This is a genomic window from Aeromonas sp. R2-2 (assembly GCF_040908355.1).
Lineage (GTDB): Bacteria > Pseudomonadota > Gammaproteobacteria > Enterobacterales > Aeromonadaceae > Aeromonas > Aeromonas veronii.
The window spans coordinates 1-45,832 of record NZ_JBFODQ010000053.1; the positions used below are offsets into that span (position 1 = coordinate 1).

Annotated in this window: 41 protein-coding genes and 3 tRNA genes; 18 read left to right on the forward strand and 26 right to left on the reverse strand. The window is 59.3% G+C overall.

Annotation, left to right across the window (positions count from 1 at the left end; genetic code table 11):
- Window positions 1-15 precede the first annotated feature (15 nt).
- The 3 genes from AB5Z09_RS09835 (at window position 16) to AB5Z09_RS09845 (ending at window position 295) form a co-directional block, all read left to right on the forward strand.
- Window positions 16-91, forward strand: a tRNA-Val gene (locus AB5Z09_RS09835).
- A gap of 36 nt (window positions 92-127) precedes the next feature.
- Window positions 128-203 (forward strand) — tRNA-Lys (locus AB5Z09_RS09840).
- Between the two features lie 16 nt (window positions 204-219).
- Window positions 220-295, forward strand: a tRNA-Val gene (locus AB5Z09_RS09845).
- Window positions 296-600: 305 nt separating this feature from the next.
- Here AB5Z09_RS09845 and AB5Z09_RS09850 read toward each other — a convergent pair.
- Window positions 601-1,914, reverse strand: coding sequence for a sodium-dependent transporter (locus AB5Z09_RS09850; RefSeq protein ID WP_368195178.1), 1,314 nt, complete (start codon window positions 1,912-1,914; stop codon window positions 601-603).
- Between the two features lie 431 nt (window positions 1,915-2,345).
- Here AB5Z09_RS09850 and AB5Z09_RS09855 point away from each other — a divergent pair, with 431 nt between their 5' ends.
- Window positions 2,346-3,065: an ABC transporter substrate-binding protein gene (locus AB5Z09_RS09855; protein ID WP_213387978.1), complete on the forward strand. Its 720-nt coding sequence runs from the start codon at window positions 2,346-2,348 to the stop codon at window positions 3,063-3,065.
- 3 nt (window positions 3,066-3,068) lie between these two features.
- On the opposite strand, the gene AB5Z09_RS09860 is transcribed toward AB5Z09_RS09855, so the two are convergent.
- Window positions 3,069-4,382: a sodium-dependent transporter gene (locus AB5Z09_RS09860; protein ID WP_120415416.1), complete on the reverse strand. Its 1,314-nt coding sequence runs from the start codon at window positions 4,380-4,382 to the stop codon at window positions 3,069-3,071.
- A 211-nt stretch (window positions 4,383-4,593) separates the two neighbouring features.
- Window positions 4,594-5,433 (reverse strand): isopenicillin N synthase family oxygenase, encoded by an 840-nt coding sequence (locus AB5Z09_RS09865; RefSeq protein WP_076492465.1) that lies wholly within the window; start codon window positions 5,431-5,433, stop codon window positions 4,594-4,596.
- 207 nt (window positions 5,434-5,640) lie between these two features.
- On the opposite strand from AB5Z09_RS09865, the gene AB5Z09_RS09870 reads away from it, so the two are divergent.
- Entirely contained in the window at window positions 5,641-6,204 is a 564-nt protein-coding gene (locus AB5Z09_RS09870) for a DUF2799 domain-containing protein (protein WP_005362971.1), read from the forward strand.
- A gap of 51 nt (window positions 6,205-6,255) precedes the next feature.
- Here the strand turns inward: AB5Z09_RS09870 and AB5Z09_RS09875 are convergent, their stop codons facing one another.
- Both AB5Z09_RS09875 and AB5Z09_RS09880 read right to left on the reverse strand, forming a co-directional pair.
- On the reverse strand, window positions 6,256-7,074 hold the full coding sequence (locus tag AB5Z09_RS09875; protein WP_368195180.1) for a Cof-type HAD-IIB family hydrolase: 819 nt from the start codon (window positions 7,072-7,074) through the stop codon (window positions 6,256-6,258).
- Between the two features lie 110 nt (window positions 7,075-7,184).
- Window positions 7,185-8,414: an MFS transporter gene (locus AB5Z09_RS09880; RefSeq protein ID WP_368195181.1), complete on the reverse strand. Its 1,230-nt coding sequence runs from the start codon at window positions 8,412-8,414 to the stop codon at window positions 7,185-7,187.
- Between the two features lie 106 nt (window positions 8,415-8,520).
- Between AB5Z09_RS09880 and AB5Z09_RS09885 the strand changes: the two genes are divergently transcribed.
- Both AB5Z09_RS09885 and AB5Z09_RS09890 read left to right on the forward strand, forming a co-directional pair.
- Window positions 8,521-9,144 (forward strand): helix-turn-helix transcriptional regulator, encoded by a 624-nt coding sequence (locus AB5Z09_RS09885; RefSeq protein ID WP_368195183.1) that lies wholly within the window; start codon window positions 8,521-8,523, stop codon window positions 9,142-9,144.
- 311 nt (window positions 9,145-9,455) lie between these two features.
- Window positions 9,456-9,932 carry an Lrp/AsnC family transcriptional regulator gene (locus AB5Z09_RS09890; protein WP_005304871.1) on the forward strand — a complete coding sequence of 159 codons (477 nt, stop codon included), beginning with the start codon at window positions 9,456-9,458 and terminating at the stop codon, window positions 9,930-9,932.
- 131 nt (window positions 9,933-10,063) lie between these two features.
- Here the strand turns inward: AB5Z09_RS09890 and AB5Z09_RS09895 are convergent, their stop codons facing one another.
- Both AB5Z09_RS09895 and AB5Z09_RS09900 read right to left on the reverse strand, forming a co-directional pair.
- Window positions 10,064-10,381, reverse strand: coding sequence for a hypothetical protein (locus AB5Z09_RS09895; protein ID WP_005343224.1), 318 nt, complete (start codon window positions 10,379-10,381; stop codon window positions 10,064-10,066).
- Window positions 10,382-10,526: 145 nt separating this feature from the next.
- A complete protein-coding gene (locus AB5Z09_RS09900) occupies window positions 10,527-10,754 on the reverse strand; it encodes a hypothetical protein (protein WP_005335715.1) in 228 nt (75 codons plus the stop codon).
- Window positions 10,755-10,960: 206 nt separating this feature from the next.
- On the opposite strand from AB5Z09_RS09900, the gene AB5Z09_RS09905 reads away from it, so the two are divergent.
- Both AB5Z09_RS09905 and chrA read left to right on the forward strand, forming a co-directional pair.
- Entirely contained in the window at window positions 10,961-11,416 is a 456-nt protein-coding gene (locus tag AB5Z09_RS09905; protein WP_368195184.1) for an NUDIX hydrolase, read from the forward strand.
- Window positions 11,417-11,474: 58 nt separating this feature from the next.
- On the forward strand, window positions 11,475-12,641 hold the full coding sequence (chrA, locus tag AB5Z09_RS09910; RefSeq protein WP_368195186.1) for a chromate efflux transporter: 1,167 nt from the start codon (window positions 11,475-11,477) through the stop codon (window positions 12,639-12,641).
- A gap of 73 nt (window positions 12,642-12,714) precedes the next feature.
- Here chrA and msrB read toward each other — a convergent pair whose 3' ends face one another.
- The 4 genes from msrB to malQ form a co-directional block, all read right to left on the reverse strand.
- Window positions 12,715-13,101 (reverse strand): peptide-methionine (R)-S-oxide reductase MsrB, encoded by a 387-nt coding sequence (gene msrB, locus AB5Z09_RS09915; protein ID WP_040068248.1) that lies wholly within the window; start codon window positions 13,099-13,101, stop codon window positions 12,715-12,717.
- Between the two features lie 68 nt (window positions 13,102-13,169).
- Window positions 13,170-15,326 carry a glycogen debranching protein GlgX gene (gene glgX, locus AB5Z09_RS09920; protein WP_368195188.1) on the reverse strand — a complete coding sequence of 719 codons (2,157 nt, stop codon included), beginning with the start codon at window positions 15,324-15,326 and terminating at the stop codon, window positions 13,170-13,172.
- On the reverse strand, window positions 15,326-17,503 hold the full coding sequence (gene glgB / locus AB5Z09_RS09925; protein WP_368195189.1) for a 1,4-alpha-glucan branching protein GlgB: 2,178 nt from the start codon (window positions 17,501-17,503) through the stop codon (window positions 15,326-15,328). Before glgB ends, glgX begins: the two co-directional genes overlap by 1 nt.
- Before the next feature lie 82 nt (window positions 17,504-17,585).
- Window positions 17,586-19,775, reverse strand: coding sequence for a 4-alpha-glucanotransferase (gene malQ, locus AB5Z09_RS09930; RefSeq protein ID WP_368195190.1), 2,190 nt, complete (start codon window positions 19,773-19,775; stop codon window positions 17,586-17,588).
- 347 nt (window positions 19,776-20,122) lie between these two features.
- On the opposite strand from malQ, the gene gap reads away from it, so the two are divergent.
- Window positions 20,123-21,118: a type I glyceraldehyde-3-phosphate dehydrogenase gene (gene gap / locus AB5Z09_RS09935; protein WP_005335708.1), complete on the forward strand. Its 996-nt coding sequence runs from the start codon at window positions 20,123-20,125 to the stop codon at window positions 21,116-21,118.
- An 86-nt stretch (window positions 21,119-21,204) separates the two neighbouring features.
- On the forward strand, window positions 21,205-22,071 hold the full coding sequence (locus AB5Z09_RS09940; protein ID WP_368195192.1) for a D-hexose-6-phosphate mutarotase: 867 nt from the start codon (window positions 21,205-21,207) through the stop codon (window positions 22,069-22,071).
- Window positions 22,072-22,141: 70 nt separating this feature from the next.
- Here AB5Z09_RS09940 and nadA read toward each other — a convergent pair whose 3' ends face one another.
- Window positions 22,142-23,215: a quinolinate synthase NadA gene (gene nadA, locus AB5Z09_RS09945; protein WP_368195193.1), complete on the reverse strand. Its 1,074-nt coding sequence runs from the start codon at window positions 23,213-23,215 to the stop codon at window positions 22,142-22,144.
- A gap of 140 nt (window positions 23,216-23,355) precedes the next feature.
- Between nadA and AB5Z09_RS09950 the strand changes: the two genes are divergently transcribed.
- Window positions 23,356-25,461 carry a methyl-accepting chemotaxis protein gene (locus AB5Z09_RS09950; protein ID WP_368195195.1) on the forward strand — a complete coding sequence of 702 codons (2,106 nt, stop codon included), beginning with the start codon at window positions 23,356-23,358 and terminating at the stop codon, window positions 25,459-25,461.
- 69 nt (window positions 25,462-25,530) lie between these two features.
- Here the strand turns inward: AB5Z09_RS09950 and AB5Z09_RS09955 are convergent, their stop codons facing one another.
- A complete protein-coding gene (locus tag AB5Z09_RS09955) occupies window positions 25,531-25,986 on the reverse strand; it encodes an NfeD family protein (RefSeq protein WP_005335704.1) in 456 nt (151 codons plus the stop codon).
- Window positions 25,983-26,906: an SPFH domain-containing protein gene (locus AB5Z09_RS09960; RefSeq protein WP_005335703.1), complete on the reverse strand. Its 924-nt coding sequence runs from the start codon at window positions 26,904-26,906 to the stop codon at window positions 25,983-25,985. Before AB5Z09_RS09960 ends, AB5Z09_RS09955 begins: the two co-directional genes overlap by 4 nt.
- 197 nt (window positions 26,907-27,103) lie before the next feature.
- On the opposite strand from AB5Z09_RS09960, the gene cysG reads away from it, so the two are divergent.
- The 5 genes from cysG to cysC all read left to right on the forward strand — a co-directional run bounded on the left by cysG (window position 27,104) and on the right by cysC (window position 33,562).
- Window positions 27,104-28,549 carry a siroheme synthase CysG gene (gene cysG / locus AB5Z09_RS09965; RefSeq protein ID WP_368195196.1) on the forward strand — a complete coding sequence of 482 codons (1,446 nt, stop codon included), beginning with the start codon at window positions 27,104-27,106 and terminating at the stop codon, window positions 28,547-28,549.
- Window positions 28,550-28,621: 72 nt separating this feature from the next.
- Window positions 28,622-29,554 carry a sulfate adenylyltransferase subunit CysD gene (gene cysD / locus AB5Z09_RS09970; protein WP_084059533.1) on the forward strand — a complete coding sequence of 311 codons (933 nt, stop codon included), beginning with the start codon at window positions 28,622-28,624 and terminating at the stop codon, window positions 29,552-29,554.
- A gap of 12 nt (window positions 29,555-29,566) precedes the next feature.
- A complete protein-coding gene (gene cysN, locus AB5Z09_RS09975; protein WP_368195198.1) occupies window positions 29,567-30,994 on the forward strand; it encodes a sulfate adenylyltransferase subunit CysN in 1,428 nt (475 codons plus the stop codon).
- Between the two features lie 4 nt (window positions 30,995-30,998).
- Window positions 30,999-32,723, forward strand: coding sequence for an SLC13 family permease (locus AB5Z09_RS09980; protein WP_005362933.1), 1,725 nt, complete (start codon window positions 30,999-31,001; stop codon window positions 32,721-32,723).
- A gap of 248 nt (window positions 32,724-32,971) precedes the next feature.
- A complete protein-coding gene (gene cysC / locus AB5Z09_RS09985; RefSeq protein WP_368195199.1) occupies window positions 32,972-33,562 on the forward strand; it encodes an adenylyl-sulfate kinase in 591 nt (196 codons plus the stop codon).
- A gap of 318 nt (window positions 33,563-33,880) precedes the next feature.
- On the opposite strand, the gene AB5Z09_RS09990 is transcribed toward cysC, so the two are convergent.
- The 11 genes from AB5Z09_RS09990 to AB5Z09_RS10040 form a co-directional block, all read right to left on the reverse strand.
- A complete protein-coding gene (locus tag AB5Z09_RS09990; RefSeq protein WP_368195201.1) occupies window positions 33,881-34,750 on the reverse strand; it encodes a hypothetical protein in 870 nt (289 codons plus the stop codon).
- Window positions 34,751-34,913: 163 nt separating this feature from the next.
- Window positions 34,914-35,597, reverse strand: coding sequence for a hypothetical protein (locus AB5Z09_RS09995; RefSeq protein WP_323897221.1), 684 nt, complete (start codon window positions 35,595-35,597; stop codon window positions 34,914-34,916).
- 684 nt (window positions 35,598-36,281) lie between these two features.
- A complete protein-coding gene (locus tag AB5Z09_RS10000) occupies window positions 36,282-37,919 on the reverse strand; it encodes a PAS domain-containing methyl-accepting chemotaxis protein (protein WP_368195202.1) in 1,638 nt (545 codons plus the stop codon).
- A gap of 275 nt (window positions 37,920-38,194) precedes the next feature.
- Window positions 38,195-39,055 carry a TIGR03899 family protein gene (locus AB5Z09_RS10005; protein WP_005335692.1) on the reverse strand — a complete coding sequence of 287 codons (861 nt, stop codon included), beginning with the start codon at window positions 39,053-39,055 and terminating at the stop codon, window positions 38,195-38,197.
- A 104-nt stretch (window positions 39,056-39,159) separates the two neighbouring features.
- Window positions 39,160-39,633 (reverse strand): DUF3299 domain-containing protein, encoded by a 474-nt coding sequence (locus AB5Z09_RS10010; protein ID WP_236382638.1) that lies wholly within the window; start codon window positions 39,631-39,633, stop codon window positions 39,160-39,162.
- Between the two features lie 31 nt (window positions 39,634-39,664).
- Window positions 39,665-40,912 (reverse strand): ABC transporter permease, encoded by a 1,248-nt coding sequence (locus tag AB5Z09_RS10015; RefSeq protein ID WP_043821722.1) that lies wholly within the window; start codon window positions 40,910-40,912, stop codon window positions 39,665-39,667.
- A gap of 76 nt (window positions 40,913-40,988) precedes the next feature.
- The gene (locus AB5Z09_RS10020) at window positions 40,989-41,678 is read right to left on the reverse strand and encodes an ABC transporter ATP-binding protein (RefSeq protein WP_005335686.1); all 690 of its coding nucleotides are present in this window, start codon (window positions 41,676-41,678) and stop codon (window positions 40,989-40,991) included.
- A 4-nt stretch (window positions 41,679-41,682) separates the two neighbouring features.
- Complete coding sequence (locus AB5Z09_RS10025; protein ID WP_368195203.1) at window positions 41,683-42,306, reverse strand: DUF2796 domain-containing protein; 624 nt, start codon at window positions 42,304-42,306, stop codon at window positions 41,683-41,685.
- 32 nt (window positions 42,307-42,338) lie between these two features.
- A complete protein-coding gene (locus AB5Z09_RS10030; RefSeq protein ID WP_323916017.1) occupies window positions 42,339-42,638 on the reverse strand; it encodes a hypothetical protein in 300 nt (99 codons plus the stop codon).
- A 44-nt stretch (window positions 42,639-42,682) separates the two neighbouring features.
- Complete coding sequence (locus tag AB5Z09_RS10035) at window positions 42,683-43,225, reverse strand: YtfJ family protein (RefSeq protein ID WP_064335472.1); 543 nt, start codon at window positions 43,223-43,225, stop codon at window positions 42,683-42,685.
- 220 nt (window positions 43,226-43,445) lie between these two features.
- Window positions 43,446-44,336 carry a hypothetical protein gene (locus AB5Z09_RS10040; RefSeq protein ID WP_005354684.1) on the reverse strand — a complete coding sequence of 297 codons (891 nt, stop codon included), beginning with the start codon at window positions 44,334-44,336 and terminating at the stop codon, window positions 43,446-43,448.
- A gap of 139 nt (window positions 44,337-44,475) precedes the next feature.
- Between AB5Z09_RS10040 and AB5Z09_RS10045 the strand changes: the two genes are divergently transcribed.
- Complete coding sequence (locus AB5Z09_RS10045) at window positions 44,476-44,823, forward strand: hypothetical protein (protein WP_368195205.1); 348 nt, start codon at window positions 44,476-44,478, stop codon at window positions 44,821-44,823.
- 17 nt (window positions 44,824-44,840) lie between these two features.
- Here AB5Z09_RS10045 and AB5Z09_RS10050 read toward each other — a convergent pair.
- Window positions 44,841-45,832: IS4 family transposase (locus tag AB5Z09_RS10050; protein ID WP_368195206.1), on the reverse strand; the 992-nt coding region annotated here is incomplete at its 5' end.

Below are 45,832 nucleotides of genomic sequence, written 5' to 3' on the forward strand. Positions count from 1 at the left end.
CATTTCAGAATCCCAGGTCGTTTAGCTCAGCTGGGAGAGCACCTCCCTTACAAGGAGGGGGTCACTGGTTCGATCCCAGTAACGACCACCATATTTGCAGTAAAAAGTTTAAAAAAATGATTTAGATGGGTCGTTAGCTCAGTCGGTAGAGCAGTTGACTTTTAATCAATTGGTCGCTGGTTCGAATCCAGCACGACCCACCATCATTTCAGAATCCCAGGTCGTTTAGCTCAGCTGGGAGAGCACCTCCCTTACAAGGAGGGGGTCACTGGTTCGATCCCAGTAACGACCACCATATTCGCAAGCGAAGCTGAGATATCAGCTTCAGTTGCAGAGAAAGTCCCCACTCAGATGGGGATTTTTTTTGCCCGCAATTCAGTACTTCAACTTCTTCTGTTGCCGGTGTGGCGAGCCGAACGCCACCTCTTATTGTGCCACTCTGCCACTCTGTCATTTCGCACATCCTCTACTCTGCTCTGCCGAGATTGCCCGACTGCACTCCTGTCCATCGTGATGCTGCTTATATGAACGCCTGTAATAAAGTGAACGCCAGCAATAAAAAGGGCAGGCCAAGGCCTGCCCGCAAAGATGCGCAAGATGCTACATGATCCCGCGGATCAAGATCCCGCTGATCAGCAGCGGCGCCACCACGCGCCAGCACCAGAGTAGCGCCAGACGCAGGGTGGGTGACAGGCCCGCAGGCAATATGGCATCACCCAATCGCCAGCCCAGCAGCAGGGTCAGTACCAGACCAAACAGCGGCATCATCAGGTTGGAGGTCAGATAGTCGAGCAACTCGAAGATGGTCTTGCCAAACAGGGTCAGGTCACTCCAGGGGCCGAACGACAGGCTCACCGGAATGCCGGAGGCCATGATGAGCAGGGTCAACACCCGGCAGGCGCCACGACGCGACCAGCCCCACTCTTCGGTAGTGAAGCGCACCAGATGCTCCAGCATGGAGATGGAGGAGGAGAGCGCCGCCACCAGCAGCAACAGGAAGAAGACCACCCCCAGCCCCTGACCGAACGGCAGATGGCTGAACACGGCAGGCATGGTCATAAAGGTGAGCCCTGGGCCCGCGGTAGGGTCGATACTGGTAGAGGCCAGCGCCGGGAAGATCATCAAGCCCGCCAGCACCGAGATAAGGCTGGCCAGTGTGACCACCCAGACCCCGGAGCGCAGCACCCCTTCGCTATTGGGCAGGTAGGCGCCATAGGTCGTGTGTACCCCGAGCCCGATGGAGAGGGAGAAGAAGGCCAGCCCCAGCGCGTCCAGCACGCTCTGGCCGGTCAGCATGGAGAAGTCCGGCAGCAGCAGCTGGCGCACACCCGCCATGGAGCCCGGCATGGAGAGACCGACCCCCACCAGCAACAACATCATGATGAAGAGCGCGGGCATCATCCAGCGCAGTGCCCGCTCCACCCCTTTCTGAATCCCCCCCTGCACGAACCACCAGGTCAGGCCTGCGAAGATCAGATGGGTCAGCACCGGCCACCAGGGGTTGCTGACATAGCCGTTGAACAGGGCGGTGAGGGCGCTCCCCTCGCTCAGGTTGAGCTTGCCAGCCATCGCCAGCGCGGCGTAACCCACGGTCCAGCCACCGACCACGCTGTAGAAGCTGTAGATAAAGAAGCCGCAGGCGATCCCCATATACCCCATCCAGCGCCAGTTCGGCCCCACCAGTTTGCGAAACGCGCCGAGCACCCCGCGCTGGCTATGGCTGCCGAGCAGGGTTTCGCCGACCTGTACCGCTACCCCTAGGGTGAAGCTGAACAGCAGAAACACCAGCAGAAAGGCGCCACCGCCATTGGTGGCGGTCACATAGGGAAACTTCCAGATGGCACCAAGGCCAATCGCTGTGCCTGCTGCGGCCAGTACATGACCGAGACGGGAAGACCACTGAACCTGGCTCATACAACCTCCGGGTAACACGACATCGAAGCAATACTCCTCTGTAGCAATAAACGACAGACCATAAAAAAGGCCGCCTGAGGCGACCTTTGCAATGAACATTCAGAAAAACTGTGCGTGCAAGGTCACCTCTCTTGCGAGCTAAAAAATCGACCAAACAGCACGAGGATGGCAGACATGAGGTGGCAACCTGACTAATGAATGAGGGAACAGCCTAAACCATGGAAAGAATAATTGACACATAAAATCAAAAATTTTTTATGTGTGCCGCTGTCACCACTCTGACTGTACGTACAACTCAATGTGGGGAACCTCGCAGGGCAGCATCTTTTCTACCTTGTGGCTATTTACTGGGCGATAATCGACGTAGCTTCTTCTGGAACTAGTGACCGCTACATGGCGCTGACGGGAACAACGATGAGACAGGATGTCGTATGAGATGGATGGTGCTGCCCTGGTTACTGATCAGCCTGAGTGTGTCGGCGCAGCCCGGATTAACCCTGCTGAGTCACGACTTACCCCCCTTTACCGAATACCGCGACGGCAAGCTCGACGGATTTGCCATTCGCCTGATTGATGAGGTGCAGGAGGAGCTTGGCACCCGCTATCCGGTGCGGATTTACCCGCTCAAGCGGGCGCTGGCGCTGGCACGGGTCGAGCCCGGCTATGGACTGTTCGTGGTACAGCGGCTCCCGGAGCGGGAGTCCCATTTCAAATGGGTTGGCCCGCTCTTTATCAATCGGGTCTTTATCTATCAGGCGCCGGATAGTCGCCACCCGCTGACCTCGCTGGCACAGCTGCGGGATCTGCCCAGAGTGGGTGTAGTGCTGGGCAATGCCGATGATGTGCGGTTGACCCATGAGGGCTACACCAATCTTGTGCGCTACAAGACAGTCGGGGAGGCGATAGAGCGGCTGATGCTGGGCAAGATCGATGCCTTGCCGATGGCGGAGCTGGTGATGGAGGCCACCCTCGACAAGATGGGGTTATCCCGGCGCAGCATCGTCAGCAGTGGGGTGCTGCTCCATCAGGCCGGTCTCTATATCGTCTTCTCCAAGGGAACGGATGATGCCGAGATCACCCGCTGGCAGCATGCCCTGGAGGCCGTCAGAGCCGCACAGGGGCGGGCCGATGGGCCCACCCGCGAAGAGTAACCGTTACACCAGACCGCGAATCAAGATCCCGCCGATCAGCAAGGGGGCAATCCAGCGCCAGCAGTTCATCAGCAGGTGATGCCAGTGGCTGGCAATCCCTTGCGGCAGCGCCTTGCGTCCCAGCTTCCAGCCCAGCAGCAGCGTAAGCATCAGGCCGAACAGCGGCATCATCAGGTTGGAGGTGACAAAGTCCAGCAGCTCGAAAATGGTTTTGCCAAACAGGGTGGCGTGTTGCAGCGAACCAAACGACAGGCTGACCGGAACACCGCTAACCATGACGAATCCAGTGATGGCGCTGCAGGCCGTGCGGCGTGACCAGCCCCAGGTCTCGCACAGGAAGCACTGCAAATGTTCCAGCAGGGAGATGGCCGAGGAGAGCGCCGCAAAGACCAGCAGGGCGAAGAAGATCACCTCAAGCACCTGACCGAAGGGCAGCAGCTGAAACACCGCCGGCATGGTCATAAAGGTGAGGCCGGGGCCGGAGGCCGGGTCGATACCGGTCGAGGCCAGCACCGGGAAGATCATCAAGCCCGCCAGTACCGCCACCATGCTGGCCAGCAGCACCACCCAGAGGCTGGAGCGACCAACCCCTTCGCTGGTCGGCAGATAGGCGCCGTAGGTGGTGTGGATGCCAAGACCTATGGAGAGGGAGAAGAAGGCCAGCCCCATGGCATCGAGCACGCCAGACATCCCCAGCTTGCTGAAGTCGGGCATCAGGAAGTGACGTACCCCCGCCATCGCATTGGGCAGGGTGAGGCCAAAGGCGACCAGCATCAGGATCATCAGGAACAGGGCCGGCATCATCCAGCGCAGGGTGCGCTCCACCCCTTTCTGAATGCCCCCTTGCACCACCATCCAAGTGAGGGCGGCAAACAGCAGGTGAGTGAGGATTGGCCAGACGTCGCCGCTGACATAGTCATTGAAGCGGGCGGTGAGGGCTGCTGCATCACCATGGTTGAGATCGCCGGAGATGGCCATGCCGGTATAACCCAGGGTCCAGCCGCCCACCACGCTGTAGAAGCAGTAGATGAGCAGGGTAGAGATCACCCCCATTACCCCAACCCAGCGCCACTGTTTGCCGAGCAGATCGGAGAAGGCACCGACTACCCCGCGGCGACTCATGCTGCCGAGCAGGGTTTCTCCCATCAGTACCGCAACCCCCAGGGTGAAGCTGAACAGCAGAAAGACCAGCAGGAAGGCGCCGCCGCCGTTGACGGCGGTGACATAGGGGAATTTCCAGATTGCGCCGATACCGACCGCGGAACCCGCTGCGGCGAGGATGTAGCCGAGTCGGGATGACCATTGGGACTGCTTCATAAGAACTCCAATCGAGCGCCCCTTGGCAGGGGCAGAATGGCGCTCATGTTACGGAGGTCACGGCGCAATCACTACGACGGTTATCAGGTGTAAATGCGATTTATTGGCATGATTGGCTAATTTAATTCTGTTTTTTGCCCAAACCTGCCACCAAATAAAAACCGGAGCGAGATTGCTCCGGTTTGGTCTCTGACAACGGCTCGTCGGCGGACTAGATCACCCCGAGCTCCCGCAGCCGCTCCATCAGGTAGCTGTGGGCAGTATGGCGCTCGGAGAGCACCACATCCGGGCGCGGGTGGAGGAACAGCGGCAGGGAGATACGCGACTTGGCGGCGCTGCCACCGGTCGGGTTGATGACGCGGTGGGTAGTGGAGGGATAGTAGCCGCGAGAGGCCTCCTGCAGCATGTCGCCGATATTGATGATGAGGGTGCCAAAGTCACACGGCACATCCATCCATTCGCCATCGGAGCCCTTCACCTGCAGCCCCGGCTCGTTGGCGGCGGGCAGAATGGTGAGCAGGTTGATATCCTCGTGGGCGGCGGCGCGGATGGCGCCCGGCTCCTCGGTGCCATCGAACGGTGGATAGTGCAGCACCCGCAGCAGGGTCTTCTGGCTCTCTTCGATCATCGAGGAGAGGGGGCAGCTGTAGTGAGCGGCGATATCGGCCGGGGTATACTGCTCCACCCAGCCCAGCAGCTCGGCGGCCAGACCGTTGGCGAGGCGGTAGTACTCCATCGCCTGCTCCTTCAGTTCTTCCGGCATCTGGCCCCAGGGGTAGATGTGGAAGTACTCCTTGATGTCTTTCTGGCTATGGCCCTTGGCCACCTCGGAGACCGAGGGCGGGAAGTAGCCATCTTGAGTCTCGCGGTTGAACAGGAAATCCTGCTTCTGCTCGCTCATGAAGAAGCGATACCAGTTGTCGTAGATGGACTGCACCAGCTCTTTCGGAATGGGGTGGTTGGTCAGCACGCCAAAGCCGGTGGTTCGCAGGGATTCGGTGAAGCGTTGGGCCGCATCGGGTGAGCGGTAATCGACGGTCAGGACTTTCATTTTTTTTGTTGCGCGCCAGTTAAAAGATGGCGCAGTTTACCTTGCACCTGATAACAAGGAAAGCGGGTTGGCCGCCCTGTCTGGCACGGCGTTGAATAGTGACAAAAACATCAAATAAACCGCACCAGACCGCACGGGAGCGCATCCCTTGTTATGGCCTTTTATCCTCTCTAGAATGCCGCTCACTATCTTTTCCGGAGTCTGTTCATGTCCCCCAAAATCCTGTTGCTGACCCTGCCGGTATTGCTGGCGGGATGCAGTGCCCTGTCAGAAGATGAGTGCCGCACCATGAGTTGGTACAACCTGGGTTATCAGGATGGATCGGAAGGCAAAACCCGTCAGGCGACCCGCGATTACGTTTCGTCTTGCAGCGAATATGGCCTCAAAGTGGATGAAGCCGAGTGGAAACGGGGCTACGACAAGGGGCTGGAGCTCTACTGCATTCCCGAGCTGGCTTACAGCAAGGGCAAGGAGGGGCAGGCCTATCTGGGGGTATGCCCCAATGACGCCAGCTTCCTCAAGCAGTATCAGCGTGGCTACGAAGAGTACAAACTGGCTGCCCGCCTGCGGGAGATCAGCGACGAGCTGGAGCGTACCGAGCGTGATATCGATACGCTGGAGCGCAGCATCCGCAACGAAACCAACACTGAACAGCGTGACTATTACCGCGCCAAGCGCGATCGGGCCATTCGCCACTACGAATCCCTGCGCCGGGAGTACAACCGTCTGCGCTATCCGGATCGGGTGATCCAGTTCTCCTTCGGCGGTTAATCCCTCTCTTCATGGCCAGCCCGCGTGCTGGCCATGTTGCACCTTGTCAGATCAGGGCAGTACCCAGCGCTGCAGTGCCAGTGCGATACCATCTTCGTTGTGGTCGGCCGTGACCCGGTGTGCATGGCTCTGGATCTGCGGGGCCGCATTGCCCATTGCCACCGCCAGCCCAACTTGCTCGAACATGCTGATGTCGTTGTTGTTGTCCCCAAACGCCACCACCTGCTCCATTGCAATCCCTTCGCTGGCTGCCCACTGGGCAAGCCGGCTGCCCTTGCTGCAACCGGGCTGTACCAGCTCCACCGCATAGGGGGCCGCCCAGTCACGGGTAAAGGGCATCTGCTCGACCACCTCGCCCATAAAGGTGTGCAGGCGTGCCGGATCCTGATTGAACAGCTCCAGTTTCCAGACCGGGTTGTCGAGCCAGCCTGCCAGCTCCTCAACCGGATGGAGGGCGATCTTGAGGTGGTCCGGCTGATTGGCCGACCATTGGCGGATGCGGGTGACATGCTCTTCGCAGCCGATGTAGCCGATCCCCTCGCTCAGGTGGAACAGGGCGCCCATCTGCTGTGCCTCGACCGCGACCAGCAGCTTGGTAAGCGGGGCGGCCGCCAGCGGGTCGCCGCTGAGGATCCGGTTCTGCACCGGATCATAGAGATAGGCGCCATTGCTGCAGATGAGGGGGGTATCGAGGGCCAGCTCGTGGTGAAAGGGGCGTGCCGTCATGTAGTGGCGCCCCGTGACCAGCAGCACCTTGATGCCGTGGGCGCGGGCCTGCGCCAGGGCTGCCCGGGTGGCCGACGAGATCTTGTGATCCCGGGTCAGCAGGGTGCCATCCATATCGAGCGCGATGGCCTTGTATTCACTCATAGCTCCTCCAGCATCGAACAAATCCGCAAAGAGCTTTACCGTCCCAGACCCGGCGCCCCGATGCAAGTCTTGCCCGTGGCCGAAGCGCCGAACTGTGATCCCTTCGTGGCTCAGGTGCAGCTGGCCAGCTGTTGACGACGGTCGGCACGGCGGCGCAGCAGATAGAAACCGGCGGCACTGGCAAGGGAGCAGAGGGTGGCGAGATAGAAGGGCCACTCGGTACCGGCCAGCAGCACCAGACTGCCGAGCAGCACCGCCAGGATCTCGCTACCCACGGCGAGGGCGCGGTAGAGCCCCATCGCCTGCCCCTGCTGCTCCGGGTGACTGCGGTTGGAGATCGCCACCGAGGTGGCCAGCTCCCCCAGACTCATGCCGATGCCAGCGGGAACGAAGGTAAGCGCCAGTCCCCACCAGTGCACGGGCAGGATAAAGAGCAGCATGCCGCTCGCCATCACCAGATGGCCGACAATCCCGAGGGAGCTGCCGCGCCAGTGGCGGGCGATGCGAGAGCCGAGCCAGGAGCCCGCCATCATGGGCAGGCTCACCAGCACCGCCGCCTGCGCCAGCTGGGCCGGATCCCAGGCCAGCCTCTCCACCAGCCAGATATTGAAGTAGGTGAAATAGAGCTGCACGGCGCCATAGCTGATCAGGGTGAGCGCGAAGTAGGGGAGCAGGGCCGGTTGCAGCAACAGCTGGCGGCTGGAGAGGGTCGGGGCCTGCCGGGCGGCCGCCACCGGCGGACGATAGGGGATCAGCCAGTAGACCAGCAGCAGGTTGAGCAGGGTCATCGCGACGGCCAGCCAGGCGGCCAGACTGTAATCCCCCGAGATCACCGCGGCGTAGCCCCCGATCATCGGCCCCACGACCCAGCCCAGATTCATACCGATGTTGATCCAGGCGAAGCTGCGCGCCTTGTGCTCCTTGCCGGCGAGATCCGCCGCCATCGCCTGCACGATGGCGATGTTGCCGTTGCACAGCCCCTCCACAATCCGGCTGAGCAGTAACAGGGGGAGGGAGCGCCAGGCGATACCGAGTGCCATCAGGGCATAGCCTGCCAGTACCCCCGCCAGCGAGAGCAACAGCAGTGGCTTGCGGCCATAGCGGTCGGAGAGGCGACCGAGCCAGGGGCTGCCCACCAGCTGGAACAGGGGGTAGAGCCCCATGATGACCCCCAGCCACACCTTGCGGCTCCAGTCAGAGGCATCCGGCGTCAGCATGCCGTGGGCCGGATCCAGCAGCAAGGGTGCCAACACCGGGGAGGGGAGGCTGAAACCTGCAACTGCCAGCGTGACCGTCATGACCAGCACCCAGAGGGGATTTTTGTGCCCGTGTTTCTCCATGTTGCACCCATTAAGTAAAGTTATTGGTTTATTTATGCTGATTCATAGATGGGATTAAGTAAAGTGAATTGTTGATTTAATAAAGGGCGATCCTCATAATGAGACCATGAACGCAAGCACCGACAAGATCCTGTTTCTGCTCAAGAGCCGTGGCCCGCAGAGCGCCGCCGCGCTGGGGGAGCAGTTGCAGATGACCTCCATGGGCGCCCGCCAGCACCTGCTCGCACTGGAGCAGGAGGGGTGGGTTACATTCAGCGACGAGGCGCGCGGGCGCGGTCGTCCCGTGCGGCTGTGGCAGCTCACCGAGCAGGCCTGGCAGCGCTTCCCCGATAGCCATAGCGACCTGACAGTGCAACTGATCGACAACGTGCGCGAGCTGTTTGGCGAGGAGGGGATGGAGCGGCTGATCCAGCAGCGGGAGCTGCAGATGCTTGCTCGCTATCAGGAGGCGCTGGGGTCCCATGGTCTCTCTGGCCGGCTGGCGGCGCTCAAGGAGCTGCGTACTCGCGAGGGCTACATGGCGGAGATCCGCCGCGAAGAGGATGGCAGCTGGCTGCTGTGGGAGAGCCACTGTCCCATCTGTGCGGCGGCGCGCACCTGCCGCGGTTTCTGTCGCAGCGAACTGGCGCTGTTTCGCCAGCTGCTGGCGCCGGCGAGGGTGGAGCGGGAGCAATATCTGCTGGAGGGGGCGCATCGCTGCCTCTATCGCATCACGCCGCCCGCGCTCTGATTTCGTCAAACGCCCAAAAACAACAAAGCAGGCGCCGGGATGCCTGCTTTGTTGCCTTCGGGGAGGGGGTTCTCTCGTTCCAGCCCGTCGTTTCCCGATAAGGTAAGACGGCTGATGGGGCTCTTGACCCGGTAAGGTCCTTCACCGCAGAGACCCGGTCAGGTATCTGCTTTGCCACCGGAAGATGTAACCATAGTATCCCTCCCGTGCCGGTGAGTGGTTGCAAAGCAACCACTTTTTTCGGTTGTTTTTGCAATAGTTCACCCTTAATCTAGGAAAAGTGGATTAGTCATTGCAACGAGGAAGGGTAGATGCTGAAACTTGATCGCATAGACAGACATATTCTCGAGCTGATGCAGGAGAATGGCCGCATCAGCAATCTGGAACTGGCCGAGCTGGTCGGGCTCTCGCCGTCCCCCTGCTCCCGCCGGGTCAAGGCGCTGGAGGATGCCGGTCTCATCGACACCCACGTTACTCTGCTCAACGCCCGCCAGCTTGGCCTCACCCTCACCGCCTACATTCATATCTCCATGGACAGACACACGCCCGAGCGGTTCGAAAACTTCGATCGCGCCATCAGCGAACTGCCCGAAGTGCTGGAGTGTGACCTCATCACCGGCAATGATGCCGACTACCAACTCAAGGTGGTGGTGCGCGACATGGAGCACTATCAGCACTTCCTGCTGGACAAGCTGACCCATATTCCGGGGGTGACCGGAGTGCGCTCCAGCTTCGTGCTGCGTCGCATCAAGCACAAGACGGCACTACCGCTCAACCATCTGGGGTGAGCCCGCGCAAGCCGCTTATATAAACAGAAAGAGGAGGCCAGTGGCCTCCTCTTTTGCTATTCGCTCTTGGTTATTCGGTAGTGGTTATCGGGTCTGGATTAGCTGTCGCGGTGACGGGGCGACTGCCGCTGTCAGACGCTGACCTGGCTGATGTCTTCCACCTGCAGCAGCCAGCCGCTCTGCTCCTGCTGCGGTTCGCCGCTGACCCGCAGCCGCTCGCCGGTCGGCACCCACTGCCCCTCGGGCAGGGAGACCAGCAGGCTCTCGCTGCCGTTGTCGAACAGCCAGCGATCTTCGCCAAGCGATTCAATCAGATAACCTTCCATCTCCACTCTGGACTCGGCTTGCCAGGATGGCGCAACGGAATCACGGCTCTCGATGAAATCCCCCTGAACACCAAAACTGGCTAGCCCCCACAGAATGGAGAGCCCGACGATGGATGTTTGCATCTTGTCTCTCCTCTTTTGGAACTGTAGGGCCAGTATGGGAACAGAAAACTGAGCGCACCATGAACAAGGTGGCAAAGTGCTGGCGAGATCGCGAAAAAATCCGGCCAATTGGCCGGCAGTGTCATTTTATGGTGCCTGGATCACACTATTTGGCGGCTTCTTCTGCCATCCGTTCAGCTCTTGGCTTATTCGTCCACATGGCTACCCCGCGATGATCCCCACAGATCCCCTCTGCCACCACGGCGCGAACCCGGGTGCCATCTTTGCAAATGGCCTGCCAGGCGTCGGCATCATCGATGGCGAGCGAGTTGGGGGGCGGCGTGGTTTGGCAAGCCGTGAGCAGCAGAGCGCACAGGGGGAGCAATTTTTTCATGGCGGACTCCTCGGGGTGATGGGGGACTGAGAGGATGGGGATGACCTCTCCATCCGGGCTTCACTCCCCAGCATCAGTGATAACCGGTTAAGGGGCAAGGGGGGGGACCACTGACGGCCGCAGGTGCCGTGCAGCCGGGGCTTGCCCTGTGCCCTCCTTGGGCCTAAGGTGGGGCCGTTTTACTGCCTGATTGAAGGAGCGTTTTCATGTCCACTCTCTATCCCCGCGTCGGGGTCGGCGTCATTCTGACCAACGCCCAAGGCCAGGTGCTGCTTGGCAAGCGCAAAGGGAGCCATGCCCCCTACTGGTCGATCCCGGGTGGTCATCTGGAGTTGGGGGAGAGCTTCGAGTCGGCGGCGATCCGCGAGGTGGCCGAGGAGACCGGACTTGAGATCCATGGGCCCGAGGTGGTGGCGGTGACCAACAATCTGGAGACCTGGCGCGAGAGCGGGCTGCACTATATCTCGGTGACACTGTATGCTCGGGCCGATAGCGAACCGCAACTGCTGGAGCCGGAGAAGTGCGAAGGCTGGGTCTGGTGCGATCCGCGCGAGTTGCCCGAGCCCCATTTCGACGCCAGCCGCCAATCCATCGCCTGCTGGCTGGCGGGACGCTGCTATCTGCCGGGTGATGTGCCAATGGTGTCGGCCGAATCAGTCTGATTGTCATAAAACGATCATCGCGCTGTCATAATATCCCCTCTCCATCGGGAGAATAGGGATGAGGGAGAAGAGCGTGGGACAGGTATTTATTCAGTTTTTATGGCTGGGATGCATCAGTTTTGGCGGCCCGGCCGCTCATATCGGCTATTTCCAGCGCACCTTCGTCCAGCGGCTCGGCTGGCTGACACAGGCCGAATTTGCCCGCCTGCTGGCGCTGTGCCAACTGCTGCCAGGGCCTGCCTCCAGCCAGCTTGGTTTCGCCATCGGTCGTCATCGCGCCGGTCTGGGTGGGGCGCTCTCTGCTTTTGTTGGCTTCACGCTGCCCTCATTTCTGCTGCTACTGGTGGCCGCGATCGGTATCGGCCAGCTGGGCAGCAATCTGTGGCTTGATGCGGCGCTGCACGGCCTCAAGCTGTTGGCGCTCATCGTGGTGGCCGATGCAGTGCTCACCATGAGTCGTCAGTTTTGTGCCACTGGAGTGACCCAAGGGATCATGGTGGTGACCGCTGCTGCACTCTGGTGGCAGCCCGGTCTGCTGACTCAACTGTTGATGCTGGCGGGAGCTGCGTTGATCTGCGCCCGCAGCCAGCGCGGGGCGGGGAGTCGCCCTGCCACCGCTGAGCTGCCTTCTGCCGCCAGCAGTCAGCCTCATTGGCCGACCCTGCTGCTGTTTGGCATCCTTTTTATCGGTCTGCCGCTGCTCGGCAGCCCGCTTGGCCAGCTGGTTGCCGACTTCTATCGCGCCGGTAGTCTGGTGTTTGGCGGTGGTCATGTGGTGCTGCCGTTGCTGCAAGAGAGCGTGGGACACACTCTCAACGAGCAGCAGTTTCTGACCGGTTACAGCCTGGCCCAGTTGGTGCCGGGCCCCATGTTTACCCTTGCCACCTATCTTGGCGCCCAGCTGCAGCCCGAGATGCCTATGACCGGGGCCCTGTTGGCGACCCTGGCGCTCTTTGTGCCCGGCTTTCTGCTGCTCTGGGCGGTGGGCCCCTGCTGGCAACAGTGGTTGGCCCAGCCCCGTCTGGCGGGGGCCGTCACCGGAATCAACGCCGCCGTGGTGGGCTTGTTGCTGGCGGCCCTCTATCAGCCGGTGTGGCAGAGCGCGGTGCTGGCGCCGACCGATCTGGCGCTGGCGGCCATCGGCTTTTATCTGCTGCGGGTGTTGAAGTTGCCGGTGCCGGCCATCGCGGCCCTGCTGGTGATGGCAGCTATCCTGCTGGCGTGAAGCCGGTGAAATCCCGATAAAAAACGGCGCCTCCGTGATGGAGGCGCCGTTTTTATTGCAATGGGTCAGCCGCTTAAGCGTCGGGATCGAAATCCAGACTCAGGCTGTTGACGCAGTAGCGCTGGCCTGTCTCGGTCGGTCCGTCGGGGAAAACGTGACCGAGGTGAGAGCCGCACTGGCGGCAGGTGATCTCCACTCGCTTCATGCCGTGGCTGTTGTCCTCGGTGTACTCCACCGTCCCCTCGATGGCCTTGTCGAATGAGGGCCAGCCGCAGCCGGAATCAAACTTGGCTCCTGAGTGAAACAGCACGCTCTTGCAGCAGACACAGAGGTAGTCGCCGCTCTTGCGATTGTGGAGCAGGGCGCCGCTGTAGGGGCGCTCGGTGCCCTTCTCCCAGCAGACGTGAAACTGCTCGGCGGTCAGTTTGCTGCGCCACTGTTCCGGATTGTTACTGCTCATACCGACTCCTTGCCATCCATACCGGAGCCCAGCATAGCGGCTCCGTAAAGCTGACTCCAGCATGCCTCTTATGCTTTGCCTGTATCTGTGATCGAGGTGGCAACCATCTCCTCACCGGATGCAGGGAGAATTTCCTGCTGCGGTGGCTGGGCATCCTCCGCCGTGCTGGCCAGCGCCACCCGCTCCAGCAGTTTGAGGGAGTGGGCCCGGCCGACCGCCACCTGCCGTTTGATGTCATCCGGCAGGAAGGGCAGCCCATCGTTGGTGGCGGTGTCGATGGTCTGGATCCACTCCAGCCCTTCCCCCGGCGGCGGCAGACGGAACTGGATATCGTAGTCGCTGGCGTTGAACAGCACGTACCAGCGCTCGCCGACACAGTTGATCATGCCGATATCCATGGCGAACGCCTGCCCCATGGGGGCGTGCCAATCCTGATCGGTGAGCTGGTGGCCGTCCGGGTGATACCAGTTGACCTGATGGCAGTTGGATGGTGTGCCATTCCAACTGTCGTCGCTCAGTTGCAGGTTGGAGAAGACGCAGGACTCCGCCCGCAGCGCCATCATCTGCTGGGTGAAGGCGAACAGGCGCTCATCCTCCGGTCGCCACTGCCAGTTGACCCAGCTGATCTGGTTGTCCTGACAGTAGGCGTTGTTGTTGCCAAGCTGGCTGCGGCCCATCTCGTCGCCGGCGAGGAAGTGGGGAGTACCTTGGGAGAGCAGCAGGGTGGCAATCAGATTGCGCTTCTGCTGCTGGCGCAAGCTGTTGACCCGCGGATCCAGGGTCGGCCCTTCTACCCCGTGGTTATAGGAGAGGTTGTTGCCGTGGCCATCGCGATTGTCCTCACCGTTGGCCTGATTGTGGCGCTGGTTGTAGGAGACCAGATCCTCCAGGGTGAAACCGTCGTGATAGCAGAGGTAGTTGACGCTGGTGTGGGGGGAGCGCCAGTTCTTCGGGAAGATATCCCGCGAGCCTACCAGGCGGGTGGCGAAGTCCCCCATCTTGCCCGCATCACCGCGCCAGAAGGCGCGCACCGTATCGCGGTAGCGGTCATTGATCTCCTGCCACTGGCTCGGGAACTGACCCAGCCGGTAGCCGAAGGGGCCTATGTCCCAGGGTTCGGCGATGAGCTTGACCTGTGACAACACAGGGTCGGCCATCACGGCCTTGAAGAAGGCGCCCATGGGCTCGAACTCCCCCGCTTCCCGCGCCAGCGTCACCGCCAGATCGAAACGGAAGCCATCCACCTGCATCTCGGTGACCCAGTAGCGCAGAGCATCGAGCACCAGCCGCAGGGTGTTGGGGTGATCCAGATTGACGCTGTTGCCACAACCGGTCACGTTGGCGTGACGGGTGTAGTCCGGGCCGTGGGGGCCCGCTTCGAAGGCGTAGTAACCGGCGTTGTCAAAGCCCTTGAACGAGAGGGTAGGGCCGTCGAAGCCAGAGGCGGCAGTGTGGTTGTAGACCACATCCAGAATCACCTCGAGCCCGGCCCGGTGCAGCTCGCGCACCATGGTCTTGAACTCGGTCACCGCCTCGTCGGCTCGGGTGCTGTAACGCGGCTCCGGGGCGAAGAAGGCAATGGGGTTGTAGCCCCAGTAGTTGGTGAGTCCCAGCTGCTCCAGTCGCGGTTCCGACATGAAGGCGGCCACCGGCATCAGCTGCACCGAGGTGATGCCGAGGCTCTTCATGTGTTCGATAACCAGCGGGTGACAGATGCCAAGGTAGGTGCCCTGCAGCGCTTTGGGGATCCCCGGGTGCTGCTTGGTAAAGCCCTTGACATGGGTCTCGTAGATAATGGTGCGGGCCGGACTGATCCCGGGTTTGCCAACCCCTTGCCAGTCAAAACTGTCATCCACTACCACCGACTTGGCAATCATCCCGGCACTGTCCCCCTGATAGAGGGCTTCATCCCAGTAGGTGGGACGACTGAGCGCCTTGGCGTAGGGGTCGATCAGCAGTTTTTGCGGATCGAACAGCATCCCCTCCTGCGGGGTGCCATAGACACGATAGCCGTAGCGCTGACCGGCCTTTACACCGCGCACGTAGCCAAAGCGATACTGGCCACGGCGGCCGGGCAACTCCAGCCGCATCAGCTCCTGCTCCTGCTCGTCGTACAGGCAGATCTCCACCTTGTCCGACTGGGGGGCCCAGACGCAGAAGTGGCAACCGTTCTCGTCAAGGCGGGCCCCCAGCGGGTGGCCCACCCCTTTTTCCATTACAAGCATCAAGACTCCTGTTTGATAAACAAGGTCGCCAGCGGCGGCAGATCCAGCACTATGCTATGTGCCATCCCCTGCCAGGGGGTCGGCTCGGCAGCGAACACCAGACCTACATCATAGTTACTACCCCAGTAATACTCGCTGTCGGTGTTGAGCACCACCCGATAATTGCCCGCCGCAGGGACGCCGATCCGATATTCGAGACGGGGCACCGGGGTGAAGTTGCAAGCGACCACAATAGCCTGCTTGCCCTCTTTGTCCGCCCGCAGCCAGGCAAAGATGCTGTTGTCGGCATCGTTGTGATCCAGCCAGCGGAAGCCGGTCTGCTCATAATCGGCCTGATACAAGGCAGGCTCATGACGGTAGAGGTGGTTGAGATCGTGGATCAGCCGCTGCTGACCGGCATGCTTGGGATATTGCAGCAGGTGCCACGGCAGCTGGGCGTCGTGGTTCCACTCGTTGCTCTGAGCGATTTCGGTGCCCATGAAGTTGAGCTTCTTGCCCGGGTGGGCGTACATAAAGCCCATGTAGGCCCGCAGGTTGGCGGCTTGCTGCCACTCGTCACCGGGCATCTTGTAGAGCATGGAGTGCTTGCCGTGCACCACCTCGTCGTGGGAGAGCGACAGGATGAAGTTCTCGTCATAGTGGTAAACCATGGAGAAGGTCATGTCGTTGTGGTGGTAGCGACGGTGGATCGGCTCTTTCTGCATGTAGGTGAGGGTGTCGTGCATCCAGCCCATATTCCACTTGAAGCCAAAGCCCAGGCCGCCGAGGAAGGTGGGGCGGGAGACACCGGCAAAGGCGGTGGACTCCTCGGCGATGGTCATGGCGTGGGGATACTTGCCGTAGACCTCCTCGTTGGTCCACTTCAAGAGGCTGATCGCCTCGTAGTTGTGGTTGCCGCCATCGACGTTGGGTACCCACTCGCCGGCGTTGCGCGAATAGTCCAGATAGAGCATGGAGGCGACCGCATCCACCCGCAGGCCGTCGATATGGAACTTGTCGAGCCAGAACAGGGCGCTCGCCACCAGGAACTGGCGCACTGTGTCGCGGCCAAAGTCGTAGATGTAGGAGTTCCAGTCCGGGTGCCAGCCACGGCGCGGATCTTCATATTCGTAGAGCGGGGTGCCGTCGAAACGGGCCAGTCCGTGGGCATCGGACGGGAAGTGGGCGGGCACCCAGTCCAGAATGATGCCGATGCCAGCCTGGTGGCACTGGTCGACGAAGTATTTGAAATCATCAGCGGTGCCGTAGCGGCTGGTAGGGGAGAACATTCCCACCGGCTGATAGCCCCAGGAGCCGCTGAAAGGGTGCTCGGAGACCGGCAGCAGCTCGATGTGGGTGTACTCCATCTCCTTGACGTAGGCGACCAGCTCCACCGCCAGCTCGCGCCAGCTCAGGCTGTCGCCATTGGGGTGGCGTTTCCAAGAGCCGACATGCAGCTCATAGATGGAGAGCGGCTGCTCACGCTTGTCGTTGTGCTGGCTGGCAATCCACTCGGCATCCTGCCACTGGTACTGGGCGTGGTCATAGACCACGGAGGCGAACGACGGATACTGCTCGCAATAGAAGCCGACCGGATCGCTCTTGTGGGGCAGCCGGTTGCCCATGGGGTCCTTGAGCTCGAACTTGTAGCGATCCCCGGCCTTGAGGCCCGGCACAAACAGCACCCAGTGACCGCAGAGGCTGCGCTGCATCGGGTGGCGGCGGCCATCCCAGAAGTTGAAATCGCCGATGAGGCTCACGGCGGTGGCGCTCGGTGCATAGACCGCAAAACGCACCCCTTCTACCTGCAGGCCAAGATGCTCCACGGTGCGTAACTGGGCGCCAAGGGTGTGGTAGAGGTTTTCCGGTTGGGCGGTCAGTTCGGCCAGGCCTGCCCAGGCGGCATCCTGAAACTGATAGGGGTCGATGACCTCGGTGGTGGCATCTTGGTAGCTGGCGAGCAGCTGATAGGGGAAGGAGTTTTTGCGGCGGGTGAAAACAGTTTCAAAAAGACCCGATTCATCGGTGGGCGCCAGGGTGGCAACAACTTTGCCCGACTTGAGATCCTTGACGCGAACTTCGAGGGCATCAGGCAACCAGGCGGTCAGTTTGAGGCCGGGCCCATCCGGATTGGCCTGCAGGCCTAAGTGAGAGAAGGGATCGGAACAGCGGGCAGCAACCAAACGTTCAACGAGCATCGAGATTTCCTTTCATGACAGAGCATCCACTCCGGCCGAAGCCGGAGTGGATTTAGGTGAGAGCGCTGTGGGAGACAGCGTCTCAACGACTGGCCTCATCACGGGCTTGGCTCATCTTGCCAGCCAGTGCCTTGAGTGCCTCATTGGCAAAAATATCTTCCAGATCAGCGGAGAGCTTGCGGCGCCAGTTGGGGTATTCGTAACTGGTGCCCGGTACGTTGACCGGCTTGTCCATCTCCAGCCAGTCTTCCAGCTGGGTACTGAACAGGGCGCAGCTGCCGCGGGACATGTGGATCTGCAGACCGTGGTTGAGTTCGGTATTCATACCGACCCAGTTCACGTCATGGCTGATGCTCTCGGGGATAACACCGTGGCCATGCAGGCTGTCGAGGATCCGCTGTTTGGCCTGGTGGCGATCAGCATACAGAGTCTTCAATACATCTTCATCCGGATACAGACCCAGTTGACGGCCGAGCGCCAGATCGTCACAGTGCCAGAAGCCCTTGAGGGTCGGCATGTCGTGAGTGGTCAGGGCCGACATCGCCTGCTCGGCGTAGTGCGCCGGAGAGATAAAGCCACCATCGTCCTTGGAGCGCTCGAAGAAGAACACCTTGTAGGAGTGAACGCCGTTCTCTTTCAAAGTCACGTCGATCCCCTCCGGCACGGTGCCCAGATCCTCGCCGATCAGCAGGCACTGATTACGGTGGGATTCGAGGGCCAGAATGCCCAGCAGATCGTTGACCGGATAGTAGATGTAGGCGCCCTTGGCGGCGGACGCTCCGGGCGGTACCCACCACAGGCGCAGCAAGGCCATCACGTGGTCGATGCGCAGTGCGCCGCATGAGCGCATGTTGGTACGGAACAAGTCCACCATCGGCTGATAGGCCGCTTCGAACAGTTTGTTCGGGTTCATCGGGGGCAGGCCCCAGTTCTGACCAAGCGGGCCGAGGATATCGGGCGGCGCACCGACCGAGGCTTTCGGACAGTAGAGATCCTGGTTGGCCCAGATCTCGGTGGAGCCTTCGGAGACGCCCACTGCCAGATCCCGGTAGATCCCCATCACCATGCCGGCAGCCTTGGCGCGGGCATCGGCTTGCGCCAGTTGTTCGTCAGCCAGGAACTGCAGATAGAGGTAGAAGTTGACATCTTGCGGGTGCTCGGCCATCCAGGCGGCAACGGCAGGGTTGTGGTAATCGCGCAGCTCCTGCGGCCATACCGGCCAGCCCCAGGCATTTTCGCCTTTGGCATAGAAGTGGGCCTGCAGGGCATCAAATGCTGCCTGCTGTTGCAGGCTGTCGCCACCGGCGGCCACGAAGGCATCAAAGGCGGCCTGACGCTCGGCGCTCAGGGTGGCTTCGTCGAACACCTGACGCAGCATGCCGAGTTTGGTCTGGATCACGCCGGTGTAATCGACATTCTCTTTGGCGCGCAGATCGGCCAGATGTTGCTGGAAGGCAGGACTTGCCACTTCCGCTTTCAGGCGAGCGCTTTGCTGGAATTCGGGCACCGCTTCCACATTGATATAGGCCACGTTGAGCCAGCGACGGGAAGAGGGGCTATAGGGACTGGCGCTCTCGGGATTGGCCGGATAGAGGGCGTGGATGGGGTTGAGGCCGACGAAGTGAGCACCCCAGGCGGCGGCTTTCTCAACCAGCTGGCCCAGATCGCTGAAATCACCGATACCCCAGTTGTGGCGGCTGCGCAGGCAGTAGAGCTGCACGCTCGGACCCCATACCTTGCGGCCATCGGCAATTGGCGCCTGCTTGTAGCAGGCCTTGGGGGCAACGATGAGGCGCATGGTAGCCAGCGGCTCGTCATTGCCCTCTTCCAGCAGCACCAGCTGGTGATAACCCAGCTCCGGGGCCATATCCAGAGTGACGCGATAGGCCTGGCACTCCATCTCTTCAAACTCGGCCACGCCGACCAGCTCACCCTCGATGGGGGTGAATTGACCGGACAACACAGCACCCTGCTCCTGCTGGAGCTGCCAGGTGAGGGCATCGTTGACGAATTCGATGGGGAGGCGAACCTCAAGGGTAACGGCGTCGCCGGTGCGAACCACCATCACAGGATCCAGCGCCCGCAGCCAGTGCTGGCGATGCTCCTCTTCCAGCTGCTGCACCAGTGCGGCCTCGTCATCGACGCGGTAGCCCATGGCGCCCAGCATGGCGGCCTTGCTCTCTTCTGATACCTGGGCCGGGTGGCCCCAGGCATCGACATACTCGCTGGCGATACCTTTTGCGGCAGCCAGCTGTTCAATCAGGGTGGTCATAGTTTGAGAATTCCCGCTGTGGATTCTATCTATACTATTTTGTTTGATTTTTATGGGGTGGTACTTGAACAGTGGCTCTTGGGCCATGCTAAACCGCGCACATTTTTACATATCTCTGTGAATGGTTGTGTGACCGAGTAGGCACTATTGTTGATATCTGCGCGATGCCACGAACTGGCACTTTTTTCGTCAAAACGTGGTAATCAGTTACATAAACAGAAAATTAATTTCACAGTTTTTCATGATATAGCGCAATTTCAGACAGAATGTTGGTTGACTCACCGGAGAGTTCTAGTAAATTTACAAGCGGAATTTTCTTTGACTACTGAACAGTTAGGTAACTAAATATGACTATCAAAGTAGGTATTAACGGTTTTGGCCGTATCGGTCGTTTCGTATTCCGTCTGGCTTGCGAGCGTGCAGACATCGAAGTTGTTGGTATCAACGACCTGATCGATGTTGACTACATGGCTTACATGCTGAAGTACGATTCAACTCACGGTCGTTTCAATGGTACCGTTGAAGTTAAAGACGGCAACCTGGTTGTAAACGGCAAAACCGTACGTGTTACCGCTGAGCGTGACCCGGCCAACCTGAAGTGGGGCGAAATCGGTGTTGACGTTGTTGCTGAAGCTACCGGTCTGTTCCTGACCGACGAGACTGCTCGTAAGCACATCGCTGCTGGTGCCAAGAAAGTTGTTCTGACTGGCCCGTCCAAAGACGCTACCCCGATGTTCGTAATGGGTGTTAACGACTCTACCTACGCTGGCCAGGACATCGTTTCCAACGCTTCCTGCACCACCAACTGCCTGGCCCCGATCGCCAAGGTTCTGAACGATACCTTCGGTATCGAGTCTGGCCTGATGACCACCGTTCACGCTACCACTGCTACCCAGAAGACCGTTGATGGTCCGTCTGCCAAAGACTGGCGCGGTGGCCGCGGTGCGGCTCAGAACATCATCCCGTCCTCTACCGGTGCTGCCAAAGCTGTTGGCGTAGTTATTCCGGAACTGAAAGGCCTGCTGACCGGTATGGCTTTCCGTGTTCCGACTCCGGACGTGTCTGTTGTTGACCTGACCGTTAACCTGAAGAAAGCTGCCACCTACGCAGAAATCTGCGAAGCGATGAAAGCTGCTTCCGAAGGCGCTATGAAAGGCGTTCTGGGCTACACCGAAGACGAAGTTGTATCTACCGACTTCCTGGGTGAGCGTCAGACCTCCGTATTCGACGCCAAGGCTGGTATCCAGCTGAACGACAAATTCGTTAAAGTTGTATCCTGGTACGACAACGAAATGGGCTACTCCAGCAAAGTTCTGGACCTGATCGCTCACATCTCCAAGTAATTTGGGATGCGCAATCGCGTAGCTTGAAAAAGGCGGCCATTGGCCGCCTTTTTGTTTTTCGGTTTCCCCTGATGACAGGAGTCCACATGCAATCCATTCGTCCCCTGACAGCCAATTGCAAGCTTGCCAACAATGCGGCCGCTCTGCCGGTTCTCACCATCAACAACGACTATGCCAAGGCAGAAATCAGCCTGTTTGGCGCCCATGTGCTGAGCTATCAGCGTCATGGCGAGCCGGCCTCCATCTGGCTGAGCGACAAGGCGGTGCTGGATGGCAGCAAGCCTGTTCGCGGTGGTATCCCGATCTGCTGGCCCTGGTTTGGCCCGGCGCCCGCCCGCGTTGGTAGCGGCAAGCCCTCCCACGGTTTTGCACGCACCATCCTCTGGATGCTGGACGGGGTCTCAGATCACGCTGACGGCACGCTTGTTCATCTCTCCCTGCGCGACAGCGATGCGACCCGTGCCCTGTGGGATCACTCCTTCGAGCTGGAGCTGGACGTGCTGGTGGGCAAAGAGCTTTCGCTGGTGCTGACCACTCGCAATACAGGTGCTCAGCCGCTGACTTACAGCGGTGCGCTGCACACCTATTTGCAGATCAGCGCACCGGAGGCGGTGAGCGTGAGCGGTCTGGGCGAGCCCTATGCCGACAAGCTGACCGGACAGGATGCCAAGCAGCAGGGGGCATTGACCCTGAGCGGGCCGCTGGATCGGGTCTACTGGCAGCCAGAGGCGATGGTGAGAGTGCAGGATGGTGAGCGCGAGACCCGGGTTGTCAGTGGCAACCACGACAGCGTGGTGGTCTGGACCCCCTGGCTGGAAGGGGCCACCGCCATGGCCGACATGAGCGACGATGGCTATCGCACTATGCTCTGCGTCGAAGCGGCCATCGCCGGTGAGGCGGGTGTGACCATTGCGCCGGATGAAGAGCACAGCCTCTCCACTGTGATCATCTGAGCAGGATGAGTTTCAGATAAGTAAAGAGGGCTCCCGCGGGAGCCCTCTTTACATCTGGTGACGGCGGCAATCAGGCGTTGCCCTGAGTCTTGAGCTTGAGTTCGGCGGCGAAATTGAGCATCCGGTCGAGGGGGATGAGGGCCTTTACCCGCAGCGCTTCATCGACATGGATCTCGTGGCGCTCGGCACCACCGGTGAGGGCCTCCTTGATCGCCACCAGACCGTTCATCGCCATCCAGGGACAGTGAGCGCAACTGCGGCAGGTGGCGCCATCGCCACCGGTCGGGGCTTCCACCATCTCTTTCTCCGGACAGGCCTGCTGCATCTTGTAGAAGATGCCCCGATCGGTTGCCACGATCAGCTTCTGCTGGGGCAGCTCCTTGGCCGCCTTGATCAGCTGACTGGTGGAGCCCACCGCATCGGCCAGCTCAATCACCGAGGCGGGGGATTCCGGATGAACCAGCACGGCGGCGTCCGGATTCTGCTCTTTCAGCTCGCGCAGGGCACGGGCCTTGAACTCGTCGTGGACGATGCAGTGGCCCTGCCAGCGCAGCATCTGCGCCCCGGTCTTCTTCTCGATATAGGCGCCCAGATGGCGATCCGGGCCCCAGATGATCTTGTGACCCAGACTGTCGAGGTGTTCGACGATCTCCAGCGCAATGCTGGAGGTCACCACCCAGTCAGCCCGCGCTTTGACCGCAGCCGAGGTATTGGCGTAGACCACCACGGTATGGTCGGGATTGGCATCGCAGAAGGCGGAGAACTGTTCGATGGGACAGCCCAGATCGAGGGAGCATTCGGCCTCCAGCGTCGGCATCAGCACCCGCTTGTGGGGGCTCAGGATCTTGGAGGTTTCCCCCATAAAGCGCACCCCGGCGACGATCAGGGTTTGCGCCTCGTGATCGCGGCCAAAGCGGGCCATCTCCAGCGAGTCACCGACGAAACCGCCGGTGGCTTCGGCCAGCGCCTGGATCTCGGGATCCGTGTAGTAGTGGGCAACCAGTACCGCTTTGCGCTCCTTGAGCAGCGCCTTGATTTCTGTGGTCAAGGTCGTTCTCTGCTCGGCACTCAGGGGAAGAGGTTTGGCCGGAAAGGGGTAGTCCATCGCGACTACCGGCGGGACACTGCTCAGTGCATTGCTCATTGCGACTGTTCCATCAACGCTCGGGAAGGCAAAAATTATAACCAGAAGCCTGCCACAAACCCATCAACAAATCGGGTGAAGCGCAAGTGGGCGAATATACTCAAGTAATTCGTTGTTATTCTGCCATAAGGAGTTGCCGCATGAAGCAACGTTCCCTCAAGTTCAAGCTGCTGTGCCTTACCATGGGGCTGTTTCTGCTGACCGGGCTGGCCATGACCCTGTTGCAATCGGCCTCTTTCAGCTCCCTTCGCAACATGGTGATGACCCAGACCAGCGATGCATTGGAAGAGGAGGTCTCCCGCAGCCTGCAGTATCAGGCGGAGCGCTATGCCATCCAGATTGCCTCGCTGATGCAGAACTCCTATCAGATCCCCCTGACCGTGACCGCCCAGATTGAAGCCGGGATGGCCAAACCGGAACTGCGCTTGTCGCGGCCCCAAGTGGAGTACTTGCTCGGCAGCAGCTTGCAGCAGGCGAGCGGGATCAGCTCCATCTACGCCCAGTTTGAACCGGACGGCTATGATGGCGAGGATGGCAACTGGCTGGGCGGGGCCAGCCACTCGGTGGCAGGCAAGGGGAGTCTGGAGGTCTATTTCACCAAGGATCAGGGAGGGGCCGTCGCTCAGCAAGCGGTGGACGCCGCTGCCAGCGAGGCCAAGTTTGATACCTCCCTCAACGAGTTCGGCATTCGCAACAGCGAGTGGTATCTCTGTGGTCGCGATACCCGCCAGCCCTGCCTGATGGAGCCCTACCTCTACGAAATCAGCCCGGGCAACAAGATGCTGATGACCAGTCTGACGGTGCCCGTGCTGCGTGACGGCAAATTTGTCGGGCTGGCCGGGGTGGATATGAACCTGCCCATCTTCCAGCAACTGGCTGAAAACCTTGGCAAGAGCCTCTATGACAACAAGGCGGATGTGACCCTGGTCAGCAAGATGGGGCTGATTGTGGGCAGCAACCGCTATGCCGACAAGCTGGGCCGTCCACTCAAGGAGGTGGGCCTGACCCTGCCTGACGGTCAGCCGGTCAGCAGCGACAGTGACTTTATTCTTCATCAGCCCATCCGGGTTGAGGCAGCCAATACCCAGTGGTGGTTGATGATCAAGGTGCCCAAGGCGCTGGCGCTGAGCAAAGCGCACGCTATCAGCAATGAACTGGGCACCCTGCTGGTGGATGGCCAGCGGCAGCAGATCATCGCCATGGGCGGTATCACCCTGCTGGTGATGGGGCTGCTGGTCTGGTTTATCCAGACCATCACCGCGCCACTTTCTCTTATCAGCCGCCATGTTGGCCATCTCTCCAGCAACGAGGGGGACCTGACCCAGCAGATGGAGATCGACACCCATCAGGAGCTAATCGATCTAGGTTCCCAGCTCAATGCCTTCCTCGGCAAGCTGCGGGGCATGGTGCAAATGAGCAAGGGGATCGGTCAACAGGTCTACCAGCAGGCGCGGGAGATGAAACATACCGCCGACACCATGCGCAGTAGTCTGGACGAGCAGAATCTGGAGCTGGAGAGCGTGGTGAGCGCCATGCATCAGATGAGCACCACGGCAGTCAGCGTGGCGGGTTATGCCGAGCAGGCGGCGCAGGAGTCGGAAGCGGCGACCCACCACATCAATACCGCCCAGCAGACCCTCAGCAATGCCCGCAACGAGATCCATACTCTGGTCGGCGATATGCATGAGGCGGACAAGGCGGTGGCGCTGGTGGCCCAGCGCAGCACCAATATCAGCAGGATCCTCGATGTGATCCGCGCCATTGCCGAGCAGACCAATCTGCTGGCCCTCAACGCCGCCATCGAAGCGGCACGGGCGGGTGACATGGGCCGCGGCTTTGCGGTGGTGGCGGATGAGGTACGGGCGCTGGCCAACAAGACCCGTGAATCGACCGACGAGATCGGCCAGCTGATTGGTAGCCTGCAGACCGAGGTGAGCAGCAGCCAACGTCTGATGAATACCGGCATCGAGCGCTCCACCACCACGGTGCAGGGCACCGAGCAGGCGTTCGAGGCGCTCAATCGGGTGGTGGCGCAGATCCAGCAGATCCACGACCACATCAGTCAGGTGGCTACCGCCGCCGAGCAGCAGAGCGCCGTCAGTGACGATATCAACAAGAATTTGATGCGGATTGGTGATACCGCCAACGTGATCGGGCAGGAGGCCAGCTCCAGCCATCAGCTGAGCGAAGCGCTGGAGCAAGCGGCCACTGCGCTGGCCAGTCAGCTCGATCGGCTGCGTACCTGAGTGGCAGCCAGAGAGACAAAAGCCCGCGAGCGATCGCGGGCTTTTTTATGACTCGATGGCAGAGTTGCGTCAGTTGCGGGGTTCAACCAGCAGGATGTGGGAGTCGGCTCCGACCACCCTGACCTTGCTGCCTGCAGGCAGCGACTCGTCGCAGCGCACCGTCCAGACCGTATCGTCCAGATGCACCCGACTGGTACCCTGAGTCACATCATCCAGCAGGGTCAGCTCGCGGCCCATATAGCTCTGCATCCGCTCGTTGATGGTGCTGGCGGCATCCTGACCCGAGTTGTCACGCTGGTGCTGCCAGCGCCACCAGGCCCAAGTGGTGAGCAGGGATTGCACCGCAAACAGCAGCAACTGCGCCTGCCAGCCAAAGGGCCAGATCAGCAGCAGTAGCCCCACTTCCAGCGCGGCGATGCCGGTCCAGAGCAAAAAGCCCACCGAGCCGAGCACCTCGATGGCCAGCAGAATGAAGCCGAGCCCCAACCAGTGCCAGTGGGTCAGCCCCTCTAACAGGGCTGTCATGACTTGCTGCCCTTGCCATCTTTGTTGAACAGCTCGGCCATGCCAGCCACAGAGCCAATCAGGCTGCCTGCTTCCAGCGGCATCATGATGATCTTGCTGTTGGGGCCTTCACCGATGCGGGCCAGTGCTTCGGTATATTTCTGAGCCACGAAGTAGTTGATGGCCTGCAGGTCTCCTTCCGCAATTGCCTGGGAAACCATGTGGGTCGCCTTGGCTTCCGCCTCGGCAGCCCGCTCCCGCGCTTCGGCGGCGAGGAAGGCAGCCTGACGCTCACCTTCGGCTTTGAGGATCTGGGACTGCTTCTCGCCTTCCGCTTTCAGGATCTTGGACTGGCGCACCCCTTCGGCCTCCAGTACCTCGGCCCGTTTCTGGCGCTCGGCCTTCATCTGGGCGTTCATTGCCTCGACCAGTGCCAGCGGCGGGCGCACATCTTTAATCTCGATGCGGGTCACCTTGATGCCCCAGGGGGCGGTGGCGGCATCCATGGTGCGCAGCAGTTTCTCGTTGATGGTGTCGCGCTGGGAGAGCATCTCGTCCAGCTCCATGGCGCCGAGCACGGTGCGCATATTGGTCATGGTGAGATTGCGGATGGCGCTGGTGAGATCGTTGACCTCGTAGCCCGCTTTGCGGGCATCCACCACCTGCACAAAGCTGATGGCGTCGATGGTGACGTTGGCGTTATCGCGGGAGATCACCTCTTGTGCCGGGATATCCAGCACCTGCTCCATCATGATGATCTTGTGGCCGACCCGATCCACGTAGGGGATCAGCAGGTTGAGACCCGGGGTCAGGGTGCGGGTGTAGCGGCCGAAGCGCTCTACCGTCCAGTTGTAGCCCTGGGGCACGATCTTGATGCCCGCGCTCAGGGTGGCGAGCACCAGGAACACAAAAATCCCTAGCACAATCAATGATTCATTCATCATTTAGCTCCTTATGAAACACAGTCCCTAGCCTATGGTCTGGCGTCAGGTACCACAAGTGACTTTGTACGCCTTTGTCATGAATTGGCTTTGCTAATTACCAAAACGCATTAAAAAGCATTTTTTATTATTTTGAGGGATAAGCTGCCCTGCCTATAGTCGCCCCATATTAGTCGTGTTCCGAGGGATGGGCCGAAATGGATTATTTACCTATGTTTGCCAAGTTGGAAGGCCGCCCGGTACTGCTGGTGGGCGGGGGCGAGGTTGCCCTGCGCAAGGCGCGCCTGCTGCTGGCGGCCGGTGCCCGGCTGACCCTGGTCTCCCCGAAGCTTGAACCGGAATTTTCGGAATTTGTCGGTCGTTTCACCCATCTGGCGGAGCGCTTCACCCCGGCCCATCTGGCAGGCCAGATCCTGGTGGTGGCGGCGACCGACAACCTCGAAGTCAACGCACTGGTTTATCAAAGTGCCAATCAGCTGGGTCTGTTCGTCAACGTGGTGGATGACCCCAAGCGTTCCAGCTTTATTTTCCCCTCGATCATCGATCGCTCGCCGCTGATGGTGGCGGTCTCCAGCGGCGGCAAGGCGCCGGTACTGGTACGCCTGCTGCGTGAGCGCTTGGAGAGCCTGCTGCCGCGCCATCTCGGCGGGCTGACCGAGCTCTCCGGCCGGGTCCGTGACAAGGCCAAGCGGGTGCTCTCCTCGATTTCCGATCGTCGCCGTTTCTGGGAGCGCGCCTTTGCCTCCAACACCCTCGCCAGCCTGATTGAAAGAGAGGATTGGCAAAGTGCCGAGCAGTGGCTGAGCGATGGCCTCGACCAGGCGAAAAGCGAAGTGGGCGAGGTGGTGCTGGTCGGCGCGGGCCCCGGTGATCCGGGCCTCTTGACCCTCAAGGCGCTGCAACAGATTCAACAGGCCGAAGTGGTGCTCTACGACCAACTGGTCTCCGCCGAGATCCTCGATCTGGTGCGCCGCGATGCCACTCTGGTGTCGGTTGGCAAGAAGGCGGGCGCCCACAGCGTGCCGCAGGAGGAGACCAATCGCCTGCTGGTGGAATACGCCAAGGCGGGCAACCGGGTGGTGCGGCTTAAAGGGGGCGATCCCTTTATGTTTGGCCGGGGTGGCGAGGAGCTGGAAGTGCTGGCCGACGAAGGCATCCCCTTCTCGGTAGTGCCCGGCATCACGGCTGCTGCCGGTGCCACCGCCTATGCCGGTATTCCACTCACCCACCGTGATTACGCCCAGAGCGCCGTCTTTATTACCGGCCACTGCCAGAAAGATGGCAAGGAGCCCGACTGGCAGCAGCTCGCCGCCACCAGTCAGACCCTTGTCATCTACATGGGGCTGATGCGCTCCGAGCATATCCAGCAGCAGCTGATGGAGCATGGCCGCAGCCAAGCCACCCCCATCGCCATCATCGAACGTGGCACCACATCCCGTCAGCGGGTGCTGACCGGCACGCTGGCCGACTTGGCTGAGCTGGCCAAACAGGCGGTGAGCCCGTCGCTTATCGTCATCGGCGAAGTGGTTGCCCTGCGCGAGCGGCTCGCCTGGTTTGGAGAAAAAAGCGGGGAAAAAAGCGGCCAGCAGAACGCTAACCCGGATCTCGATGGCTGCGACCTCAAGCTGGTGCAGCTGGCCTGACCCGGAAAGAGATATTTGATGCGGCTGCCAGCGCGGCCGCGCACTGAACCACCCAGCGCCCCGAGCAGGCGCATAAGCAATGACCCGAGGACCAACATGGACCGTGAAAGATTGACGCACTTGCAGCAGCTGGAAGCCGAGAGCATCCATATCATCCGCGAGGTGGCTGCCGAATTTGAAAACCCGGTGATGATGTACTCCATCGGCAAGGACTCCTCCGTCATGCTGCACCTGGCCCGCAAGGCCTTCTATCCGGGCAAGATCCCGTTCCCCTTGCTTCACGTCGACACCGACTGGAAGTTCAAGGAGATGATCAAGTTCCGCGACGAGACCGCCAAAAAGTACGGGCTGGATCTGATCGTCCACAAGAACCCGGAAGGGCTCGCCATGGGCATCAACCCCTTCGTCCACGGCAGCGGCAAGCACACCGACATCATGAAGACCGAGGGGCTCAAGCAGGCGCTCAACAAATATGGCTTCGATGCAGCCTTCGGTGGCGCCCGCCGCGACGAGGAGAAGTCCCGCGCCAAGGAGCGGGTCTACTCCTTCCGTGACAAGTCTCACCGCTGGGATCCGAAGAACCAGCGCCCGGAGCTGTGGCGCGTCTACAACAGCCAGGTCAACAAGGGGGAGAGCATCCGGGTGTTCCCGCTCTCCAACTGGACCGAGCTGGATATCTGGCAATACATCTATCTCGAGAACATCGACATAGTGCCGCTCTACTTCGCGGCCCATCGCCCGGTGGTGGAGCGCAACGGCATCAAGATCATGGTGGATGATGAGCGCATGCCGCTCACCGCCGAGGATGAGGTGAAGCAGGAGCTGGTGCGCTTTCGCACCCTCGGTTGCTACCCGCTGACCGGAGCCATCGAATCCGCGGCCACCACTTTGCCGGAGATCATCGAAGAGATGCTGCTCACCACCTCGAGCGAGCGGCAAGGGCGGCTGATTGACCACGATCAGGCCGGCTCCATGGAGCAGAAGAAGCGTCAGGGATATTTCTAAGGAGTCGTCAGCATGAACAGCCATATTCAGACCGCCATCACCGAACAGGGCATCGAAGCCTATCTGCACGCCCAGCAGCACAAGAGTCTGCTGCGTTTTCTCACCTGCGGCAGCGTGGATGACGGCAAGAGCACCCTTATCGGTCGCCTGCTGCACGACTCCCAGCAGATCTATGAAGATCAGCTCAAAGCGCTGGAGTCCGACAGCCAGAAGCTCGGCACCACAGGCGAGAAGCTGGACCTGGCGCTGCTGGTAGACGGCCTGCAAGCGGAGCGCGAGCAGGGCATCACCATCGACGTGGCCTACCGTTATTTCTCCACCGCCAAGCGCAAATTTATCATCTCGGATACCCCGGGCCATGAGCAGTACACCCGCAACATGGCGACCGGCGCTTCCACCTGCGATCTGGCCATCATTCTGATCGATGCCCGCAAAGGGGTGCTGGATCAGACCCGCCGCCACAGCTTTATCGCGAGCCTGCTCGGCATCAAGCAGTTCGTGGTGGCGGTCAACAAGATGGATTTGGTGGAGTTCAGTCAGGAGGTGTTTGAGCGCATCAGCGCCGATTACCGCGAGTTCGCCAAAAAGCTCAGCGTCGACACCATCCATATCGTGCCGGTCTCGGCGCTGGACGGCGACAACGTGGTCAACCAGAGCGACAAGCTGGCTTGGTATCAGGGCGAAACCCTGCTTGCCCTGCTGGAGTCGGCAGAAGTTGAGCGCGAGCTGGAACGCCATCCGGTGCGCCTGCCGGTGCAGTATGTGAACCGCCCCAACCTCGATTTTCGCGGCTTCGCGGGGACGCTCGCCTCCGGCATCCTGCGGGTGGGCGACAAGCTGGCGGTGTTGCCGTCGGGCAAAGAGAGCACGGTGACCCGCATCGTCACCTTCGACGGGGATCTGGAGTACGCCCTGCCGGGTCAGGCCATCACGGTCACCTTTGCCGACGAGATCGATATCAGCCGCGGCGACCTGCTGGTGGATGCCGCCAAGCAGCCGCAAGTGACCCAGAATGTGCTGGCCCATATCGTCTGGATGGGGGAGGAGTCCCTGCAACCGGGTCGGGTCTACGACGTCAAACTGGCCACCAAGAAGAGTCGCGGTCAGGTGGAGGCTATCCGCCACCGCGTCGAGATCAACAAGCTGGACGAGCTGCCTGCGAGCGAACTCAAGCTCAACGAGATCGGCCTGTGCGAGCTGAGCCTCACCGACCCGGTGGCGTTCGACCCGTATCAGGAGATCCGCGATACCGGCAGCTTTATCCTGATCGACCGGCTGACCAACGTCACCGTCGGCGCCGGCATGATAGTGGAAGGCTTGGCCGCCAAAGCGGTAAAAGGGCACTACAGCGAGTTTGAGATCGAGCTCAACGCCTTGGTGCGCAAGCACTTCCCGCACTGGCAAGCCCTTGCCATCGGTAACGACACAAACAAGGAGTAAGCCCATGACCTGGCAACAATTCCTGGTGCTGGGTCTGCTGGCTGCTCTCGTGGCCCTGCTGATCCAGGGCAAACTCCGCCCGGCGCTGCTCTTCTCGGGCGCCGTGCTCATCACCTACCTGAGCGGGCTGGCGGATATCAACGCCGTGGTGGCGGGTTACACCAACAGCGCCCTGCTGACGCTGGTGCTGTTGCTGCTGGTGTCGCTGGCGGTGGAGAAGACCCGCATCATGAGCTGGTTCGCCAATCTGGTGGGCACGGGTTCATTCAACAAGGTGCTGGTGAAGGTGTGGTTCTCCACCGCCTTCCTGTCGGCCTTCGTCAACAACACCGCCGTGGTGGCCTCCATGCTGGGAGCGGTCAAACGCAACCCCAACCACGCGCCGTCACGGCTGCTGCTGCCCATGTGCTTCGCGGCCACCTTCGGCGGGGTGCTGACCCTGATCGGCACCTCCACCAACCTGATCGTCAACAGCTTCCTCATCAAGATGGGGGCGCCGCCGCTCGGCATGTTCGACTTCTTTATGGTGGGAGCGGGTACCCTGCTGACAGGTCTGGTGGCCGTGCTGCTGTTTGCCCGTCACCTGCCGGAGCAGGATACCGAGATGAGCCGCGAATCCGGCTACTTTCTCGAGGCCAAGGTGGGCGCCGGTTCACCGCTGGCGGGGCGCAGCGTCAAGGAGAACGGCCTGCGCAGCCTGAAAAGCCTCTATCTGGCGGAGATCATTCGCGGCGATCAGGTGATCTGCCCGGTGCAGCCGGAACACGAGCTGCACGAAGGGGACGTGCTGCTGTTTTGCGGCGATGTGGAGAGCGTTGGCGTATTGCAGGAGATGAAGGGGCTGGATCTCTACGGCCAGCACCGCCTCAACGGCCAGCATCTGGTGGAGGTGATCGTCAGCCACAGCTCGCGGCTGGTGGGTCAGACCATCAAGGATGCCGAATTTCGTACCCACTTCGATGCGGTGGTGCTGGCGGTGCGCCGTGGCGAAACCCAGCTCACCGGCGGTCTCGGCCAGATTGAACTGCACGCCGGTGATACCCTGCTGCTGGCCCCCGGCCCCCAGTTTGCCCGCAACAAATCGCTGGGGCGGGAGTTTGTGGTGGTGAGCGGGCTGGAAGCCTCCACCCGCCTTGATGGCAAGCGCAGCGCCGCCGTGGTGCTGGGCTTTCTCGGGGTGCTGGCGCTCTCGGTATTCGATCTGGTGCCGCTGTTCAAGGGCTTGCTGCTGATGCTGGTGGCGCTGCTGCTCACCCGCATTCTGACTCTGGACGAGATCCGCCGCCGCTTTCCGCTGGATATCTGGCTGGTGGTGGGCGGGGCGCTCGCCATCGCAGATCAGCTGGAAAAGAGCGGGCTGGCCAAACTTATCGCCGACTGGCTGATGGGAGAGTTCAACGGTGCCAGCCCCATCATCGCCTTTATCGGTATCTATGTGTTTACGCTGGTGCTGACCGAACTGATGAGCAATAACGCTGCCGCTGCGCTGGCCTTCCCCATGGGTTACCAGCTGGCGCTCAGCATGGATGTCTCGACCATGCCGTTTATTCTGGCGGTGCTGTTCGGGGCTAGCTCCAGCTTTATCCTGCCCTATGGCTACCAGACCAACCTGATGGTCTATGCCGCGGGCAACTACAAGATGCCGGACTACCTCAAGCTGGCCCTGCCGGTCTCGCTGGCCTATAGCCTCGGGGTGATTGTGATGGTGCCCCTGCTGTTTCCGTTTTAAGGCGTGAGCGCCAAGCAAGGTGTGTTGGATGAGCAATGCCATGGCACCAGCACGTTGTCGGCAGATAGTCCGAGGCGGCTCCCCGTGGTGCCGGACAGTTTAAGTTTTGAGGCGTGAGCGCCAATCAAGGAGTGTTGGATGAGCAATACCATGGCATCAGCACGTTGTCGGCTGATAGTCCGAGGCGGCTCCCCGTGGTGCCGGACAGTTTAAGTTTTGAGGCGTGAGCGCCAAGCAAGGAGTATTGGATGAGCAATATCGTGTGGCACAAGCATGCCGTGGACAAACAGAGCCGGGCCGAATTGAAAGGACAAAAGCCGCTGGTGATCTGGTTTACCGGGCTCTCCGGGGCGGGCAAATCGACCCTGGCGGGGGCGCTGGAGCAGGCGCTGGCGGCACAAGGCAAGCACACCTATCTGCTGGATGGCGACAATGTGCGCCACGGCCTGTGCGGCGATCTCGGTTTCGATGATGCCGCCCGTCAGGAGAATATCCGCCGGGTTGGCGAAGTGGCAAAGCTGATGGTGGATGCGGGCCTGATCGTGCTTACTGCCTTTATCTCGCCGTTCCGTGCCGAGCGGGATTTGGTGCGCAGCCTCTTGGGTGAAGGTGAGTTTGTCGAGGTGTTTGTCGATGCGCCGCTCGCTGTTTGTGAAGAGCGCGACCCCAAGGGGCTCTACAAGAAGGCTAGGGCAGGGGAAATTACGAATTTTACCGGTATCGACTCCGCCTATGAGGCGCCCGAACAGCCGGAAATTCATCTGCTCAACGCCGGCAAGCCGGTCGCTGCGCTGGTGGATGAGCTGCTGACCGCCCTGCGGCAGGGGAACTACCTGTAGTTGGATCGGAAGAACCTATAACAAGCGCCCGGCGACCGATCAGTGGGCCACCACGGGCGCTTATGGGCTGGCAGTAGCCACTATAAGCCAAAGTTGGGTCATTATCGGAAACGCCATAAATACAGCTTATAGTGGCACCAGCGAGCCTTGAACCATTCCAAAGAGGTCGATAGCAACCCCACAAGGGGATCTTCCGATTCTTGCTTATATCGCTGCGGGGTTATTCTCGATTGTCCAAATACGCTACGCTATTCGAACTTATAGGCTGAAAATTAATACCAAAGGTAGTGCGCACTAAAGTAGCAAAAATAAGTGGACCTATTGAGTTGAGGTCGACGTCTGGTTATAACTAGAACTGTATATATAATGAATGGTTTTATTTTTGCTGAAATATTGTGAAAAAAGAGTGCTGAGTATTATTAAGGCAATAAAATAAGATACTGAAAATTTTTTATGATATTTTTTTACCTCGTTTAAAAAACTGATGCCACAGTAACTTAGAATGCAGATTAGCAAAGGTAAAAAAATTTCAAAACAAAGATTTGTTTCTGTTTTTTTATCTGATTGTGCAACAGATATTATTGCTGATGCAATGCCAAAGGATGAGGCACAAATTATCAATCCGAAAATCTGGTTCATTAATAATTCGATTGCTTTTTTTAAATGGCTCCCTTTTTCAATAATAAATAGATAAATGATTCCGAGAGATGAAAACCCCACGCATGAGATAAAAACAGTGGCTTTACTTGCATTTTGAGAAATGAGAATATTTAAAGCTTGTGTAATCTCGGAGGGAGGGGTATATGATAATACATGGAGAGTTAGTGGTAATAGCAGTCCCCAAAGCAACAATGGCAGTAGCTCACTAAGCCTAGATTTAATATCTCTCCAAATCTGATATGATAACCATTTGTATCGGCCTTCGAAGTAATTGCCTGGGATCTTTTCTTTTTTTATTTTTCCATCAACTTTTGTAAGTTTATAGGCATCAGTTTCGGTAATTTCCAAGGCGTTTTTTTTATAACGTCGTTCTTCTCCTCCGATTATTTCACAAAGTTCTAACTCATAATTATTGTCAATTGCCAACTCTATTGGTAGTTTCTGGTTAACATTGAAAGAATTTTTTTTGCATCCAAGTTTACGAGCATTTTTGGTTGTATGGATAACCCATTTAAACGTATTTGTCATGTCGTTTTTCATCATTGTTGTAAGCATGCGTACATGAAATTAAGACTTGTTACTACAAGTGGTTAATAATTTCAGGCCTTGCTTTGCGATTTTTGTAACTCAAGTAATTATGATAGATATTTCCAGTTAAATTTACTCTGAAAATAAATTTAGTGGGAGGTCTTTACTTGGTGGTTTTTTTATACCAGTATTCCTTGCCCTTTGGGGCAATTTCTTGCTCATAGATTTTATCTTCTATTTGCCTAATTTTATTTAAAACTGCAGTTCTTAAATCATTCACAACCTCTGAAAAAGGGCAGTCTGGATTATCAAGAAAGTCAGGCTGCATTAGCTCTCTGTACAGCTTTGGTTTTTCATTTGATCTTTTGTTTGGATAAAGAACTAGTGCAATCTTTACTTCTTCAAAGCTGTCCGCACCGCTATGCGCTGCAAAATTATGTCGCATATGCATGATTTCATCATGACGTTTCCAGTATTTTTCTTTCAGCAACTTTTTTTCTAACTTTATTTTTCTTCCCTCACAGGTAGTAAAGCATTTTCCATAGAATGTTAATGCTGCTACATATAAACCCTTAACAATATTATAAGTTTTACGGTCGAGAGATATTTGAGGCATATTTCTTCTCTCTTTTAAATGTAGTTGGTCTATTTCATATAACCAAGCTATGACATTTCGAAGATCTTTTTCAATAAGTGTATATCCTGCTAACTGTTGTGAAATTTTGTCCTCTAACTCTATTCGAGGTGCTCTTTTTCTTTTGTAGAAGTACTTTGTGATTCTCTTAACCTGATTCGGGTCAAGTATCTCATGTACTTCCCATCCACCTTCTTGCTTTACTTTGCGCATAGTTATCTTAGAAAATGAATAGTAGTTAAATGGGCAATGACATGAGTCCAATCATGCCTCCATATAACTCAATGTCACCCTCTTAACCTCCATGAAAAATCACTTAAAATTATGAAGTTATGTTACGTTTACATGTAGTTTTTTGTGTAATGTAAAATTTTATAAAATAAAGTCATCTCGTATGTTTAGCTAAAAATGGTAGACCGGTGCTAAACGAAGTGAAGCCCAACGTTTACCGCAATACGTATCTGCAAATTTGTTTTACTGAGCGACCCCATCGATGTTTATCCCGCTCTGGTTGAGGTGATCATGCTCGTCTGTTGGGCTTCGGTGCGCTCTGCGCCAACCAGCAAAAATTACGCTACCGCCCCTGAATTCCAGCCTCCAGTTTGCTGCTTTTGACCTGTGATTTGGCACTGGCTTGGCTCATGGCTGACTCCTGCGAGAGGTTGCCAAGCGGCTATGTTACCGAACGGGGCTGGGGTGAAAAGCACAAGCGGGCGTTTTTCTGAGCAAGATCAATAAATAACGGACGGCGATATAAGCGCTCAACAGTGACAGCCATCAGAGCTGGGGAGAATCGAACGGAGAAACGGCAGTGTCGTCTTTTGTTGGCGGGCATTAAAAAACCCTATGGGCCTGCGGGCCCATAGGGTTTTTCTGCGGTGATTGTTTGTGTGGTGGTTATCTGGCTTGGCGAACCGGTACGGCGCGGGTGGTGGCCACTTCGTAGCGGCTCTGGGTTGCCGGCGCCCCTTTCTGGAACTGGCGTACCAGCCGGTCGAGATCGCTTAACTGGTTTACCAGCTGGGTGATGCCGTGCACGGCGTGCTGGCTGCCGACGCTGGAGTCATCGGCCAGGGTCTTGATGCTGAGCACGTTGCGGTTGATCTCGGCGGTGACGTGGAACTGCTCCTGCACCGCCTGGGCAATCTGGCCGCTGCCGGAGGCCACCTGCTGCAGCATATCGTTGATCTGCTGGAGTATGGTGCCGGTTGCCGAGGCTTTTTGCTGGCAGCTCTCGGAGAGTTGGCAGCCCTTCTCCATCGCCTGCTCTGCATCCCCGGCGCTGGTTTGCAGCTCGGTGATCATCTTCTGGATTTCGCTGGTCGAGGATTGGGTCTTGATGGCGAGGGTGCGGATCTCGTCAGCCACTACCGAGAAGCCGCGACCCGCTTCGCCAGCCCGGGCCGCTTCGATGGCGGCATTGAGGGCCAGCAGGTTGGTCTGGTTGGCGATGTTGTTGATCACATCGAGGATGCCGTCGATATCGCGGCAGTGGCCGACCAGCGCACTGATCACGCTCTTGGAGGTGGTCAGCTCGCTGTTCATGCCCGCCACGGCGGCCACGGTTTCGGCCACGCTACTGTTGCCGCTCTTGAACAGCACGGCCGTTTCATCCAGCAGGCTGGAGGAGTCAGTCGAACTTTGTGACACCTCGCGAATGGATTCCGACATCTCGGTCACGGCGGTCGCTACCTGATTGGTTTCGGCCTGCTGCTGTTGCAGGTTGTCGGTGATGGATTCGGCGTTGCGCAGATCCCCTTCGGCGGCCTGCAGGATCTTGCTGCAAGTCTGCTGGGTGCGGGCCAGCACGGCGTTGAACTCGGCCTGATTCATCACCATCGAGAGTTCGATGGCGGCGATGTTGTCCACCTTGTTGGTGTAGAGCAGCTGCATCAGAGGGTTGTCAAAGCGGCTGCGGGCCATCTTGTTGAGCTTGCCGAGGCGACGGGAGAGGACATTCAGGGTGATGGCCGCTATCGCCAGCGGCAGGGCGACCAGCGCCAGTTGCCAGTTCATGTCGTGGTTGTAGCCCAGCGCAAACATGGCGAGCAGGCTCAGCAGCAGGCAGAGGTTGATGGCCAGGGTATGGGAGAAGGTGGGCAACTTGAGCGCCAGCGGCAGCTTGTTGTTGCGAAGGTCGGCATAGACCTTCTCGGCCCGCTGCTTGATCTCTTCGCTCGGGGCGGTGCGCACCGACTGATACTCCACCACCCGGCCGCTGGCATCCTTGATGGGGGTGACAAAGGCGCTGACCCAGTAGTGATCGCCACTCTTGCAGCGGTTCTTCACCGGCCCCATCCAGCTCTTGCCTTCGCGGATATGGTTCCACAGATCGGCAAAGGCCTGTTTCGGCATGTCAGGATGACGTACCAGATTGTGGTGTTCCCCCACCAGCTCGTCGAGCTGGAAGCCTGCTATCTCGCAGAACTCATCGTTGGCGTAGGTGATGCGGCTCTCCAGATCCGTGGTGGAGATCAGGCTCTGGTGGTCTGGATAGAGACGTTCTCTTTGGGTAACCGGTTGATTGATTCTCATGGCCTTACTCCCGAGCTGTGGTGGTTAGATTTTGATCTACATCAAGACATCTGCAAGGGGTGGGCCAGCTGGCAAAAGCTAATGATTGATATGTTATTAGTGCCGTTTTGGCAGGAAAAGAACGTTGCTGTTTGCAATATGCAACGGAGCAGACGGGTGTGCCTCTGCGGCATCTGCAATTTGCAACCTATTCTGGTCAAGCCCATAAGCTTGGAGCCAGCAGCTGGATGCGAAGGAACCACGAACCGACGGGGCATCCGCTGCCCCGCCAGAGATCAGGGGAGAGGGTCGGGAGCGGGTGAGGAGGGGGCGCTGACGAGCTGCATCACTTCAATCTGGATCCCCTGCACCAGCACGGTTTTCAGATCCTGCAGGTACTCCTCCAGCGGCGACTCTTGCAGCAGTTGGGCAAGCTCGTTGCCCACCGGGGTGAGCCGGTAGTAGAGCAGGGTGATGTTGTTCTGCTTGCACTGCAGCCGCCAGCGCTGGTTGCCAAACTCCAGCTCGACCCCATCGGCGGGCAGCGGGCCGGACTCCAGCTCCGCACGATGCAGCAGCCCGAGCTCAAACAGTTGCAGCAGGGCGTTGTAGGGCAGTCGGTATTTGCCAAGGCCAAGGCGGGTTGCCTTGGCGCGACTCAGCAGGCTGGCCCCCTTGTGCAGCCCCAGCAGCAGTCGCTGCTCGTCGCTGCCGGTGTAGTGGCAAGTCAGTGAACAGATGCGCTGGAACAGCTGGGCCTCTCGCTGGGTCATCTCTTTGAGGGTGGCGAGCGCCCGAATGGAGAAGCGGCCCGGCGTGGCGACTTCCAGCGCGAAGATCCGCCCCCACAGCTGCTGCATCGGCACCATGCTGATATCTTCCGCCAGTTGCAGGAAGCGGGTCAGCCAGTCGCTGTCCATCTCGCCGCCGGCCGCGGTCTCTTCGCAGTGGCGGGAGGCCATCACCATGATGGCTTCCAGATTGCGCTGGCGGGCGGCCTGATCCGCCAGATGGCGAAAGGTGGCGCGCTGTTCGAAGGTGCTGTCGGTGTTGCGGGTGAGCATGCCGTCGATGCCGCGACTGCGGGCCAGACGCAGGGTCTGCTCCTGGCTGCTCAGGATCGAACTCTCTTTTTTCGGGGGGGGGAGGTCTGCCATGCTGACTCCATTCGCACAGGTTCTGGAGCTGAATGTTACTCCAACCGGGATGCCAAGATAACAAAGCGGCCTCTGTGGAGGCCGCTTTTTTTGCAATGGGAGGATTACTCCTCGTAGACGCTCACCTCGACCGCTTCCATCGAGTAGGAGGCGGTGGCCATCTCGTGGCTGGAGCTGACCGTGCGCATCTTGCCCTGCACCCAGATGGCATCCCACAGGTCATCCACCGGCGCACCCTTGGGGTAGCTCACATAGATCACCTGATTGGTGGGGGGCGGCGGCACATGGATGCAGGCGCCGAAGTAGGGCACCAGCAGGAAGGCGGTGATCTTCTTGGCATCCCCTTCCAGCGGCACCACGAAGCCCGGAATGCGCACATCCTGGTTGTCCAGCTTCTTGTTCACTCCGCCCACTGGTTGCGGCACCGACATGGGATCTTCGTGATTGACCTGGGGCGGTGGCAGCAGTTTCTCCCCTTCCGGGATGAGCACATCCCAGTCGATGGTCTTGTAATCGGCGGCCAGGGCGGGCAGCACCAGCAGACTGGCGAGCAGCGCCACAATTTTCCACTTCATCATCTGTCCTTCTGTTTCAATTTTGGGCGTCTCGCTAGACGCGAATGCTCATGCCATCGCTCAGGCTGTAGCGGTAAGCGCGGGCGGCAGGGAGCAGGCCGATCACCATGCCTGCCAGCCACACTACCCCCAGCAACTGCCACTCGTAGGTGCTCGGCAGCCCCAGACTCAGTTGCAGGCCATAGTGGCTGAGCAGCCAGGGCGAGGCAAGCCCCTGCCCCAGATAGAGCACGGCGACCCCGAGAGCGATGCCGACCGTGGTTAGCGCCATGGCCTCCAGCGCCAGCAGCAGGAACAGGTGGGCAGGGCCCGCACCGAGGGAGCGCAAGATGGCGAGCTCCCGGCGCCGCTCGTTAAGCCCCGCCAGCAGGGTGGTCAGCATGCCGATCAGGCCAGCGACTACCACGAAACCGGCGATGACCGAGAGGGCGGTTTCCGCCACGCTCATCAGGCTCCACAGCTCCTGCAGGGCGGCGCCCGGCAGGATCGCCATCAGCGGCTCTTTGGGATAGGTGTTGACGCTGCGTTGCAGTTGGAACGCCAGGATCCGGTTGCTCAGCCCCACCATAAAGGCGGTGATGGTTTTCGGGGTGAGATCCTGCGCCAGCGCCTGCTCCGGCGTCACGTTCTTGCTGTGGCGGCCGGTATCCCAGCCCAGATGGATCGCCTCTATCCCCGCCAGCGGCACATGGATGGTGCGATCAATGGGCGTGCCGGTCGGCGCCAGAATGCCCACCACCTTGAACGGCAGATTGTCGTGCTGGCTGAACGAGGTGTTGCCAGCGCCGTGGGCGATGACGATGGATTGGTCGAGGTGATAGCCGAGCTTCTCGGCCACCTGAGCGCCCAGCACCGCTTCGAATGGCGTGTCGAATGGCCGCCCCTCGCGCAGTTGCAGCGACTGCTGCTGACCGTACTTCAGGTGGGTGAAGTAGTCGCCATTGGTGCCGAGCACCCGAAATCCCTTGTGGGAGTCACCAAGCGAAAGCGGGATGGTCCAGGCGACGCCCGGTTTCTGCTTGATAGCCTGATAGGAGTCCCACCCCACGTTGTTGGTGGGGTTGCCGATGCGAAACACAGAGTAGAGCAGCAGGTTCACCTGACCGGAGCGGGCGCCGACGATGAGATCGGTCCCCGAGACGGTGTTGGAGAAGCTTTCACGGGCCTGGGTGCGCACCCGCTCCACCCCGAGCAGCAGGGTGACGCTGATGGCGACGGCCAGCAGGGTGAGCCCGGCGGTGAGGCGGCGGGCCCAGAGACTTTGCAGGGCGAGCTTTAGCACGTGACCCTCCGGTTTTGTTGTCGTACCGCGTGGGTACGCATGGCATTCATCAGGGAGATGCAGTGTTGAACGGTGCTCAGCATGATGCCCTCCGGTTGAGCTGTTGCAGGTTTTCGACCCGCGGGAACAGGGGTTCGAGATAAGGGTCGTGACTGACGAAGATCAGGGTCGAGCCCTGCTTGTCGCACTCCTCGAACAACAGCTTGATAAAGGCGGCCCGATTGTCGGTGTCGAGTGCCGAGGTTGGCTCGTCGGCAATCACCAGCGGTGGCGAGCCGATCAGCGCCCGTGCGGCGGCAACCCGCTGCTGCTGGCCGATGCTGAGGGCATGGACGGGGCGATGCAGTGCGTCATCCGGCAGTTGCAGCTCCGCCAGCAGACGGCGCGCCTCCTGCTCCGGACTCCCCTGCAGGCGAGCCCGTTTGGCGGGCGAAAAGGTGAGGGCAGCGGTCACGTTGTCCTGCACCGAGAGAAAGGGCAGCAGATTGAACTGCTGGAAGATATAACCCAGATTGGCCGCCCGGAAGTGGTCACGGGCACGGCCAGAGAGCCGGGCCAATGGTTGGCCCAGCACCTCCAGGGTGCCGTGGTTGGCGGTCTGGATCCCGGCCAGCAACCCGAGCAGGGTCGACTTGCCAGAGCCCGACGGGCCCTTGATAAAGACCCGCTCACCCTCGCGGATGGTGAGGGCGGGCAGATCGAGTACAGCATCGCCACCTGGCCAGGCAAAGGCCAGATCGCGGATCTCAACCACGGCTTTTTTCATGGCGTTACCAGCTCAGCTTGTTAGCGGACGGGGTCAGCTCGCCAGCGGTCTGGCCGGTAGGCAGAATGCCCTGCACGCTAAGCTTCTCAAGGCTCGGATAGACGCTGAACAGGGTCGCCTCAAGGCCGGTCAGTTTGGCCGGCGTGGCGCAGGTGTAGGTGTACATGGCTCCGAGATCAGCGTGGCCGGTGTCGGCGTGACCCGCTTCGTCATGATCATGGTGGTCTTCATGTTTGTCGCTGGCAGCCTTGTCATGGTCATGGTCATGGTCATGGTCATGGTCATGGTCATGGTCGTGATCATGCTCTTCTTTGGTTGCTTGCAGCTCCTGCTGGGTCAGTTTGCAGCCAGCGGCCGGGTCGAAGCGGAACAGGGCATCAGGCTGCTGGAGGCGGGCGACCGCCTTGGCATACTGCGCCTTCTCTTCATCGCTCTTGGCAGCGTGCTCGAAGCCCACCAGATCGGCTGCGGGTGCCTGCAGCTCGATCATCAGCTGGTTGCCATCGAGCACCAGATTGAGGTGGCCGTGGCCATGCTCGTGGGCGCCGTGGCTGTGGCTCTCGTGTTCGTCGTGATTTGCGTGTGCGCCAAAGGCCGCAGCGGCCAGCAACAGAGTAACTGCTTTCATCTTTAATCCTTTTTTCAAAACAAATAGTGAACTTAAACAAAGGGATAGATAAAAACAGAGGCGGGCGGCGCACGGATGGCATAGCTGTGAAGCGTGGCGGTATCCGCCGAGCGTTGCATGATTGAAACTGCGGGCAGAACAGAGGTCGAACCGGGGAAACAATAGGGGGTAGCCGTGATGACCTGCTTGCCATCCAGATGGAGGGCGCAAACCAGACAGTGATGGTCGTCGTGGCCGGGCAGGGCGGATTCAAACTGGTGCCGGGCAAGGGCAGGCTGCAGCCATAACCAGCCCAGCAGCAAGATCCAGATTTTCAGCTTGATACGACCCATAGACCCTTATGGAAAGGGCGCCATCAGCGCCCTTTCTCTCTGACTTAGAGATGGGACTTGATGAGCCCCATCACGGTAGCAATGTTGTTGGCATCGAGCTGGCCATCTTTGGCAAACAGCACCTTGCCCTCTTTATCCAGCAGGATGATCGCCGAGCTTTCCGGCGTCAGATCCCAGGCGTTGCGCGCCATGCCCTTGGCATCCAGCACCATGGCGGACCAGGGGAACTCTTTCTTGCTGTCCTCGGCACTGCTCTTCACGAAGCCGGAGGTGCCCCAGATGGCGTCATTGCTGTTGATGACGGTAACGGTCTGGTACTTATCTTGCGGCAGCTTGGCGGCCTTGATCGCCTCGATCATCGGGGCGTTCAGCTCCTTGGCACTGGAGCGACCGGCAATATGCTGGATCAGGAACACCTTGCCGGTGAGCGAGGTGCTCTGCCACGGCTGGTAGCCGATATCCTTGCCGTTCAGTACCAGCTCCCCCTTGTCACTGATATTGACCAGCGGCACCGGGTTGCCATCCTTGAAGTTGTGAGCAAAGACCAGAGATGGCAGCAGCGCCAAAGTAAGTACGAGATGTTTCATCCTGATGACACTCCATTTGTTATGTTATAACGAGTTTCGGATTGAGGGAATGGGCGAGCTTCATCCTAAACCGATCGGATCTGTTTAAAAAGTGTTAAATAAGATCGCAATTCAGAAGCGTCGGCGCCCCGCCAGTCAGGTGGTTGGCTGGCAAGGGCGGCTAGGATGGCATGACATCGATAAAAATCAATGAATTGGCTGCTGGTCTGAGCTGTCTGCGTCAGTAGAGCGACTCGCTGATGAGGGGGATCTTGGCCATGGTCATCTGCTGGGCCAGCAGGGACGAGCCAGTAAGCAGCACATGGCGCTGATTGTTGATCACCACCACATCACCGGGTACGCCACTGTCTGCCGTAATGGCCAGCCAGGCAGGGGAGACGCTGCCGATGCTGATATCCGGATAGATGATGCTGAGCACATATTGCGGCGCCAGCTCCGCAAGCAGACTGGCCATCAGCAGCGCCTTCTCATCGCTGTCGGCCTTGTTATCCTGCAACGCCTGCAGCGGCGGCGCGAAGTGATCCAGCTGCTCCGGCTGGGTGGGGATGGCGTTTAGCCACTCCTGCAGCAGGCTGACGCTGGTGGCGAGATCCTTGGCGGCAAACTGCTGCGCCAGCGGCTTGAGATGCCCTTTGAAGTGGTAGAAGAGCTGGGAGTAATCGGGTCGCACGCAAGGCAGTTTGCGATTGGCAGGATGGACGCAGGGGATCACCCTCATCTGGTAGAAGGCATCCTCCTGATACTGCTGGTAGGCTTGCCAGAACAGCAGCGACTCCATGCTGTCGTCCCGCAGGGTGAAGGCCTGCTCCAGATTGCGAAATTTGGTAGCGGTCTCGGGGCTGCTCTGATTGATCAGGTTGATGCTGTTGTAGAGCCGCGGGCTGATATAGGCGTAGAGGGTCTCCAGCGGATTGGTGAGAGAGGCCTTCAGCAGGCTCATCTCGTGGCGACTGGCGGCCATCACCTGGTCGTCGGTGGTCAGCTGGAAGTGCTTGCGCTGGCCATCGGTGGATTGCCACTGCCAGCTCATGTTGATCTCGCTGGCGTTGCTTGTGGCGCCAAGGGTGGTGCTGAGAGTGAGGCTGAGCAACAGCGCGGGGGTCAGCTTCATGGTGGTGCTTCCTGCCGTGGACGATAATTAACAACTAGGTGAGCCGGCACCACTTTGGTGATGTTTCGTTTTGTGATCTGGATAACAGATTGATGTGACTTTTAATTTAATTGTGAAATTAAGTCACTCTGGAGGGGTTATGAAGCCTTGGAGCATAGTGCTGTTTGGGCTGTTCAGCCTGCCAGCCATGGCGGGTCAGGTGATCGTCAACAAGGGGATGTCCATTGCGGATACCTTTGCTCTGCGTGACCAGCTGGCGCGCGAACACGAATGGCAGGAGTGGTTGCGCTATCAGCAGGCCATCAAGTGGCTGGAGGTGTTGCCGGTCAACTGCGAGCTGATGAGCCAGCCTGGCGGCGGCTATCGCTGTGGCGGTGATTACTATCGTTCCTACCAGAAAGATGGTCGTGAAATATACATTCAGGGCAATCCTGCCGAAGATGCGGCCGGTCAGCTGCCGCAAACACCAACAAAAAAGGCGCCATAAGGCGTAATGCCAGTCAGTTAAGCCTGACTGGCATTGTTTTTATTGGCTTTTTTCACGGCATACTTCTGCGGCTTCGCCTTCACACTGCGGGGGTAACTTCGCTCCCTTCGTTCCGGCAGCACAAACTGGCCCGCTTGTTTCTCCAGGTCAGCTACCCGCTTCGGGATAGTACCCGGTGATAGGTACGGCATGCAGCTCAGTTCATGGATAAGATAGACCGACGCCATGTGAAAACTCAGCTGGCTCGCCGTGTATCCCTTCAGACTTGCCGCCATCTTTACCATCTGGCTGCGCAGCAGATTGTACGCCAGCAACACCCCCCACAGCTCCTGCCGTATACCCGCCGCCTTCTTGCTGCGCAAGGTCAGCCGGTGCTCTTGCAGGCTGTGCTTCATCTCCCGATAGCCCAACTCGATTTCCCAGCGATGGCTGTAGAGCTCGACAATATCGGCGCTCGGAAAGCGCATCGGGTCGACCATTGAGGTCAATACTTGGCGCTCCTTGCCGCTGATGTTGCGGGTCAGCAAACGGGCTTCCACCGTGTCCGGCAGTTGCGGCCACTTCTTGCGTGCCTGTGGACTGGTCTTGAGCTGCACCAGGGCATCCTGACGCCCCAGCTTGCGCACCACCTCGTATTGCGTGCCCTTTTTGAGTGGCAGCAGCCAGTGCCGCTCGCTGCCAGTGGTTTGCCAGGCGTGGAGCAGACCGAGAGAGTAAAACCCCTTGTCGAACAGAGTTAGCGAGTGGTCTGGTGTGTGCGCGACAAGCTGCTCGGCCAACACCATCTCGTTGACGGCGCAGCTCTCCATGACCGCCTGAACAAGCAGGTGGCTGGTCAGCTCCATCTGGCAGAGCATGCGTGCCTGCGGATAAGCGGTCTCCCCATGCTGAGTACCGGGCTTGGCAAAGGCAGCGGCATTGTCCGGGGTATCGGGTGTGCGCCACATCACGCCATCGACGGCGAGCAGTTGCAGCCCGGCCCAGCCGGGATGATTGGCCTGCTGGTGCC

Excerpts from the sequence above, each read along its gene's own strand:
- AB5Z09_RS09850 (WP_368195178.1), bottom strand. The coding sequence starts at position 1,914 with ATGAGCCAGGTTCAGTGGTCTTCCCGTCTCGGTCATGTACTGGCCGCA.
- AB5Z09_RS09855 (WP_213387978.1), top strand. The coding sequence starts at position 2,346 with ATGAGATGGATGGTGCTGCCCTGGTTACTGATCAGCCTGAGTGTGTCG.
- AB5Z09_RS09860 (WP_120415416.1), bottom strand. The coding sequence starts at position 4,382 with ATGAAGCAGTCCCAATGGTCATCCCGACTCGGCTACATCCTCGCCGCA.
- AB5Z09_RS09865 (WP_076492465.1), bottom strand. The coding sequence starts at position 5,433 with ATGAAAGTCCTGACCGTCGATTACCGCTCACCCGATGCGGCCCAACGC.
- AB5Z09_RS09870 (WP_005362971.1), top strand. The coding sequence starts at position 5,641 with ATGTCCCCCAAAATCCTGTTGCTGACCCTGCCGGTATTGCTGGCGGGA.
- AB5Z09_RS09875 (WP_368195180.1), bottom strand. The coding sequence starts at position 7,074 with ATGAGTGAATACAAGGCCATCGCGCTCGATATGGATGGCACCCTGCTG.
- AB5Z09_RS09880 (WP_368195181.1), bottom strand. The coding sequence starts at position 8,414 with ATGGAGAAACACGGGCACAAAAATCCCCTCTGGGTGCTGGTCATGACG.
- AB5Z09_RS09885 (WP_368195183.1), top strand. The coding sequence starts at position 8,521 with ATGAACGCAAGCACCGACAAGATCCTGTTTCTGCTCAAGAGCCGTGGC.
- AB5Z09_RS09890 (WP_005304871.1), top strand. The coding sequence starts at position 9,456 with ATGCTGAAACTTGATCGCATAGACAGACATATTCTCGAGCTGATGCAG.
- AB5Z09_RS09895 (WP_005343224.1), bottom strand. The coding sequence starts at position 10,381 with ATGCAAACATCCATCGTCGGGCTCTCCATTCTGTGGGGGCTAGCCAGT.
- AB5Z09_RS09900 (WP_005335715.1), bottom strand. The coding sequence starts at position 10,754 with ATGAAAAAATTGCTCCCCCTGTGCGCTCTGCTGCTCACGGCTTGCCAA.
- AB5Z09_RS09905 (WP_368195184.1), top strand. The coding sequence starts at position 10,961 with ATGTCCACTCTCTATCCCCGCGTCGGGGTCGGCGTCATTCTGACCAAC.
- chrA (WP_368195186.1), top strand. The coding sequence starts at position 11,475 with ATGAGGGAGAAGAGCGTGGGACAGGTATTTATTCAGTTTTTATGGCTG.
- msrB (WP_040068248.1), bottom strand. The coding sequence starts at position 13,101 with ATGAGCAGTAACAATCCGGAACAGTGGCGCAGCAAACTGACCGCCGAG.
- glgX (WP_368195188.1), bottom strand. The coding sequence starts at position 15,326 with ATGCTTGTAATGGAAAAAGGGGTGGGCCACCCGCTGGGGGCCCGCCTT.
- glgB (WP_368195189.1), bottom strand. The coding sequence starts at position 17,503 with ATGCTCGTTGAACGTTTGGTTGCTGCCCGCTGTTCCGATCCCTTCTCT.
- malQ (WP_368195190.1), bottom strand. The coding sequence starts at position 19,775 with ATGACCACCCTGATTGAACAGCTGGCTGCCGCAAAAGGTATCGCCAGC.
- gap (WP_005335708.1), top strand. The coding sequence starts at position 20,123 with ATGACTATCAAAGTAGGTATTAACGGTTTTGGCCGTATCGGTCGTTTC.
- AB5Z09_RS09940 (WP_368195192.1), top strand. The coding sequence starts at position 21,205 with ATGCAATCCATTCGTCCCCTGACAGCCAATTGCAAGCTTGCCAACAAT.
- nadA (WP_368195193.1), bottom strand. The coding sequence starts at position 23,215 with ATGAGCAATGCACTGAGCAGTGTCCCGCCGGTAGTCGCGATGGACTAC.
- AB5Z09_RS09950 (WP_368195195.1), top strand. The coding sequence starts at position 23,356 with ATGAAGCAACGTTCCCTCAAGTTCAAGCTGCTGTGCCTTACCATGGGG.
- AB5Z09_RS09955 (WP_005335704.1), bottom strand. The coding sequence starts at position 25,986 with ATGACAGCCCTGTTAGAGGGGCTGACCCACTGGCACTGGTTGGGGCTC.
- AB5Z09_RS09960 (WP_005335703.1), bottom strand. The coding sequence starts at position 26,906 with ATGAATGAATCATTGATTGTGCTAGGGATTTTTGTGTTCCTGGTGCTC.
- cysG (WP_368195196.1), top strand. The coding sequence starts at position 27,104 with ATGGATTATTTACCTATGTTTGCCAAGTTGGAAGGCCGCCCGGTACTG.
- cysN (WP_368195198.1), top strand. The coding sequence starts at position 29,567 with ATGAACAGCCATATTCAGACCGCCATCACCGAACAGGGCATCGAAGCC.
- AB5Z09_RS09980 (WP_005362933.1), top strand. The coding sequence starts at position 30,999 with ATGACCTGGCAACAATTCCTGGTGCTGGGTCTGCTGGCTGCTCTCGTG.
- cysC (WP_368195199.1), top strand. The coding sequence starts at position 32,972 with ATGAGCAATATCGTGTGGCACAAGCATGCCGTGGACAAACAGAGCCGG.
- AB5Z09_RS09990 (WP_368195201.1), bottom strand. The coding sequence starts at position 34,750 with ATGACAAATACGTTTAAATGGGTTATCCATACAACCAAAAATGCTCGT.
- AB5Z09_RS09995 (WP_323897221.1), bottom strand. The coding sequence starts at position 35,597 with ATGCGCAAAGTAAAGCAAGAAGGTGGATGGGAAGTACATGAGATACTT.
- AB5Z09_RS10000 (WP_368195202.1), bottom strand. The coding sequence starts at position 37,919 with ATGAGAATCAATCAACCGGTTACCCAAAGAGAACGTCTCTATCCAGAC.
- AB5Z09_RS10005 (WP_005335692.1), bottom strand. The coding sequence starts at position 39,055 with ATGGCAGACCTCCCCCCCCCGAAAAAAGAGAGTTCGATCCTGAGCAGC.
- AB5Z09_RS10010 (WP_236382638.1), bottom strand. The coding sequence starts at position 39,633 with ATGATGAAGTGGAAAATTGTGGCGCTGCTCGCCAGTCTGCTGGTGCTG.
- AB5Z09_RS10020 (WP_005335686.1), bottom strand. The coding sequence starts at position 41,678 with ATGAAAAAAGCCGTGGTTGAGATCCGCGATCTGGCCTTTGCCTGGCCA.
- AB5Z09_RS10025 (WP_368195203.1), bottom strand. The coding sequence starts at position 42,306 with ATGAAAGCAGTTACTCTGTTGCTGGCCGCTGCGGCCTTTGGCGCACAC.
- AB5Z09_RS10030 (WP_323916017.1), bottom strand. The coding sequence starts at position 42,638 with ATGGGTCGTATCAAGCTGAAAATCTGGATCTTGCTGCTGGGCTGGTTA.
- AB5Z09_RS10035 (WP_064335472.1), bottom strand. The coding sequence starts at position 43,225 with ATGAAACATCTCGTACTTACTTTGGCGCTGCTGCCATCTCTGGTCTTT.
- AB5Z09_RS10040 (WP_005354684.1), bottom strand. The coding sequence starts at position 44,336 with ATGAAGCTGACCCCCGCGCTGTTGCTCAGCCTCACTCTCAGCACCACC.
- AB5Z09_RS10045 (WP_368195205.1), top strand. The coding sequence starts at position 44,476 with ATGAAGCCTTGGAGCATAGTGCTGTTTGGGCTGTTCAGCCTGCCAGCC.